This window comes from Pseudomonas sp. RIT-PI-r (assembly GCF_001297015.1).
Lineage (GTDB): Bacteria > Pseudomonadota > Gammaproteobacteria > Pseudomonadales > Pseudomonadaceae > Aquipseudomonas.
Map to the genome: position 1 here is coordinate 1 of NZ_LIGE01000005.1, position 57,671 is coordinate 57,671.

Here is a 57,671-nt window from a genome sequence, read left to right on the forward strand (position 1 = left end):
AACTGGATCTGGGCGTGCTGCTGCAAGATGACAGCCGCAGCGAAATGGGTCGTTTCGTTTCGGCCTTCTGGCCGCCCGCGCACGATCAAGCGTTCTTGCAGCTGTTGCTCAAAGCCACGTTGCAAACCCTCGCCATCGCCACCGCCGGCATGGCCCTGGCGCTGCTGCTGGCGGTGCCGGCCGGGTTGCTGGCGAGTCGTGCACTGTCGTTGTCCGCCGCCTCGCGCGGTGGCGTGCCGAGCGCCATGGGCCGGTTGTTACGCTGGCCGATTCGCGGCTTGCTGATCTTTCTGCGTAGCGTGCCGGAGATCGTCTGGGCACTGTTGTTTGTCCGCGCGGTCGGTCTGGGGCCAGCGGCGGGCGTGCTGGCCATCGCCATCACCTACAGCGGCATGCTCGGCAAGGTCTACGCGGAGATTTTCGAATCCACCGATCAGCGCCCGGCCCACGCCTTGCTGCAATCGGGCAGCGGCCGGCTGGCGAGTTTTGCCTATGGCGTCATGCCCAATGTCGCGGCGGAACTGCTCTCGTACACGGTCTATCGCTGGGAATGCGCGATCCGCGCGTCAGTGGTGATGGGTTTTGTCGGTGCCGGCGGGCTCGGTCAGCAGATCGATCTGTCGATCCGCATGTTTGCCGGCGGAGAAGTCGCCAGCATGCTGCTGACCTTCCTGATACTGGTGCTGGCCGCCGACCAATTCAGCCGGTTGTTGCGCTGGGGGCTGGCATGAACCGCCTGATCAATCTGCTGCTGGTCACCGCTATCGTCGCGGCGGTCTTTGCCTCGTTCAGCTATCTGGGCCTGGATCTCGCTGAGCTTGGCAGCGCCAGTAGCCTGAAGCAGATGGGCGCTTACGTGCAGCGCTTTCTCAGTCCGGACTTGAGCACCGCTTACCTGCGAGCCATTGTTCACGGCTCGATGGAAACCCTCGCCATGTCGGCCCTCGGCACCCTGCTCGCGGCGATGCTGGGAATCATCCTCGCCCTGCCCGCCGCCGGGCGTTTCGGCTGGCCGCTACAAAGTGTTTCGCGGCTGTTGCTCAACGGTTTGCGGGCGATTCCGGAACTGGTCTGGGCGGCACTGATGGTGCTCGCTGCCGGGCTTGGGCCGAACGCCGGCACCCTCGCCCTCGCCCTGCACACCACGGGCGTGCTCGGCCGCCTGTTTGCCGAAGCCCTGGAAAACACCCCGCCGCAACCTGCCGAAGCGATCCGCTTGCAAGGCGGCAATCCGCTTCTGGCGTTCTGTTACGGCACCTTGCCGAACCTTACGCCACAACTGCTCGCCTACATTCTTTATCGCTGGGAAAACAACATCCGCATGGCCAGCGTACTGGGTTTTGTCGGTGCAGGCGGACTGGGCCAGATGCTCTATGTGAGCCTCAGCCTGTTTCAGGAGGCGCAAGCCAGCACGGTAATCCTGGCAATGCTGTTGCTGGTGTTGGCAGTGGATTCGTTGAGCGCCTGGAGCCGGCAGCGCTGGGTCAAGGCGTAAACAGCACGCCTCGGGCAGTCCTGCGGCCCGCTGCACGTCGGCAGGCGCGATGCCGCAGCAACGCGCCTGCCAGTCACTTAGTGCGGTGCGCGCGGGATGGTTTTCATCAGGTCTTCAGGGCTGATGTGGCCGACCACGCTGCCCGGTTGCGGCAGATTGAGAATGTGGCCCTTCATTTTGCCGATGATGTGCATCTCGCACGGTTTGCAGTCGAATTTCAGTGTCAGTACTTCATCGCCGTGGATCAACTGCATCGGCGCGACCTTGGTGCGCACGCCGGTCACGCCCTTGGCCTGTTTCGGGCACAGGTTGAAGGAGAAACGCAGGCAGTGCTTGGTGATCATCACCGGCACTTCACCCGCCTCTTCGTGAGCTTCGTACGCCGCGTCGATCAGCTTCACGCCGTGACGGTGGTAGAAGTCGCGCGCTTTCTGGTTATAGACGTTGGCGAGGAAGGTCAGGTGCGAATCCGGGTACACCGGTGGCGGGCTGGTTTCAGCTTTGCGGTGGCCACGCGGGTGCGCAGCGACACGCGCGGCGGTGAGGTTCTCGATCACTTCACGGCGCAGGGCTTTGAGCTGCGAGTTGGGGATGAAGAACGCCTCTGGCGCATCCAGCTTGATGTCGGTGGCGTGGTACTGCGTGGTGCCGAGCTGGCCGAGCAGATCGCGCAACTGTTCCAGCGCCTGCTCAGGCTTGTTGGCCACACCGAACGGACCGTTGAGGGTGACGCTGGCACTGATGCCTTCCTCGCTGGTGGCGGTCACTTCCAGCTGTTCTTCACGCAGACGCGCAACCCAGCTCAGGGCCACGCGACGCTCCGAAGAAGTCTTTTGCAGCGCCTGTTGCCAGTTGTGGTCGAGGTTGCGGTTCAACGGGTGATTCGGTCGCAGCTTGTACAGGCCTTCGGGCATTTCGTTCGGCTCGACGCGGTAGCGGTAACGCTTCTCGCCGTCTTCCTCGAACTCGCCTTTGGCCTCGGCGATGTTGGCGCGGAAACCGACCACTTCGCGCTTGACCAATACGTTCAGGCCATCACCGTTGGACAGCGGCTCGTGGGTCACCACTTGCATGTCACGCTTGGCGACTTTCTCGACGATGCCGACCGGCAGACCGGTGAAGGTCGGCGAGTCGAAAGCGCCGATGTCGATCTTGCGATCAGTGACGAAATAGTCGGTGCTGCCACGGTGGAAGGTTTTTTCCGGGTCAGGCAGGAAGAAGTGCGCGGTGCGGCCGCTGGAGGCGCGGGCCAGATCCGGGCGGTCTTCGAGCACGTCGTCGAGGCGTTGACGGTAATAGGCGGTGATGTTCTTCACATAGCCCATGTCCTTGTAGCGACCCTCGATCTTGAACGAACGCACACCGGCTTCGACCAGCGCGCGGATGTTGGCGCTCTGGTTGTTGTCTTTCATCGACAGCAGGTGTTTTTCGTAGGCGATCACGCCACCCTTTTCATCTTTGAGGGTGTACGGCAAACGGCAGGCCTGCGAGCAGTCGCCACGGTTGGCGCTGCGCCCGGTCTGCGCGTGGGAAATATTGCACTGCCCGGAGAAGGCCACGCACAACGCGCCATGGATGAAGAACTCGACGGCAGCATCGGTTTCATCGGCAATCGCACGGATTTCCTGCAGGTTCAGCTCACGGGCCAACACCAGTTGGGAGAAACCGGCCTGATCGAGGAATTTCGCTCGCTCAAGGGTGCGGATGTCAGTCTGGGTCGAGGCGTGTAGCTCGATCGGCGGAATGTCCAGCTCCATCACACCCAGATCCTGCACGATCAGCGCATCGACACCGGCGTCGTACAACTGATGGATCAGCTTGCGCGCCGGCTCCAGTTCGTTGTCGTGCAGGATGGTGTTGATGGTGGTGAAAATGCGCGCGTGGTAACGGCGGGCGAACTCTACCAGTTCGGCGATTTCACCGACTTCGTTGCAGGCGTTGTGGCGCGCGCCGAAGCTCGGGCCGCCGATGTACACGGCGTCGGCGCCGTGGAGAATCGCCTCACGGGCGATGGCGACATCGCGGGCAGGGCTGAGCAATTCCAGATGATGCTTGGGCAAGGACATAGTTTTTTTAGTCAGGCTGTCACGGTTAGGCGCGCATTCTACCCCTGAAACGCGTACCGGGCACGCCTCGGCTGCCCGATGGCCGGGGCGGCGCGACAAAGGCCTGTGCATGCTATCGACGATGACGCGCCGCCGAGGCTGCACTTACAATGCGCGAACCTTTTGCATTGGCCCGCCCATGGACATCGACCTCGCTCGCACCTTCCTCGAAATCGTCCGCCACGGCAGTCTCGCCGCCGCCGCGCAGAAGCTCTTCGTCACGCAAACGGCGATCACCGCCCGGGTGCAGAAACTCGAAAGCCAGTTGGGCAGCACCTTGTTCGTGCGCAATCGCGCCGGGGCGAAACTGACGCCCAATGGCGAGGCTTTCGTGGTCTACGCCAATCAACTGGTGCAGACCTGGGAAGCGGCGCGCCGGGATCTGCCGTTGCCTGAGGGTTATCACAACGTGCTGCACATCGGTGGCGAAGTCAGCCTGTGCAATCCGCTGATGCTCAGTTGGGCCGCCGAACTGCGCGAAAAAATCCCCGGGCATGCCCTGCGCATGGAAATCCGCGACGGCGAAAACCTCCTGCGCCAGCTCGAACTCGGCGTACTCGACGCGGCGCTGGTCTATCAGCCGGAATACTGGCCGGGACTGCAGGTGGAGCAAGTGCTGGAGGAAAAACTGATTCTGGTACGTGCGCCCGAGCGCCCGGATCCCTACGTCTACATCGATTGGGGCCCGGATTTCCGCCGTCAGCACGACGCCGCCCTGCCAGAAAAAGCCAAAGCCGCGTTGAGTTTCAACCTCGGCCCGCTGGCGCTGCAATACATTCTCGAACACGGTGGCAGCGGCTATTTCCGCACCCGCGTCGTGCGTACCTATCTGGAGAGCGGCGCACTCGAAGCGGTGACCAAAGCCCCGGAATTCAGCTATCCGACTTACCTGGTGTATTCGCGCGATCGTGACTCGGCGATCCTGCAACAGGCCTTTGACCTGCTGCGCGACGTGATCAAGGCCGATGACGACTGGTCGCAGCGCTGGAACCCGTTGAGCTGAACCGGCCGCTTTACACCGGATCATGGCGCATGTGACCTCAAGGTCCGGCCTGCACAAACGGCCGGATCGGCTAATCTGCCGGGTATAACAACGATACCGACAGGTGAGCGCAGTGAGGCAGACCACCGAGGCATTTCGCAGCCGCTACCGTGCGGCCATTCACCCGCTCTACAACCCGTGGCTGCACGGCGCTTTCGTGCTGCTGTTCGGGGTATTGGCCATTGGCGCTTTCTGGAGCCGCGTGCAACAGGTCAGTGGGCTGGAATGGCTGACGGTGCCGCTGACACTGTTGTTCTTCAACTTCGGCGTGTACACGGTGCACCGCCATCTCGGCCACCACAAAAAGGCTTTTGCCAAACTGTTCTACGCCCGCCACGCTGGCGACCATCACAGTTTTTTCACCCCCGGGCACATGACTTACGACAGCGCTCGCGACTGGCGGGTGATTCTGTTTCCGGCATGGCTGATCGTCGTTCATACGTTGCTGATCACCCTGCCGTTATGGTGGTTGTTCGCGCAATTCAACGCCAACGTCGCCGGGCTGTTTGGCGGTTGCATGGTCCTGGGCTATCTGACCTATGAAGTGTTTCATGCCTGCGAGCATCTGCCGCCGGACAACCCGGTGACGCGCCTGCCGTGGATCCGCCAGATGCGCCGCCTGCACGAACTGCATCATCGCCGCGAGCGCATGCAGGAGCGCAATTTCAATATCGTCCTGCCGTTGATGGACTACCTGTTCGGCACCCTGTACTGGGAACCGGAACCCGCCCCTTTGAGCTATTCGAGAATGCCCATGACCCGCATGCAGCACCAGATCGATATCACCGGTGAACCGATTGCCGTGCTCGCCTATGCCGCCAGTGTCGGGCGCTGGCCGGAGTGGCACCCGTCGTCGCTGAAGATCGACGGCCCACACGGCCCGCTGCATGCCGGCGCGCGCTTTGAAGAGGACATTCATGCCGGCGGCCGTGAAGGCCACTTGAGCTGGGAAGTGACTGAGTACCTGCCCGGCCGACGCTGGTGCGCGCGGGCGCAGGGCGATCATGGCTTGTCGTTGCTGCTGACCTATGAATGCGGCGCCGAGGGTAACGGCACGCGATTTGTGCGCACACTGGATTATCGCTTCGACGGCTTGGGCATGCGCATCGCCAATCACTTGCTGCTCAAGCGCCGCATCGAGCGCGAATCTGCCGCGTCGATGCTGGCCCTGCGTGACATGGCCGCGCAATACCTGTCATCGGCGAGGGCCAGCGCGTGAAGCTGCGACATCTGCTATTGCTACTGGTGCTCATCGTCATCGGTTTTTTATTGTTGATGCCGAGCAGAGTCGAACCCGTGGCCTGGACGCCGCCGCCAGCGCCATCGCTCAAAGAAGGCATTTACGCCGAGAACCAGAAACTCAAAGCCGCAGCTCAGGTCGGGCCGAGCGACATCGAGGGGCCGGAAGCCTTGCTGCTGGAAAGTGACTTCTTGATCACCGGACTGCACGACGGCCGACTGCTGCGCACCAGCCTCGACGGCCAGCAACGCAAAGTACTCGCCGACACCGGTGGCCGTCCGCTCGGTTTGGCCCGACATCCGAACGGCTTGCTGGTGATCGCCGACGGGGTCAAGGGCTTGCTGTCCCTTGATGCGCAAGGTCAGTTGATTCCTTTGACCACGGCGGCCAATGGTCTGGCGTTCGGCTTCACCGATGACGTCGCCATCGACCAGTCCGGGCATTACGCCTATTTCAGCGACGCTTCCAGTCGTTGGGGCTATGGCCATGACGGCGAAGCGATCATTGAGCACGGCGGTGACGGGCGTTTGCTGCGTTATGACTTTCAGAGCGGTAAAACCAGCGTGTTGCTGGATAAGCTGGAATTCGCCAACGGCGTGACCCTCGGTCCGGATGACGCCTATGTACTGGTCAATGAAACCGGCGCCTATCGCATCAGCCGTTACTGGCTGACCGGGCCGAAAGCCGGCACTCACGACCTGTTCATCGACAATCTGCCGGGGCTGCCGGACAACCTCGCGTTCAATGGCAGCAACCGCTTTTGGGTGGCGTTGTATGCGCCGCGCAATGCCTTGCTCGATGGCACCGCCGGGCACCCCTTCGTACGCAAGATGATTGTGCGGGCGTTGACAGTTTTGCCTAAGCCGGTGGAGAAGCGCGGGTTTGTCCTGGGGCTGGATCTGGAGGGCAAGGTGATCGCCAATCTGCAGGATGCCAGCAACGGCAATTATTCGCCGATTACCACGGTGCGCGAGTATGGGTCGTGGTTGTATTTTGGCTCGTTGAAGGCCACGCATATGGCGCGGATGCCGTTGGATGCGGCGCTGAAGTGAATCTGCTGGATTTGTATCGAGCGGACTGACGCCATCGCTGGCAAGCCAGCTCCCACAGGGTTCTCTGCTGACCACAGCATTTGTGGTCAACACAATTCACTGTGGGAGCTGGCTTGCCAGCGATGACGGTCTGTCAGTTGCTGGACTTATCGAACTTGTCCGGATCTTCGTCTTCAGGCAAATCCTCATCCGGCTCTTCGGGGTTAGCGGTGGTATGCGCCGGGCTGTTGGGTTCGGGATGGGTAGGAACCGGGTCGAATGCGCCCTGCTCTTCACTGGGGAATTTCGGATCGTTCATAAGGCACCTCGCAAAGAGTCGGGGATTGAAGACTCTGTACATTCGAGGTGCCGGTCGTGGCTGTCGTTCCCGTCAATCCGCAACCGCAGGTCGGCGGATCAATGGAGAGTCAGGACGGGGCCTGCAAATGGCTGACGATTTCGTCTTTCACCTTAAGGCGCTTCTCTTTGAGTTTTTTTAATGCATCGTCGGTGGGAGCATCCGAGGTGGCCGTTTCGGCCTTGACCACGTCGGCGTCGGCTTGGGAATACTTGTTGATCAGTGAATCCAGTCGTGGATCCTGGGTGCGTTTTTGCTGGATCTCTTCCTTCGTGCAACTCAAGTCCTGAAACAGGTCATGGGGAACCGGCATGGAACACCTCCGTCAGTTGATCGGCAGCCAGCGCGACCGATGCGCTGGCCCGTTATCAGAATGGCCTTGGTTGAGCCGTTCTGTCGACCACCTGTCAGACCAGCGGTGGCCGTTCGTCGCCCTGTCGCAAATGCGATAAAACCTTTGTCTGCAGCGTTGCCTCCATTGGATAACACCGACAACAACCTGCGTGGAGATACACCAATGGACGGATTCAACCTGCGTCATCTCGTTTTGGCTGTCGCCCTGAGCAGTGGCATGGGCAGTGCTTTCGCCGCGACGGACAATGACTTCGTCGATAACGCCGCAGCCGGTGGCATCGCCGAAATCGAAACCAGCCGTCTGGCCCTGGAAAAAAGCCAATCGGCGGACATCAAGGCGTTCGCCAACATGATGATCACCGATCACGGCAAAGCCAACGATGAACTGGCGACCATTGCCAAGGCCAATGACATCGAAGTCCCGGACACCACGACTCTGGTCAAACAGGCCAAGGAAAAAATCCTCGACCTGCGCGATGAATCCTTCGACGCCGCTTACGCCAATAATCAGGTGAAGGCGCATGAAGAGACCATCGAGCTGTTCAAGAAACAAGCCAATACCGTGACCGATGACAAGGTCAAAGGCGCTACGGAATTGAAGGCCTTTGCCCAGAAAATGCTGCCGGGGCTGGAAAAACACCTCGCCGCCGCCAAGGAATTGCAGGCCAAGCATCCGAGCAAGTAAACAGCCTTACCCTCACCCCAGCCCTCTCCCAAAAGGAGAGGGAGCCGACCGAGTCGGATGTTCGAGTTACGCCGACTTGAAAGTCTTGAGTCGAACTCAGGCTCTGAACAGCCCCAGATCGGCTCCCTTTCCCTTTGAGCGAGCGGGAGGGATTCGGGCGGGGTGAATGTTCGAGTTACACCGACCTGAAATCCCGAGTCGAACCTGGCTTTTGAAAGGCACCGAGATCGGCTCCCTTTCCCCCTCGCCCCCCTTGGGGGAGAGGGCTGGGGTGAGGGGGATCGATCTCAGCCACACCACCAGACTCAAGCGAAAAAAAGGCCGCATCCATAAGATGCGGCCTTGTCATATCCGCCGAACATCAACCCCCATCGGTATCAATATCGGCATCCGTCTCCTCCCCCGGCTTCGCCCGATCCGGCTGCGGTTCGAAGCCCGGACTGAACTCATTGTCGTTGTCCGTGTGCTGGTTTTTCTGATCCACCGCCGGATCGGCACTCTGCGCCTGCTCTTTTTCGCCCTGATGCTGCGTCGGCGCCGGCTGCCCCGGTACCTGCGGGTCGATAGCCGGATCATTGCGATTGATTGGTTCGCCAGATTGGCTCTGCTTCGTTTGCTCGTTCATGGCCACCTCGTTGGTCAAACACCCCCGACACACATCCGCCGGGTGTTAAAGATTCGAAGCCTGACCCGCGCCATCGTTCAAAACATCGCCGCTTGCGGCCACGCCGACTAGAGTTACCGGGACGTTACTTGCGCCAGATCAAAAATATACGTGCAGGAACGAACAACTATTTCGAGCGGCAAATGTCGATCACTTCGCGGCGATCATTTTCACGATCGCCCCCCAATTCGCGACGGAGCAACAGGCACATGGCAGCACTGCAGAACAGCACACTCGATGCGATGAAAAACAAACAAGCACAACTGCTGGGCGAATGGATCAACGGCCTGCAAGCCAGCGGTGCCACGCGTAATCTGAAAGAGCACGATCTGCAGCAACAGACCACGGAATTCCTGCAACTGGTGGTCAGTGGCATCGAGAACGACAACGGCACCAACATCGCCGCACCCGGTTGGGAGACCACCCGCCAGTTTCTCGAAAAGCTCTCCCACAGCCGCGCCCTGCTCGGCCAGGATTCGCAGCAGACCGCCAGTTTCATCTTCGCCCTCAAAGGCCCGTTGTTTAACTTGCTGCAGAGCCACTACAAAGAACAACCGGCGCTGCTCGCCGAACAGCTCTGGGAAATCTCCGAGCTGCTCGACGCCTTCGGCCTGCACACCATCCGCACCTTCCAGAAATCCCGCGAGGCGGTGATCAAGCGTCAACAGGAAGAACTGCTGGAACTGTCGACCCCGGTGGTCAAGCTGTGGGACGGCGTGCTCGCCCTGCCGATGATCGGCACCCTCGATTCGCAGCGCACGCAAGTGGTGATGGAATCGCTGCTGCAACGCATCGTCGACACCGGTTCGGAAATCGCCATCATCGACATCACCGGCGTGCCGACCGTCGATACCCTGGTCGCCCAACACCTGCTGAAAACCGTGACCGCGATCCGCCTGATGGGCGCCGACTGCATCATCAGCGGTGTGCGTCCGCAAATCGCGCAAACCATCGTCCACCTCGGTCTCGACCTGCAAGGCGTGGTGACCAAGGCCAATCTGGCCGACGCATTGAAACTGGCCCTGACTCGTCTGGGTGTCAGCCTCGTCAAGACGGTATAAGCATGGAACGTATCCCGATTCTCCAGATGGGCAAGTTCCTGCTGGTGACCATTCAGGTCGATATGCATGACCAACTCGCCCTCACCCTGCAGGACGACTTGTCCGAGCGCATCAGCAAGACCTCGGCGCGGGGCGTGCTGATCGACATCTCGGCGCTGGACATGGTCGACTCGTTCATTGGCCGGATGATCAGCACGATTTCCGGGCTGTCGAAAATCATGGACGCCGAAACCATGCTGGTCGGCATGCAGCCGGCGGTGGCGATCACCTTGGTCGAACTCGGTCTGACCCTGCCCGGGGTCAGCACGGCATTGAACGTCGAGCGCGGGATGAAACTGCTGCAGGAACGAGTAGACCGGCAATGACCGTACGCAGCAGCGGTACTCAACCCATCCACATCGAGCAGGATGTCGTGCTCGCGCGCCAGACCGCACGCAAACTGGCCACCGAATGCGGCATGCGCCTGATCGACCTGACGAAAATGGTCACAGCGGTCAGCGAACTGGCGCGTAACACCATGGTTTACGGTGGTGGCGGCGACATGGACTGGCAGATTCTCGATGAAGATCACAAGGTCGGTCTGCGCTTGACCTTCCGCGACGAAGGCCCGGGCATTGCCGACATCAAGCTGGCGATGACCGACGGCTGGACCTCCGGCAGCGGCATGGGCCTGGGCCTGACCGGGGCGAAACGGCTGGTCGAAGAGTTCGAACTCGATACCGAGCCCGGCAAAGGCACACGCATAACGATCACCCGATGGACATGAATATCGTGGGGACGTTGACCCAGGTTCTGCCAATCGAAGACAGCAGTCAGATCGGTTATGCCCGGCGCACCGCGCAGCAACTCGCTGAACAGCATGGCTTTGACGAGCGCGATGCCGGGCGTGTCGCGTTGGTTGCCACTGAACTGGCGAGCAATGTGCTCAAACATGCCACTCACGGCGCACTGCATCTTCGAGTATTACCTCGGCCCACGGGTTTCGGCATCGAGATGCTCGCGGTGGATCGCGCTCAAGGCTTTGATCTGGAGGCCTGCATGGCCGACGGATTCTCTACGGGCGGCACTCAGGGGATCGGCCTCGGCGCGGTATCGCGGCAGACCGAGGTGTTCGATGTCTATGCCGACGCGCGTGGCGCGGTGTTGCTGGCACGACTTTACCCACGCAACGACCGCGAACCGGATATCCGCTACGGCGTCAGTCAGCATTCGTTGCACGACGATCCGGCGTGCGGTGATGTCTGGCACCTGGCGTATGAAGGCGCCAGCATCTGCGCGCTGGTGATCGACGGCCTCGGCCATGGCGAGGAAGCCGAACGCGCTGGCCGCGCCGGCGCCAAAACCTTCGCCCTGACACCATTCGCCGAACCGGTCATGCTGATGGAAGACCTGCACCGCGACATGATCGGCACGCGTGGCGGCGCCGTCGCGTTTACCCAGTTTGACGGCAGGCGCGACAGCCTGACCTTCGCTGGCGTGGGCAACATCGGCGCCAGCCTGATCAACGCCGACAAGTCCCGTGGACTGCCCTCGCACCCAGGCATTGTTGGCGTGCAATACCGGAAAGCCCGGCCCTTTGACTATGCTCACGTGAACGGACATCTATTGATCATGTACAGCGACGGCTTGCAGTCCCGTTGGAACCTTCAAGACTACCCCGGCCTGGTGCACCGCCATCCCGCCGTGATAGCCAGCGTCCTGCACCGCGACTTCTGTCGCGGGCGCGACGATGTAACGGTGCTGGTCGTTGCCCTGGAGGCCGCCCATGGCTGAGTCGCCGATTCTGAGCAGTGCCGAGCAGGCCACGCTGATTGCCCAGTTGCAGAGCGAAACCGCTGCGCTGCGCGAAGAACTCGATGAAACCAATCAGGGCGTGCTGGCGCTGTACGCCGAACTCGATGTACAGGCGGAGGAACTGCGCCAGGCTTCGGATCTGAAAAGCCGTTTCCTGTCGTACATGAGCCACGAATTCCGCACGCCGCTGGGTTCGATTCTGAGCATCAACAGCCTGCTCGCCGACGAACTCGACGGCCCGCTCAGCCCGGAACAGCACAAACAGGTAGCGTTCGTCAGCACGGCGGCGCGCGAACTCAGCGACATGGTCGATGACCTGCTTGATCTGGCGAAGATCGAGGCCGGGCGCATCACCATTTCCCCGGCCTGGTTCGACATGTTCGACCTGTTCTCGGCCCTGCGCGGGATGTTCCGACCGATCGTCGACGCCTCGGCGGTCGATCTGATCTTCGAAGAGCCGGTCGGTTTGCCACGGCTGTACACCGATGACAAGAAACTCGCGCAGATCCTGCGCAACTTCATTTCCAACTCGCTGAAGTTCACCACCCGTGGCGAAGTGCGGGTTTCCGCGCGGCTCGAAGGGGCGGACAAGGTGCGCTTTGCCGTCAGTGACACCGGAATAGGTATCGCTGCCGAGTTGCATGGCGCATTGTTCGAAGACTTTTCCCAGGTCGACTCGCCGTTGCAGAAACGTCTGCGCGGCACCGGGCTGGGCCTGTCGCTGTGTAAACGCTTCGCCGCCCTGCTCGGCGGTGAAGTCGGGATGGACAGTGCGCCGGGGGTCGGCTCGACCTTTTTCGTGATCATCCCGTTGGCGATCGCTCTGGAGAACGTCGATGAAACGTGACATCCGCCTGTTGATCGTCGACGACAACGTCGCCACCCGCTACGCCTTGCGCCGGCGACTGGAGCGTCACGGCTATGAGGTGCTGGAGGCCGGCACCGGCAGCGAGGGGCTGGCGCTGATTGAAAGCGAAACGCTCGACGCGTTGATCCTCGACGTCAATCTGCCGGACATGAGCGGTTTCGACATCGTGCGGATTCTGCGCGCGGACAGCCGCACGGCGCTGCTGCCAGTGATCCATGTGTCTGCAGCGTCGATCCAGACCGGCGACATCATCACCGGCCTCGACGCCGGCGCCGATGCCTACCTGATTCACCCGGTCGATCCCGACGTGCTGCTGGCCACCCTGCGCACGCTGCTGCGGGTACGCGACACGGAAAATGCCCTGCGCGAAAGCGAGGCGCGCTTCCGCGAGATTTTCGTCAATGTGTCCGCGCCGATCGCGGTGCTCGATGCCAGCCTCAAGGTGCATGAGTGCAACCATGCCTTCGCGCAACTGATTCTCGACAATCAGGACCCGCAAATCCTGCGTGAATGCTTCGCCGAGGAGCAGAGCGCCATCCTCAATGAACTGCGCTTGCGCCTGGTCGATGGCGAGCGCTGGAAAGGCACGCTGAACATGCGCGTGCAGGGTGAGATCCGCGAGACCGAGTGGCAGATTTCACCGTACCGCACGCCGGAACTGAGCCTGGTGTTCGTCGAAGACGTCACCGAACACCGCCATCGCGAACGCTCGCATCTGGCCCGCCTTGACGACACCACCACGCAACTGGTCAAGGAAACCGCCGAACGCGTGCGGGCCGAGGCGCAATTGCTGCAAGTGCAGAAAATGGATGCGCTGGGCAAGCTCACCGGCGGCATCGCCCATGACTTCAACAACCTGCTGACCGGGATCATCACCAGCCTGGAACTGATCCAGAAACGTGTCGCCGACGAGCGTCTGGACAAAGTGCAGTTTTATTCCGAAGCGGCGCTGAATTCGGCAATGAGCGCGGCGTCGCTCACCCATCGTCTGCTGGCCTTTGCCCGCCAGCAGCCTTTGGACACGCGGCCGGTGGACATCAACGAGCACGTACGTTCGCTGGAAGAACTGCTGATGCGCACCATCGGTGAACGCATCACCCTCAAGCTCGAGCTGACCAACAAACCGGCGATCGCCCTGGTCGACCCGGTGCAGCTGGAAAGCGCGGTATTGAATCTGGTGATCAACGCCCGCGATGCGCTGCCGACAGGCGGCAATGTCTGGGTCAGCACCTACGCCGCCTATTCCCATGGCGACCCGAATCTGGCCGACGGCGCTTACGTGGCACTGTCGGTGCGTGACGACGGTACCGGGATCGAACACAACGTCATCGACAAGGTCTTCGATCCGTTTTTCACCACCAAACCGTTGGGCCAGGGTACTGGGCTGGGGTTGTCGACGATCTATGGGTTTGCTCGTCAATCGGGCGGCGATGCGCATATCCGCAGCGTGGCGCGACGCGGTACCGAAGTGACGATCATGTTGCCGGCCACCACCGACCCGACCGGCGCCGACATCCCCCCAGCCGTAATCGATCCGCAAGGCAGCGGTGAGCATGTACTGATTGTCGAAGACATGCCGTCGGTGCGCATGTTTGTCACCGAAGTGCTGGAGGACGCGGGTTATCGCTGCACCCAGGCGGCGGATATCGAAACGGCGCTGGAGCGCTTGCAGAACGATGAATCAATCAACTTGCTGCTGACCGATGTCGGCCTGCCGCGCATGAGCGGGCGCGAGTTGGCGGATGTTGCGCGGGGCTGGCGTGATGGGCTGCCGATTCTGTTCATGACCGGGTATGCGGAAACGGCGATCAATCGCCAGGTGTTTCTGGGCAGTGGCATGGATATGCTGGTCAAGCCGTTTCAGATCAGCGAGCTGCTCGACAAGGTCCGCCGCACGCTCGATGGTGCCTGAGCCAATGCTTTCGTGAGCAAGCTCCCACAGATATTTCTGTAGATTACAGATCCAATGTGGGAGCGAGCCTGCTCGCGAAGGCGTTAGCTCAGTGACTTCATCTGTGACTGACACTCCGCTTTCGCGAGCAGGCTCGCTCCCACAGGGGGCTTGTGTGTTCTGTTATCCAGTTCACACCACAAAAACCTGTGGGGCCAGCCGGAACACCGCAATTACCGGCTCAAGGCCCGCGCCAAAAACGGGGCCGTCCTGCTCTTCTTGCTCGCCGCAACCTTCTGCGGCGTGCCCGCCACGACAATCCTGCCGCCCTGATCCCCCGCCCCCGGCCCGATGTCGATCACCCAGTCACTCTGCGCCACCACGCGCATTTCGTGCTCGACCACGATCACCGTATGCCCCGCCGTCACCAACGTATCCAGCTGTTCCAATAGCCGATCAACATCGCGCGGATGCAGCCCGGTGGTCGGTTCATCCAGCACATACAAGGTTGCGCCGCGCTGGTTGCGCTGCAACTCGGTGGCCAGTTTGATGCGTTGTGCTTCACCGCCGGACAGCTCTGTGGCCGGCTGACCCAAACGCAGATAACCCAGGCCGATGTCACGCAGCACTTCCAGTGAACGGCGAATCCCCGGTTGCTCGGCAAACACCGTTACCGCTTCATCGACGGTCAATTGCAGCACCTGCGCAATGCTCAAGCCATCCCACAGGATCGCCAGTGTTTGTGGGTTGTAGCGCGCGCCGTGACAGGTCGGGCATGGCGCATACACGCTCGGCATGAACAACAACTCCACACTGACAAAGCCTTCCCCCTCGCACGTGGCGCAACGGCCCTTGGCGACGTTGAAGGAAAACTGCCCGGCGTCATAGCCCGCCTCACGTGCTTCAGGGGTCGCGGCGAACAGCTTGCGCACGTTGTCGAACAGTCCGGTGTAGGTCGCCAGATTGGAACGTGGCGTGCGGCCGATGGGCTTCTGATCAACCTGCACCAGTCGCTTGATCGACTCCAGCCCAGACGTAACCTGACCGCTGCTGAGCTGCGGTGCGTCGTCTTCGAGGCTGAGTTCTTCCGGTTCGCTTTCCACTGTTGGACGCCCCAACTGCGCGCCGACCAGTTCCAGCAAGGCCTGACTGACCAGGCTCGACTTGCCGGAACCGGAGACGCCGGTCACCGAGGTGAAGCAGCCCAACGGGAATTCAGCGCTGAGGTTGTTCAGGTTATTGCGGGTGATTCCGTCGAGTTTCAGCCACGCCGTCGGTTTGCGCGCCGTTCTTGTCTGGCGTTGCGATTCGGCAAACAGATACGCGCGAGTCTGCGATTGTTCGATCGCGGCCAGTCCTGCAGGTGGGCCGCTGTACAGCACCTGCCCGCCCTTTTCCCCCGCCGCCGGGCCGACATCGATCAGCCAGTCAGCGCGGCGCATGGTTTCCAGGTCATGCTCGACCACAAACAGCGTGTTACCGTCAGCCTTCAAGCGTTGCAAGGCCTCGAACAGCGCCTCACCATCGGCCGGGTGCAAACCGGCGGAAGGTTCGTCGAGCACGTAAATCACCCCAAACAATTGCGAGCCCAACTGCGTCGCCAAGCGCAAGCGCTGCAACTCACCCGACGATAGCGTTGGTGTGCTGCGCTCCAGCGCCAGATAACCGAGGCCCAGATCGGTCAGGGTGCTGACCCGTTCCAGCAAATCCTCGGCAATGCGCTGCGCCGCCAAGCGTTTTTCCAGCGACAGGTTCGGCGTGTGTCGCACATCCGGCGCACTGCCATGCCCGCTGGCACCATGGGCCACGCGCTGCTGGCGGGCTTCGCGGGTTTGCGCGTGGCTCAAGGTCTCGCCGGTTTCCTCGGCGTGCTCCAGATAACTTTGCGCTGCCACGGGTTTCAAAACCTCGGCCACTTGCAACAACGGCATCTGCGACAACTCGCCAATGTCGTACCCGGCAAACGTCACTGACAACGCTTCGCGCTTCAGGCGCTTGCCATCGCACAACGGGCAAGGGCTGCCGAGCATGAATTGCGAGACGCGCTTCTTCATCAGCGCACTTTGCGAATGGCTGAACGTGTGCAGGATGTAGCGGCGGGCGCCGGTGAAAGTGCCCTGATAACTCGGCTCCATCTTGCGTTTGAGGGCGACGCGGGTTTCTTCCGGAGTCAGCCCGGCGTACACCGGCACGGTCGGGGTTTCCTCGGTGAAGAGGATCCAGTCGCGCTGCTTTTTCGGCAGTTTCTTCCACGGGATATCGACGTCGATGCCCATGGTCACAAGGATGTCGCGCAGGTTCTGGCCCTGCCACGCCAACGGCCAGGACGCCACGGCGCGCTGGCGAATGGTCAGGTTCGGATCCGGCACCATCAGCGCCTCGGTGACCTCATAGACACGGCCGATGCCATGGCACTCCGGGCAGGCGCCTTGCGGGGTGTTCGGCGAAAAGTCCTCGGCGTACAACATCGGCTGCCCCGGCGGATAACTGCCGGCGCGCGAATAGAGCATGCGGATCAGGCTCGACAACGTGGTAACGCTGCCCACCGACGAGCGCGTGCTCGGCGTGCCGCGTTGCTGTTGCAGGGCCACGGCCGGCGGCAGGCCTTCAATCGAATCGACGTCCGGCACGCCGACCTGATCGATCAGCCGCCGCGCATACGGCGCCACCGATTCGAAGTAGCGGCGCTGGGCTTCGGCATACAAGGTGGAAAACGCCAGTGACGACTTGCCCGAACCGGACACCCCGGTGAACACCACCAGCGCATCGCGGGGGATGTCGACGTCGACGTTCTTCAGGTTGTGTTCACGCGCGCCACGTACCCGGACCATGCCGGCGGGCGCTTTGGAGGTACGTTTGGAAGTCATCGACCTGCCTTGGTGAAGGAATGTTCAACGCTCAGCTACCGAGCACCACGCGAATCATCTGCAACATGGCCTCCGGGCTATACGGTTTGCCGAGCAAATGCGTGTCGGGGCTGAGTTGGTGATTGCGCGAAATAATGTCGCGGGTGTGCCCGGAAGTGAACAGCACCGCCACCGGCGGCGTCTGCACCTTGGCCCAGGCGAACAGGTCGGAGCTTTTGATCAGCCCCGGCATGACCACGTCGGTGAAGATCAGGTCGACCGCGACACCTTCGAGGAGCATTTGCATGGCCGCATCGCCGTGGCCGGCGGTCAACACGCGGTAACCCTCCTCACGCAACAACTCGACCGCCGAGGCGCGCACCGCGTCGTTGTCTTCGACCACCAGAATCGTCTCGTGGCCACCACTCTGCTGCCTTTGCAGATTGGGTGACTCATCAAGGATCGGTCGCAAGCTACGCGGAAAATACAATTGCACCCGCGTGCCCTCGCCAACGGTACTGACGATCTCGACGTGGCCACCGCTCTGTTTGACGAAACCGAACACCATGCTCAGGCCCAGCCCGGTGCCCTGGCCGTCGGCCTTGGTGGTGAAAAACGGTTCGAACACTTGCTCGAGAATGCCTGGCGCAATGCCGGCGCCGGTGTCACTGACGGCAACGCGGACAAACTCGCCGGGGACGATGCCTTTACCGGCGCAGAACTCGCGATCGAGGCGCACGTTGGCGGCGCTGAGTGCAATGGTGCCCTCGCCCTTCATCGCATCGCGGGCGTTGATCGCCAGATTGAGAATGGCGTTTTCCAACTGGTTGCGGTCGACATTGATATGCCACGGTTGCTGCGGCAGTTGCACATCGATCTGAATGGTTTCGCCCAGCGCTCGCTGCAGTAATTCGCCGACACCTTCGAAGATCTGCCGCGGATTGCACACTGCCGGCGACAACGGCTGGCGCCGGGCAAACGCGAGCAATTGCGAGGACAGCTTGGCGCCGCGCTCGACCGCCGCCAGCGAGGCACTGACGCGGCGCTGCACGTTGGCATTGTCCGGTTCGTGGCGGGCGAGCAAATGCAGATTGCCGGCGATCACTTGCAGCAAGTTGTTGAAGTCGTGAGCAACGCCACCGGTGAGACCGCCAATGGCTTCGAGCTTCTGCGACTGGCGCAATTGCTCTTCGGCCGCCAGTCGCGCCTCGACTTCTTCGCCGACGCGCTGTTCAAGGTTGCGGGTGAATTTGAGCAGGGATTCTTCGGCGATCTTGCGTTCATGAATGTCGATCAACACGCCTGGGAAGCGCAGTGGCTCGCCCTGCTCGTCGAACTCGCAACCACCGCTGGCCAGCACCCACAGATAACTGCCATCGCTGCGCAATACCCGATATTCGGCGTTATACGGCTCACCGGTCTGCACACAATGGGCGACCCGCTCCTGCACCCAGGCGTGGTCATCGGGATGAATGCGCGACTCGGCAATGTCCTGAGCGAGATTGCTCAAGTCCTGATCCGGCGGATAGGAGAACGTACGGGTGAAACGTTCATCGGCTGATAGCGTGTTGTTTCTCACGTCCCAGACGAAAGAGCCAAGCAAGGCCCCGGCATTCTACGCCAGACGTACCCGCTCGTTGTCGGCGCGGTAGGCGTTTTCCGCCTCCTGGCGCAGGCGCTCCGAGATCACGAACTCAGTGGTTTCCACCACCATCGCCATCACCCCGGCCGGCTTGCCGTCATCATTGGCTACAGGGCTGTAATAAAGGTCGAGCCAGACATCTTCCGGAACGCCGTCACGCAACAGCACCAAGACTTTATTGCGAAACGACAAGGTGCCGCCGGCCAGACAGGTATCGACCACATGCCGATTGAAATCGGCGACTTCCGGCCAGCCCAACTCGACCGGCGCGCCTAGCAGATACGGATGGCGGCCCCCGGCAAATTTCGAATAGGCATCGTTGTAGATCATGTAGCCGGCACGGCCCCAGAGCATGACCATCGGCAGCGGCGACGCCAGCATCAATTGCACGGCGCTGCACAGACTGGCTGGCCAACTGTTCAGCGGGCCAAGTTCGGTGTGGCCCCAGTCGAACGCACTGATGCGCCCGGCCATTTCGCCTTTCCAGCCTTCACAACCATGGCTATCGGATAAAAACTGCATCGCCTGACTCAGTGTCCTGTACTGGTTGTCCCGTAAACCTCGCCGCCTGAACGACACGACGCCCGTCTGTTTCGAGCGTCTTCAGTCGCATTGGTTTCATTAGAGGTATAGCCGATTTCATCTCCGTCCGGGGCCTAGACGCCGATCAGGTGTTTGAGCGGATGGTAGCCAGTTTTCATCTTCGCGGCGACGTCGAGGATGGCCTTCTCGATGCCGTTCAAATGCATGCAGGTCAGCTCGATGGCAGCGCTCTGATTGCCCGCCTCGATGTATTCGATCAAGCGCAAATGCTCGTCGTCGCGGCACACTTCATGACTGTCGTCGTCCAGCGCAGCGGCGTACAGCGAAGCGCGGGAAATCAGCTTCTGGAACCAGTCGAGCAACACCGGGTTGTTCAGGCTGCGCGCCAGTTTGATGTGGAACTCGCCGAGCAGATGAATCAGCCGTTCGTGGTCGCCCGCCGCATGGGCTTGATCTTCAAGCAACAAGTGTTCACGCAGATCCTGCATCGCCGCGCTGTCCTTGCGTCGGCACAGTTCAGTGACGATGCCGATCTCGATCAGCCTGCGGGTTTCGAACAGTGAACGGATCTCTTCGTTGCTCGGCAGCGACACCGATGCACCCTTGTTGGGCTCGGTGGTGACCAGCCCATCGGCCTCCAATTGCTTGAGCGCGGCACGCACCGACGTGCGGCTGACATTAAATAATTCGGCCAATGAGGCCTCGCCCAGCTTCATCCCCGGGCGCAACGAACGCTTGCTGATCGCCTCGTAAACCCCTTGGTAGACGCGGTCGACCGTGGTTTCCAGTTTCTTCTCGGTCATTCGAACACTCCTTTAGCGTCAGGCAACCAGCCCCTGGCGATGCCTGGCCATGGAAAAAGGGGGTTGCACACGCAGATTAATCCGGGTATTTCTAAATTGCATTCAAATATTGCATACAATAAATAGAGGATTGCACCATTATGGGTCAACCAATAGCAATTGAAGTGCGCAACGTCTCTAAACGCTACTCCGACGATCCCGGCCTTGCGCCAGCCCTCGACAATGTCTCGGTGAACATCGCCGACAACGAGTTCTTCACCCTGCTCGGCCCCTCGGGCTGCGGCAAAACCACCCTGCTGCGCACCATCGCCGGTTTCGAACATGTCAGTGAAGGCGAGATTCGTCTGGCCGGAGAGCCGGTCAATGATTTGCCGCCGTTCAAGCGTCGGGTCAACACGGTGTTCCAGAGCTACGCGCTGTTTCCGCACATGAGTGTCGCGCAGAATATCGCCTTCGGGCTCGAGATGCAGGGTCTTGAACGCAAGTTGATACCGGATCGGGTCAACGAGATGCTCGCATTGGTGCAAATGGAACATCTGGCCGGGCGCAAACCAGCGCAATTGTCCGGCGGCCAGCAACAGCGCGTGGCTCTGGCCCGGGCCTTGGCGCCGAAACCCAAAGTCTTGCTGCTGGATGAACCGTTGTCGGCACTCGATCTGAAGCTGCGCAAGGAAATGCAGGTCGAACTCAAGCGTGTACAGAAAGAAGCCGGCATCACCTTCATTTTCGTCACCCACGATCAGGAAGAAGCGCTGACCCTGTCCGATCGCATCGCCGTGATGTCGGCCGGCAAGATCCTGCAGATCGGCACGCCAACCGATATCTACGAACATCCGAAGCATCATTTTGTCGCGCAGTTTATCGGCGACATCAACTTCCTACCCGGCCAGCTCAAGCACGGTGAACACAACGAAAAACTGTTCGTGCCCGACGGGATGCCCATCGAAATTCCGTGTCAGCAACAGAGCTTTGCCGGCAGCGGCGTGCAACTGGCGTTCCGCCCTGAGCGCTCGCAATTGGTTGACGCCAGCGAGCCGCATCACCTGCGCGGGATCATTGAAGCCGTGCTCTACGTTGGCACCGCGACGCTCTACCAGTGCCGCCTGAACAACGACATCAAAGTCATGCTGCGCGAAAACAACGAAGGCCTGAACCAAAGCCGCGCGGTCGGCGAACGCATCGCCGTGCACCTGCCGCCGCATGCCTGCCTGTTGATGGAGGCCTGAGATGAGCGTCAGCAGCACTTCCCCTGCCCTCAACCGCGCGCTGTTGCTCAGCCCGGTGGTGTTGACCCTGCTCGCCCTGATCGCCATTCCGCTGGGAATCATGGGCTACATCAGCCTGCTGCCGCGCAACACCTATGGCGGCGTCGACTGGCAAGCGCAATGGCAACTGCAAAGCTATGTGCAGCTGTTTTTCCAGGAAGGTTTTGACGGTGAACTGGAACTGAACTGGGTCTATGCGCAAGCGTTGTTGCGCTCGGTGTTGCAAGCCGGCGGCACCACCGTGTTGTGCTTTCTGTTCGGTTTTCCGGTGGCGTTGTGGATGTCGAGCCTGACCCCGCGCCGACGCAACCTGATGGTCTTGCTCATCACCATTCCGTTCTGGACCAACCTGCTGATCCGCAACTACGCGTGGCTGATCATCCTGCGCGAACACGGTTGGGTCGCACAAAGCCTTAACGCGCTGTTCCCCAGCGCCGGCGGCATCACCCTGCTCTACAACGATTTCGCGGTGAGTGTCGGTCTGGTCTACAGCTTCCTGCCGTTCATGATTCTGCCGATCTATTCGACCCTGGAAAAACTCGACTGGCGTCTGGTTGAAGCGGCCTACGACCTCGGCGCGAATCGCTGGCACGCATTGCGCCGAATCATCCTGCCGCTGTCGATGCCCGGGGTGATTGCCGGTGCGTTGCTGGTGTTCGTGCCGAGCCTCGGTGCCTTCATCACCCCGGCGATTCTCGGCGGCGGCAAGACCCTGATGATCGGCAACCTGATCCAGCAACAGTTCGGCACGGCGCGCAACTGGCCGCTGGGCAGCTCGCTGTCGTTCCTGTTGCTGGCGATTCTGCTGGTGTCGCTGGTGCTTTACGCGCTGTACAGCCGCCATGCGGCGAAGACCATCCATCGGGGGGCGAAAGCATGATTTCCCTGCACCTGAAAAAACTCCCGGCAACCCGCGAAATCAGCCTGCTGATCCTCGCCTATCTGTACCTGCCGATCTTCGTGTTGATCGCCTACAGCTTCAACGCCAACCGCTCGGCGACGGTGTGGACCGAGTTTTCGTTTGCCTGGTACGGGCGGATTCTCGCCAACCCGTCGATCCAGACGGCAGCGCTCAATTCGATCATCGTCGCAACGATTGCCACGATCTGCGCCACGGCGATTGCGCTGCTCGCGGCGCTGGCGACGTACCGACCGTTCTACGGACAGAAAATGGTCGAGGGTGGGATCAACCTGCCGCTGATCCTGCCGGAGATCGTCACCGCTGTGGCGACCTTGCTGCTGTTCATGGCGTTGGGCATCAAGCTCGGTTTGCTCACGGTGATCGTCGCGCACATCGGCTTCTGCATTCCCTTCGCTTACCTGCCGATCCGTGCGCGGCTCAACGATCTGGACAAAAGCCTGCTCGAAGCGGCGAACGATCTGTACGCCAATCCTTGGCAAGTATTCCGCCGCGTGACCTTGCCGCTGTTGTGGCCGGCGGTGTTGTCCGGTGCGGTGCTGGCGTTCGTGGTCAGCCTCGACGACTTCATCATGACCTTCTTCGTCGCCGGCCCCGGTTCGACGACGTTGCCGGTGTACATCTTCTCGGCGATCAAGGCCGGCGTTACCCCGGAAATCAATGCGATCTCAACGCTGATGCTGCTGATCTCGATTGTCCTGGTGGTGCTGGCCTTCTGGTTGGGCCAACGCGGTAAACAACAATAAATCTGGAGCGCTCTGTTCATGAAAAGCAAAAGCATGCGTCTGGCAATGTCCGGTCTGGCCCTGAGTTGTTTCGCCGCGTTCGGCGCCCACGCCGCCGAACCGAAAGAGCTGTTTTTCTACAACTGGACCGATTACTACCCGGTCGACTTGCTGGCCAAATTCGAAAAAGAAACCGGCATCAAAGTGACCATGGACGGTTACGACAGCAACGAAACCCTGCTCGCCAAATTACAGGCCGGCGGCGCCGCGTATGACGTGATCGTGCCGTCGCAATCGATCATGCAGACGCTGATCAAGCAGGACTTGCTGATGGAAATCGATGCGCCGAGCCTGAGCAACTTCCAGTACGTCAAAGGGCCGTTTCGCGATCCCAGTTTCGACCCGGGACGCAAGTTCTCGGCGCCGTATCTGTGGGGCACCACCGGCTTCTCTTACGACAGCGCGCGGGTGCCGGGCGGCAAACTGGATGACTCGTGGAAAGAGTTCTTTGAACCGCGCAAAGAGCTGCAAGGCCAGCTCGCCGCGCTGGATACGTCGAGCAGCGTGATCAACGCCGCCAGCCATTATCTGAACGTTGATGAGTGCAGCGAAAACCCGCAGGACGCCAAGCGCATCCTTGAACTGCTGCAAAAGCAGAAGCCGTTTTTGAAGATGTACAGCTCCGACAACACCGTCGACCGCATGGCTTCGGGCGAGGTGATCATGATGCAGAACTGGAACGGTTCTACAGCGCGGGCGACCTTGCAGAAGAGCACGATCAAGTACGTCTATCCGCGTGAAGGCCTGGCCATGTTCCAGGACAACTTCGCCGTGCCGAAAAGCGCCCCGCACCCGGGCAACGCGAAGATTTTTATCGACTGGATGATGAAGCCTGAGAACGCCGCCGCCGTGTCCAACGCCATTGCTTATGCCAACGGGATTCAGAGCGATTCGTTGCTCGATCCGAAGTGGAAGGTGATGGACGCGATCAACATGCCTGAGGAATACGCCTCGCGTTTGCGGCCTGAAAAGGAGTGCAGCAACAAGGCAAGGGAGCTGCAGGACCGGATCTGGTCGAAGCTCAAGGGTTGATCACCTGATCTGAAATCGAGGTGCGGCCATCGCTGGCAAGCCAGCTCCCACAGGAATCTGTGTCGCACATAGAAAGTGGGCACACCTCGACACCTGTGGGAGCTGGCTTGCCAGCGATGAGACCCGCCCAGACACCATTGAACCAGAGGTAAAGAAATGACCCAGCCACACTGGCTCCGCAACGTGCGCCCCTACGGCGCCCAAGCCGAAGACCTGCTGATCGAAAACGGCCGATTCGCCCAGCGCCGCCCGGCCAGCAACACGCCGCTGGCCGGCACCGACATCGACGGCCACAATCAACTGCTCACCAGCGCGCTGGTCGAAAGCCACGTCCACCTCGACAAAACCCTCTACGGCCAACCCTGGCGCCCGAACAGCGCCGGGCCAACGCTCAAGGATTACATCAGCAACGAACGCCGCATCCTCCGTGAAGTGACCGCACCCATCGCCGAACGCGCAGGCGCGCTGCTGGAAAACTGCATCGCTCGCGGCTCGCTGACCATGCGCTGCCATGTCGATATCGACCCGGAATTCGGCTTGCGTCACGTCGAGGCCATGCAGCAGTTGCGCGAACGCTACAAAGACCTCATCGACCTGCAACTGGTGGTGTTCCCGCAAACCGGTTTGATCAGCCGCCCCGGTACCGCCGAACTGATGCGTGAAGCGATGGCATTGGGCGTCGAAAACGTCGGTGGGCTCGACCCGTGCGGCATCGACAACGACCCGATCGCACAACTGGATTTCATCTTCAAACTGGCGACTGAGTTTGGCCGAGGCGTGGACATTCACCTGCATGACAAAGGTGAGTTGGGCCTGTGGCAGATCGCGCTGATCGCCGATTACACCGAGCGTTTCAGCCTGCAAAACCGCGTGATGATCAGCCACGCCTACTGCCTCGGCATGCTGCCGTGGAGTCAGGTCAAACCGGTTGCCGAGCGGTTGGCGGTGTTGGGGATTTCGCTGATGAGTTCGGCGCCGGCCGACACCGCCGTGCCGCCGTTTCTGGCATTGCATGAGACTGGCGTGAATGTCTGCCTGGGCTCTGACGGCATCCGCGATGCGTGGTCGCCGATGGGTAATGGCGACATGCTCGAACGGGCGATGCTGCTGGCGTTTCGCTTTGACCTGGGCAAGGACGATGAACTGGCGGCGGCGTTCGAGGCGGCCACGGTTAACGGTGCGCGGGCGCTGGGCGTCGAGGATTACGGCTTTGCCCTCGGGCAGCGTGCTGACTTCTTGTTGATGCCGGTTGAAACCCTTGGCGAAGCGGTGGTTGCGCGGCCATTGCGTCAGGTCTATCGCGGCGGTGTCTTGATCGCCGAAGGTGGCCGCTTGCTGAGCAGCCGTCTGTGAAACGCATCGGTCTGCGCGCCAGTTGCGTGGTCGGTTTCGACGGCACGCAGCATGTGCTGTGGCGCGACGGCGAAGTGGTGTTCGCCGGGTCGCACATCGAGTTCGTCGGGCGTGGTTACGCGGGGACGGTGGATCAGTGGATCGACTACGGCAATGCGTTGATCGGCCCCGGCTTCATCGATCTGGATGCGCTGGGCGACCTCGACTCCACGGTGCTGACCCTGGATAACGGCGACGAGCGCAGCATGGGGCGCATGTGGTCGTCAGACTATCTGGCCGCTGGCCCGCGTGAGACTTACAGCCCGGAAGAAGAAGTTTTCAAATACCGCTACGCCTTCACCCAGCTGATCCGCAACGGCATCACCACGGCGATGCCGATCACCTCGATGTACTACCGCCAGTGGGCGGAAACCTACGACGAGTTTGCCGCCGTGGCAGGCGTTGCCGGCGAACTGGGTCTGCGCACTTACCTCGGCCCCTGCTACATGAGCGGCATGAGTTACTGGCAGGCTGACGGCACCCTCGCCCATCACTGGGATGAGGATCGCGGGCTGGCCGGACTGGATACCGCTGAACGCTTCTTCAAGGATTTCGACGGTGCGCACAACGGTTTGATTCGCGCTGCGCTGCTGCCGGATCGCATCCAGACCTGCACGCCGGCATTGCTGCAGCGCACCTCGGCGCTGAGCCGCGAACTGAACGCACCCATGCGCCTGCACTGCTGTCAGGCGCTCGGCGAAGTAACGATGGTTGAGCAGTTGCGCGGTGATTCGCCGTTGAGCTGGTTACAACGGCTGGACCTGCTCACACCGCGCAGCCTGTTGCCGCATGGCATCTACACCGCTGGCGATGACGACCTGCAACGAGTGGTCGACGGTGGCACGAGTCTGGTGCATTGCCCTTTGGTGTTTGCCCGCGATGGCGAGGCGTTGAACTCGTTCGGACGCTATCGCGCCAAAGGCATCAACCTGGCGTTGGGCACTGACACCTGGCCGGCGGATCTGCTGGAAAACATGCGTCACGGCTTGAACATCGCGCGGTTGATGGAGGGCGGCCCAGCGCTGACCAGCAGCCTCGATCTGTACAACGCCGCGACCCTCGGCGGTGCGCGGGCGCTGGGTCGCGATGACCTCGGACGCCTGGCCCCCGGCGCCAAAGCCGACATTACTGTGTTCAGCCTGCGCGGCCTGCATCTGGGGCCGTTGTTCGATCCCCTGAAGAACCTGTTATTGGCCGGGCGCGGCGACGACTGCATCGCCAGTTATATCGACGGTCGTTGCGTGATGCACGACGGTCAGGTCAACGGCGTCGACTACCCCGCCCTGCAACGTCAGGCGCAACGCCAATACGAAAAACTCATGCGCAGCCACAGCGACCGGGCCGTGGGCCGACCGGACTGGAAAACCCTGTTCCAGCCAGCCATTCCGTTCGCCGATGACTACAGCGCCAAGGCGCCGTTGAGCGCCATCGATCCACTTTCCTAGAGGTTTTTGCCATGCACAGTTTTGATTTCAGCCAACTCAGCCCACGGGAAAAATACAAGATCCTGATCGGCAGCGTCGTGCCCCGGCCCATTGCACTGGTCACCACCATCGATGGCGAGGGCCGGGTCAATGCCGCGCCGTTCAGCTTCTTCAATGCGCTGTCGGCGGACCCGCCGATTCTGGCCTTGGGCGTGGAAAACTACGGCGATCAGAGCCCGAAAGACACCACGCGCAATATCCAGTTGAACCAGGAATTCACCGTGAACATCGTCAGCGATGCATTGGTGGAGGCGATGAACGTCTGCGCCGTGCCGTTCGCGCCGGGTTTCGATGAGTTGACCGCTGCGGGGCTGACGGCGATTGCCGGTACCACGGTGAAATGCCCAAGGATCGGCGAAGCGCCGGTCGCGCTGGAGTGCCGACGGATGATGGCGCTGAACATCGGCCAGTCGCGGGAGATCATTTTTGGCGAGGTGTTGATGGCGCATGTGCGCGATGAGTTGATCGATCCGAAGACGCTGTACATCGATCAGTTGGGGCTGGATGCGATCGGGCGCATGGGCGGCCATGGTTATGCGCGAACCCGTGATTACTTCGATCTGCCGACCCGCTCGTTGCAAGCGTGGACGGAAGCACCGGGGGGTGGCGAGCGGTTTTGGCCCGCGCCGAAATAAACCAGAACAACGCATTCCCCCTGTAGGAGTGAGCCTGCTCGCGATAGCGGTGTGTCAGTCACTTTGATCTTGTCTGACACACCGCTATCGCGAGCAGGCTCACTCCTACAGGGGTTCTCAGTGGGGCTTGTAATCAGTCCGTGCCGTACTTCGGCGAACGCGGGCCGTACAGCAGCCCCGCCGGATGCCCGGCCGAGAGCAGGCGATTGCTCGCCACACCGGCAATCGGATAACCGGCATCAGTGGAGCTGTTGATGATCTGCTTCACCGCCGCCGTGATCAGCATGCCGATCAGACCGCCACCACCGTTGTTGCCACCCTCTTCGCTCGACGCCCGCGCCGCTCCGGTCCACAGCGTGGTGCCGCTTTTCAGGTCAACCAGTTTCGCTGTCGCGGTCACAGCCGTTTCGCTGCTGATCACCATGTAACGCGTGCCGTATTCGCTCACGGTGATGTACAGCGCCGCATCCGCACCGAAGATTTCCTGCAGCTTGTGCGGCGGTGCCTGATGAATGTCATCCGGCGTGGTCAGGCCGTTCTGGCGGAAGGTTTCGTCCACCAGCGCGATCGGCAACACGTAATAACCGGCTTCGGCCAGCGGGAACGTCACTTGCGACAGCAGGCTGTACGACGCCTTCACGTCCGGTGAGGTGTTCAGCGGTGGCAACACCAGAATGGTCTTGGGCCGCGCCTGTTTGTACGCCGAGTAGTCCACGGTCTTCGGCGCGACACAGCCGCCAAGCAGCGTCAGGGCCAGCGCACCGGCCAGCAGTTTCAAGGTGCGCGAGATCATTGCACGACTCCGGCCTTGGCGTTTTTAAGCAGAAAATCCATGTACGTGCCGGACTCGGGGAACAGGGTTTTCTCGGTGTTGAACTGCTGCACCATCTGATCGTCCTTGCCCATGCTCAGGTAGAGCAGGCCCAAGTGCGCGTGGTAGCCCGGTGGTACGGCTTTGCCGGTGGAGCGGATCTTTTGCAGATCACGTTCCAGTGCTTCGGCCTGCGCCTCTTTCGGCTCTTCGCCTTTGAAGTATTCGTAGACCTGGGGCTCGTAACCTTCCCACTGGTACAGGGTTTGCGGGCTGCTGCAACCGGCCAGCAAGGCGCTGGCGGCCAGCGTCAGCGCCATCAGCGAGCGCGACAAAGTCAGATTCATGGGTATTGCTCCTTGCAATGGGCGTCGATCAGTTGCCCGGTTTCCAGGCACCGGCGTTCATGCCATCGACCAGACGATTGATCGCCTCGCGCATGGCCAGATCGAGGACTTTGCCGTTGAGGGTCGAATCGTAGGCAGCGGTGCCGCCGAAGCCGATGATTTCGCGGTTGGACAAGGCGTATTCGCCAGCGCCCTGGGTCGAATAAACCACTTCGGAGGTGCTGATGTTGACGATGTTCAGGTTGACCTTGGCGTAAGCAACCTGGGTCTTGCCGCGGCCGAGAATGCCGAACAATTGGTGATCGCCAGTCTCTTTGCGACCGAACTCGGTGACGTCACCGGTGACCACGTAATCAGCACCTTTGAGGCGCTGGGCCTGGCCTTTGATGGCCGCTTCCTGCTGGATTTCGCCCATGTTGTCGCGATCCAGCACGCTGAAGCGGTTGGTCTGCTGCAAGTGAGTGATCAGGATGGTCTTGGCCTGGCCGCCGAGGCGGTCGACACCGTCGGAGAAGATCCCGCGCATGTAGCTGGAGCGGTTGTCGAACTTGCCCACCGCCATTGGCACGCGAACGCCGGTCCAGATCTGCGAAGCGCTTTCAACCTTGGCCACCGGCAGCGCGCGGGAGCTTTCCGTGGCGCAACCGGAGAGTGTGGTGGCAAGGGTGCCAAGCACGGCAATTGCCACGCCTGAAACCAGCATCCGGGAGATCATTCTCACTGGGTAATCCTTTTGAAAAACGGGGGTGTCCCGGCACGGCAATGCGGTACAGGGGCTGAAAAGGGCCGGCATTATGACAAAGTGCCATCATTGCGAACAGATATTTTTGACGCCAATGAATTGGCTGTTCCGGACTTGATCGTTCCCACGCTCTGCGTGGGAATGCAGCCACGGACGCTCCGCGTCCGCTGTGACGCGGAGCGTCACGGGAGGCGTTACCACGCAGAGCGTGGGAACGATCAGACAAGGGGTCGGTGCGCTAATGGAAATCGCGACTCTGCACGCGGATGCCGTTGAGCAATGGGCTGAGGTCGCTCAAGCGGCCGGCGATCAGATGGCGCACGTCGCCTTCGCGCTCCCAGCGGCCATCGACCCTGAGCAATTGCGAACCGACCAGCACTTGCCGTTGGCGCTCGGCCAGGTCGCGCCAGACCACTACGTTGACGTTGCCGAACTCATCTTCCAGCGTCACAAACGTCACGCCGCTGGCAGTCCCCGGTCGTTGGCGCCCGGTGACCAGCCCGGCAATGCTCACCGGCCTGCCATGTTCAACGTCGAGCAACTCCTGCGAACTGCGGCAGCGGCGCGCCTTCAACTCGCCGCGCAACAGCGCCAGTGGATGCGGCCCCAGTGTGGTGCCCACCGTAGCGTAATCGGCGTGCAGGTCCTCGCCGACGCTGGGTTTTGGCAGCACCACGTCGGGTTCTTCCTGGCTGGGCAACCCGGCAAATAATCCGAGCTGCTTCTGCACCCCGGCCACCTCCCAACGCGCCCGATGTCGGTGCCCGGCCAAACCGCGCAGCGCTCCGGAGTCCGCCAACAGCGCCTGCGCCCGGCTGTCCAGCGCGGCGCGTTCACCAAGATCGGCGACATCGGCAAACGCCCCACGCGAGCGCGCCGCTTCGATGCGCCGGGCGTCCTCCTCGCGAAAGCCCTTGATCATCCGCAAGCCCATGCGAATTGCCGGTTGCGCCGCCGTGGTGGTTTCCAGGCTGCAATCCCAGTCACTGGCACGCACGTCCACCGGGCGAATCTGCAATTGATGCCGGCGCGCGTCTTGGAGAATCTGATCCGGGCTGTAGAAACCCATCGGCCAGCTATTGATCAACGCGCAAGCGAACGCCGCCGGTTCGTGGCACTTGAGCCAGCAACTGGCGTACGTCAGCAAGGCAAAACTGGCAGCGTGGGATTCGGGGAAGCCGTAGCTGCCGAAGCCTTTGATCTGCTCGAAAATCTGCGCGGCGAATTCTGGCGTGTAGCCATTTTTCTTCATGCCCGCAGCGAGGCGCTCCTTGTGCGGTTCGAGGCCGCCGTGGCGCTTCCACGCAGCCATGGAGCGGCGTAACTGATCGGCCTCGCCTGGGCTGTAATCGGCGGCGACGATGGCGATCTGCATCACCTGTTCCTGAAACAGCGGTACGCCGAGAGTGCGTTTGAGCACCACTTCCAGCTCCGGCGACGGGTAGGTTTCCTCTTCTTCTTTATTGCGGCGGCGCAGATACGGATGGACCATCCCGCCCTGAATCGGCCCCGGGCGGACGATGGCTACCTCGATCACCAAATCGTAGAACTTCGCCGGTTTCAGGCGTGGCAGCATCGACATCTGTGCGCGGGACTCGATCTGGAACACGCCAATGGTGTCGGCGCGGCTGATCATCTCGTAGGTCGGTTTGTCTTCGGCCGGAATATTCGCCAGGCTCAGATCCAGATTGCGGTGACGACGCAGCAAGTCGAAGCAGCGACGGATTGCACTGAGCATGCCGAGGGCAAGGATATCCACCTTGAGCAGGCCGACCGCGTCGAGGTCGTCCTTGTCCCATTGAATGATCGTGCGCTCGGCCATGGCCGCGTTCTCGACCGGTACCAGCGTGTCCAGCGGCTGTTCGGAAATCACGAAGCCGCCAGGGTGTTGCGACAGGTGTCGGGGGAAGCCGATCAGTTGCCCGGTCAGGCTCAGTACGCGGCGCAGCACCGGGCTTTCGGGATCGAAGCCTCCCTCGAGCAAGCGTTCCAGCGGCGGTGTTTCATCGCTCCAGTGGCCGCAGCAATCGGCCAGTGCGTTGATTTGATCCGGCGGCAGGCCCAAGGCCTTGGCCACGTCGCGTACGGCGCCGGCGGCGTGGTAAGTACTGACCACCGCGGTCAGCGCCGCGCGACCACGACCGTAACGGCGAAACACGTATTGCAGGACTTCTTCGCGGCGTTCGTGTTCGAAGTCGACGTCGATGTCCGGCGGTTCGTTGCGCTCCTTGGACATAAAGCGTTCGAACAGCAACGTGGTGCGGTCCGGGTCGATTTCGGTAATGCCCAAGGCAAAACACACCGCCGAGTTGGCCGCCGAGCCACGACCCTGACAGAGAATCTGCTGCTCGCGGGCGAAGCGCACCACGTCGTGCACAGTGAGAAAGTAGCTTTCATAACCGAGCTCGGCGATCAGTTGCAGTTCATCGTCGATCTGCTTGAGAACCTTGGCTTGCGGGCCTTTGGGCCAGCGCCAGGCAATGCCTTCTTCGGTCAGATGGCGCAGCCAGGAACTGGCGCTATATCCCTCGGGCACCAGTTCCTTGGGATATTGATACCGCAATTCGCCCAGATCGAAAGTACAGCGCCGCGCCAGATTCACCGATTCGTCGAGCAATGCCTGCGGATACAACTCGCGCAACACCTCGACACTGCGCAAATGTCGCTCGCCATTGGGGTGCAGGCGCAACCCGGCCTCGGCCACCGGCACGTGATGGCGGATCGCGGTCATGGTGTCCTGCAAGGCGCGTCGGCCTCGGGCGTGCATGTGCACATCGCCGCTGGCCACGGCCGGAATCTGCAACTCGGCGGCCAGACTCAACAACCTTGCCAAGCGCTGCTGATCGTCCTGGCCGCGATGCAACTGCACCGCCAGCCACAGGCGCTCGCCGAAGATCTGTTTCAGCCAACGGCCCTCTTCCACCTGCTCAAGCGAATCCGGCACCCACAACACCAGCAGCCCCGGTTGCGGCTCGCTGAAATCTTCGCGCAGCACCTGATACTGGCCTTTCTGCGTGCGTCGTCGGGCGCGGGTGATCAAGCCACACAAGGCCTGATAACCGGCGAGGTTCTCCACCAGCAGCACCAGTTTCGGGCCGTTTTCGATGCGCACTTCACTGCCGATGATCAGCGGCAGCTCAACCGATTTCGCCGCTTGCCACGCCCGCACAATCCCGGCCAGCGTGCATTCATCGGTGATCGCCAGCGCCTGATAGCCATGCTTTTTCGCCCGCTGGAACAGTTCCAGCGCACTGGAGGCACCGCGCTGGAAACTGAAGTTCGACAGGCAGTGCAGTTCGGCATAACCGTCGTTCATGCAAACCAGCCCTGCAGCCACAACGGACCGCCCTCACCCACCGCGCGATAAGCCCAACCCTGTTGGCCGGCGCGGTTCTGGATCAGGTAATAATCGCGGCGCACATCGTCGCCGTCCCACCAGCCCGACTCGATGCGTTCCGGGCCCATGAGAATCCGCGCCGAACCTTGCGGCACGCTCTGCGGTTCATCGAGCAACCAGCCCGGACGGTGCACGCCCGGCAACGCAGTGCAGCGCTGTTTGTCGACGCCGTTCTGCCATGCGCACTCGGGCCGATGATCGGCCTGAAAACGCAGCCCCTGCACCGCGTCATCGCCCAAGCGTGCACGCAAGCGTTCGCGCAACTGCTGCCACGGCAAGGTTTGCTGCGGACGGTCGTCGAACAGCTCCTGAAACTGCGGGACGAAGCTCGGCAGGTCCTCGGCGCGCAGACGAAAGCCGCGCACGGGTGCCTCGACCTGCACTTGCTCCAGCCGCCCACGGGCCAGTTCGAACAGCATCGCCGGATCACGTTCGGCGCTGAGCAGGCCAACCTTGATTACGCTGTCCGGCAACCCGGCGTGCTCCAGATGCAGATCGAAACGCTGCACGCCGCTGTCACGCCCGCAGAGGAACGCCGACAGATCGCCGGTCAAACGGCGTAACGGGAACAGCAACGCCTGATGCGATTGCACGTCGAAATTCAGCTCGATGCGCACATCGAAACGATCCGGCGGCAGGTAAAACGCCAGCGCCAACGGGCGCGCGCCGAACAGGGTGTCGAGGTGCTTGAGCATCGGCGCTTCGAAACGTCGGGCCAGTGCCTGACGGGGCAAGCTCTGCACCTGACTGAGATTACGCAGGCCCATACGCGACAACGCTGTAGCCACACTCGGTTCCAGGCCGACGCGGTCGACAGGCAACTGGCCAAGGTGATGCTGCAAGGCTTCGCCGTCGGGCACCACCAATCCATCGTAAGCATTGGCCAGCACCCGCGCCGCCACTGGATTCGGCGCGGCGACGATGCGATGACGAAAGCCCAAGTCCGTCAGTTCCTTGCGCAGGCGCGCTTCGAACTGCGCCCAGGAACCGAACAGGCCCAGGCTGGATTCGATCTCGAACACCACGGTGCGCGGGTAATGCACGCTGACCTGCGCGCTGAAACCGTAGGCCCATGCGGCCAAAAACTGCTGCCAGTGCTCGACCTCGGCAGCCTCGTAATCAGCGGTGGCAAACCCCTTGCTCATGGCCTGGGCGGCAGTCATCGACTGGCCGGCGCGCAGACCGAGTTTGCGCGCGGCAGGATTGACCGCTTGCAGCACCCGGCGCTGGGCCGGGCCGCTGAGCAGCACCAACGGCTCATCGGGATCGGGACGCTGACGCAGCACCGCGTCCAGCGCCAATTGCGGGAATAGAATGCAGACCCAGCGCATGGCGACCTCAATGACCCACGGCAAAGGCAATCGGCGCCGTACGCGCGAGTCCGCCACGGCACTTGAGGACGCGCAACTGTGCAGGTTTGGCGTCGATGGCGATGCGCAACGCCGCCGGTGACGGGTTGACCGCTTCGCTCAACGGGCGCCAGGCAAATGCCAGGGTCTGGCCGGTTTCCGCCGCCACCTGCAAACGCCGCAACGCACGGTCATCGGCCTTGTGCGGCCAACACAGTACGGCGCCGCAACTGCCCGAACGCAGGCACTGTTCCGCCGCCCACAAGGCATCGCGCTCAGAGGCCTGAATCACCGACAACTGGCGCAGATCGACCCCGGCGTTTTCCCACGCTTGCGGGTACGGCACGAACGGCGGCGCCACCAGCACAATGCGCTCACCCGCCGCCGCCAACCGCGCCAGCGTTGGCCAGACCAGTTGCAGCTCGCCAACACCGGGGCCGGCCAAGAGGATTTCGCTCAGCGCCGCTTCCGGCCAGCCACCGCTGGGCAGTGCCGCGTCCAGCGCCGCATGCCCGGTCGGCTGCGGGCTGGCAGCCGGTGGCGCAGGCCGGCCCTTCCAGACCTGGCCGCCATTGAACAGCGTATCCAACGCAACGACGGCGCCCATCAGCCTTGCCTCACCAGACCGCAGAACCCCCCTTCGATGGCCAGGTCCTGATCGTCGCGCACGACAATCGGCTGGTACGCCGGGTTGCGCGGCAACAGCCGCACTTCATCGCCGAGCCGTTCGAAGCGTTTGATGGTGACTTCACCGTCGAGCCGCGCCACGACGATCTGGCCGTTGAGCGCCTCGGGATTGCGTCGCACACCGACCAGATCGCCGTCGAGAATGCCGTCCTCGATCATCGAATCGCCCTGCACCCGCAGCATGTAATCGGGTGTGCGCGAGAACAGTGCCGGGTCGAGCAGCAAGCGGCTATGGATGTCGGCATCGGCACCAATCGGCGCACCGGCTGCGACGCGGCCGAGCACAGGAATGTCGAGCAGTTCCGGGCGCGGCGGTTGCCCGAGCAAACGAATGCCCCGGGCCTGATTCGGGTTGACCTCGATAAAACCGGCTTCGGTCAGCGCGAGCACGTGCTTGCGCGCCACGCTGCGCGAGGCAAAACCAAAAGCCTCGCTGATTTCAGCGAGGCTTGGGGGCTGACCGTGTTCGGCGATGCGATCGCGGATGAAGGTCAGGATGGCGGTACGGCGGGGAGTGAGGTTCGTCATGGAGTACATTTGTACTCTTTTGGCTTTTTCCTGACAAGCGCCGCCAGTCGGCCCCCCCCACGCTGATCGTTCCCACGCTCTGCGTGGGAATGCAGCCCGTGACGCTCCGCGTCACTGGACGCAGAGCGTCCCTAGAGGCATTCCCACGCAGAGCGTGGGAACGATCAGTACGATCAGTGCGGGGGGGTTAGCTCAGGCCGCGTTCTGCGAGAAATGCTGAGATGTAATCGATGAAGGCAACGACCTTCGCCGTGGCCCGTCGATGACTCGGGTACACCGCGAGAATGTGCGGGCCAAAGGTGTCCGGGTCGATCTCGTAATCCGCCATTACCCGCACCAATCGCCCGTCGGCAATGTACGGCGCGGCGCTCCACAGCGGCGTGTGCAGCAAACCGCGCCCGGCCAGAGCACTCGCCAGCAACAAATCGTAATTATCGCTGCGCAACAGCGGCGCCGTCGGTTGCGCCAGGCTCAAGCGCTGCCCGTCGCGCTCGGCCCACCAGAATTCGCGGCTGAGCAACGGATGCTGATAGAGCAGCCATTCATGCTGTTCAAGGGTCTGCGGATTGACCGGCAAGCCCTTGCGCGCCAGATACTCCGGGCTGCCACACAGGGCCAGGCGATTGCTGCCCACCACCCGCGCAATCAACCCCGGCAAATCATCGTGGCCCTCGCGCAGCGCCAGGTCGTAGCCACTTTCCAGCAGATTGACGAAGGCATCGCACAGATCCACTTGCAAACTGATCTGCGGGTATTGCTGCAAAAATCCGTCACACACCTGATCGAGAAACGCCCGCCCATACGCCAGCGGCGCGGTGATTTTCAGGCTGCCGCGCAAGCCGTGTTGTAACTGTTCGATTTCCTCGCTGGCCTCATCGAGCCGCTGCAACACCAGCCGCGCGGTTTCCAGGTACACCCGGCCGATTTCGGTGAGCAAAATCCGCCGTGTGCTGCGCTCGAACAGCCGTGCGCCCAGCTCCGCTTCCAGGTGATTGACCGCTTTCGTCAGCGCCGACGGGGTCTTGCCCAACTGCTCGGCGGCGCGGCTGAAACTGCCGAGCTGCGCGGTGACCACGAACATTTTCAATGCACCCAACTTGTCCATGCTTTTTCCATTCAGGCAAAAACGTTTTTCGTGCGGGAGGCGTTCTGTCAGCCGCTGCCAGCCACTAATCTCGCCATCAGACGCAATAACAAGGAAATCTTCAATGAAAAGATTCATCCCGAGTCTGTTGGCAGCCGCTGTAAGTTTTGCCTCGATGGAAGCCATGGCCGCCACCGATCTGGTGCTGCTCAACGGCAAGATTTTCACCGCCGACCGCGCGCAACCCAAGGTGCAAGCACTGGCCGTAGAGAACGGCAAAGTGCTGAAAGTCGGCAGCGACGCACAGATCAAAGCCTTGATCGAACCCGCCACAAAAGTCATCGACCTCAAGGGCAAAGCGCTGATGCCCGGCCTGATCGACAGCCATTCCCACGCGATTTTCGGCGGTCTGGAAATGGTCTCGGCGAACATGGAAGACGAAGTCGTCGGCCTCGACGAACTGCAAAAACGCCTGCGCGACTGGCGTGAAGACGGCAAGGCCAAACATGGCGACGTGCTGAGCATTGCCGGCATGAGTTCGGCTTATTGGGCGCAAGCCGAAGCCTTGGGCAACACCTTCAATAGCGGCGAATGGGCCAATGTGCCGGTGGTGTTTATCGGCAGCGACCACCACACGGCATGGGCCAACAACGTCATGCTCAAGCGTGCCGGGATTGACGCGGCGCTGCTGAAAACCCTGCCCGATGCGGAAAAAGACACCATCGGCAAACTGGCCAGTGGCGAGCCGAACGGTTTTGTGGTCGACGCCGGATGGGATCGGGTCGCCTCGAAAATGCCGGTGCCGAGCCCCGCCGACATGCTCAACGCCGCCAAATCAGCGGTGCGCTACAACAACAGCCTCGGCATCACCGCCTGGATGGACCCGGCCGCCAACGCCGCACCGGGCGAAGCAGTGTTCGCGCTCAAGCCGACCGAAAAAACCGTCGGCGTGCTGCCGGCTTATAAAGCGCTGTCGCAAAGCGGCGACATGAGCGTGCACGTCGCGGCGCTGCTGGTAGCCAACCCGAAAAGCGTGCCCGCCGACCTCGATACGCTGGACAAGGTGCGCCAGCAATTTCAGGGCATCCCCAACCTGACGCTGCCCGGGATCAAGATCTTCGCCGATGGCGTGATCGAATTCCCGGCGCAGAGCGCGGCGATGATTGATCCGTACAGCAACTCGCACAAACAGGGCGAACTGCTAATCGACCCGCAGCATTTCGGCGAACTGGTCAGCGCCATCGATCAGCGCGGCTGGCTGGTGCATATCCATGCGATCGGCGACCGCGCCGTGCGTGAGTCGCTGAACGGCATCGCTCAGGCGCGCAAGGATCGCCAGAGCGGCGTGACCCACTCGATCACTCACCTGCAAATGGTCAACCCGAAAGAGTTCGCCCGCTTCAAACCGCTCAATGTCATCGCCTCAATGCAACTGCTGTGGGCCAGTGCCGATGACTACACCACCGACATGATCAAGCCCTACGTCAGCGCCCTCGCCTTTCGCTATCAGTACCCGGCGCATTCGCTGCTCAAACAGGGCGCGACGATTGCCGGCGCGAGTGACTGGCCGGTGTCGACGCCGAATCCGTTCAATGCCATGGCCCAGGCGATCACCCGCGTCGGCCCGTTGGGCGTGCTCAATGCCGATGAACGTCTGGATCGCGAAACGATGTTCTACGCCTACACCGTCAACGCGGCACGAACGATTGGCCTGGAGCAGCAGATTGGCTCGCTGACGCCGGGCAAGCAGGCTGATTTTATCGTCCTCGACCGCGACGTGTTCAGCGTCGACAACAAGGCCCTGCATGACACCCAGGTTTTGCAAACCTGGTTCGGCGGTCGTCAGGTCTACACCGCCACCCAATAACAACACTGTTCCCCTGTGGGAGCGAGCCTGCTCGCGAAGGCGGCGTATCAGTCGCCATCAATGCTGAATGAACCACCGCTTTCGCGAGCAGGCTCGCTCCCACAGGGTCTGTGAGGGTGGTCGAAATCGAATCCCCCCGCAGTTCTCTTTCTGCCCAAAAATAATCACAACATCGGGACTTCACATGAAAGCCTTGCCCCTGTTCGCCCTGAGTTTGTTGAGCGCGCTGCCGTTGAGCAGCCAAGCGATCCCCTTGAACGATGACTTTGCGCTGTTGGTCGACCTGACCCTGGCCAGCGATTACCGCACTCGCGGCATCTCGCAAACGCAAAACGACCCGGCGGTGCAGGCCGGTCTGACCCTCGCTCACAGCAGCGGCCTGTACCTCGGCGCGTGGAGCTCGAATGTCGATTTCGGCGGCGGGCTGAAAACCCGTCAGGAAGTCGATTACTACGGCGGCTGGCTGTGGCAGGCGACCGAGGATGTCAGTCTCGATCTGGGTTACATCAAGTACGCCTACCCCAAGGAAAGCCAGTTCAACCAGAGCGAGGTTTACGGGATTCTCGGGGTTTACGGGGTGAAACTGGCGGCGTATTACTCCAGCGATGCACCGGGGATCGATAGCAAACAGAGTTCGCTGTACAGCTACATCGGTTATGAAACCGAGTTGCCGTTTGATTCAGGTCTGAAGCTGCGTTACGGCAATATGGATTTCAAGGATGCGCATTTGTACTCGGCGTCGGGCAGCGCTGAAGAGTCGTACCGCGAATGGGAGGTCAAACTCACCCACAATCTGGCCGGGGTGGTGCTGGGGTTGAGCTACATCGATACCGATCTTTCACAAACCCAATGTCTGAGCAATTGGGGTTTCAAAGACGTCTGCACTGCCACCGTCGTCGCCAGCCTCAGCAAATCCTTCTGACCCACCGAAATCCCCCTGTAGGAGTGAGCCTGCTCGCGATAGCGGTGGATAAGGCAACATCATTGTTGAATGACATACCGCTATCGCGAGCAGGCTCACTCCTACAGGAGATTGTGGTGTATCAGGAATTGAGGTTTGCCAGATAGGCCCACGGGTAGATGCCGCGCTGGTGGCCGTCGCTGAACACCAGTTGCACGCCGTAGCCCTGGGGATTGAGTTCGATCAGGCGCACGCGGTCATCGACCAGCGGCGTCAGGCCCTTGAGGCGAAACGCGCGGCATTGCGAGCACGGGCACTGGCGGCGCAGCTCGGCGTGGTTAAGTTGTTGTTCGTGCCCGTCAGGCCAAGTCAGCCGAAGGGTTTGCTCGCTTTGCGAGTTACCGACTGACAGCGGGTTCATTGCAACTGACTCAGGGCAATGCGCACGGCTTTGCGCACTTCCGGGTCGCCGTCGTCCTGCGCGGCCTGCAATGCAGCGACGGCACCACGATCATTCAGTTCACCCAAGGCCAGCGCGGCCTCTTTTCGCAGGTTGCTGATGCGATGGCCGAGGGTGTCGATCAGGGCGTCCAGCGCCGGGGCAAATTGCAAACGGCCGAGGCTGCGAGTGGCGCGCAGGCGTACTTGCCAGTAGTCATCGCTCAGCGCTTCGACCAGCGCCGGGCCGGCGTCGCGGTGGCCGACTTTGCCCAGTGTCGTTGCGGCTTCTTCGCGCACTTGCCAGGCGTTGTCCTGCAAGGCCTGGCGTAGGGCCGGGAGGACTTCAGCGCTGGAGGCCAAACCGAGAGCACCGGTGGCGGCGCGGCGTACTTCGGTGTCCGGATCGTCGCTGGCCAATCGCGCCAAGGCAGACAGTGCGTCGAGTTGCTTGAGCCAACCGAGCACGCCAACAGCTTCGCGGCGCACGTTGGCGTCGGCATCGTTCAATGCTGCGACGGCCGCCGGCGCGGCATCAGCGAAACGCAACTCGCGCAAAGCACGGAACGCGGCAATGCGCACGCTCACATCAGCATGATCGGTCCACGGCAGAATCACCCGCCCCGCCGCTTCAGTCTTGAGCAAACTGAGGCTCTGCGCGGCAGCCGATTGCACGGCGGATGACGAATCGGTCAGCGCCTCGCACAAGGCTTGTACAACCGTTTCATCCTCCCAGGCTTCAAGCAACCGCGCGGCTTCAGCGCGAACTTCCTGGGCGGGATCTTGCCTCAGGCGATCAACCAGCCAGAGCAGGCCATCCGGCTCTTCCAGATCTGCCAGATCGATCAGGGCAATACGTCGTACAGCGGCGTCGTCAGCGGTCAGGCGTGGTTGCAGGGCAAGAATGTCTTGGTTATCGGTCACAGCAAAAATAGAGGTCATAGGGCAAATCGCGGCAAAGGGTTTTCGGGAGGCAGGCCAAGCGGATTAAGGCGCGGCAGCGGTCGGTCGTTGTCGTGGCGCAACAGGTCGAGGCAGTGGCGCTTGAGGCGGGAGAATTCAGGACTGGTCACCAGTTCACTGGTGCGCGGTCGGGTAAAGTCGAGGCGTAAATCTTCGATGATCCGCCCCGGTCGCGCGCTCATCACCAGCAAGCGGTCAGCGAGGAACAGCGCCTCGTCGATGTCGTGAGTGACGAACACCACGGTGGTGCGGATGCGCGTCCAGATGTCCAGCAGCAGTTCCTGCATGTTCAAACGGGTCAGCGCATCCAGCGCGCCGAATGGCTCGTCCATCAGTAACAGGCGCGGGCGATTGACCAGCACACGGGCGATTTCGACGCGTTGCTGCATGCCGCCGGAGAGTTGATCAGGCCAGCGTTCGGCGAAACCTTCGAGGCCGACCAGTTTGAGGATGTCGTCGGCAGCACGATGACGCTCGGCTTTGCCGATGCCACGCATCTTCAGGCCGAAAGCGACGTTGTCGCGCACCGTGCGCCACGGAAACAGCGTGTGATGCTGGAACACCATGCCGCGCTGCGGCGACGGGCCGGACACTGCCGCGCCATCGACTTTCAGGCTGCCGGCGTGCGCATTCAGATGCCCGGCCAAAGCGCCGAGCAAGGTCGATTTGCCGCAACCGGAGGGGCCGAGAATGCACACGAACTGGCCCGACTCGATCTGGCAATCGAGTTCTCGCACCGCTTCGAACGCTTCACTTCCCTGGCCGAGGACGATGGACAATTGGCGGATGTCGATCCGCCCTTCCGGAGTTTGCATCGCGCTCATCAGGCTTTTCCTCGCGGTCGATGCCAGGGCGTGAACAACCCGCCCAGACGTTTGATCAGCAGACTGCTGCCCATGCCCAACACCCCGATCAGGAGCATGCCGACGACGATGTCGGCGTAGTTCTGAATGGTGTAGGACTCCCAGGTGTAATAGCCGATGCCGAACTGGCCGGAGATCATTTCTGCAGTCACCAGACAGAACCACGAAGTACCCATGCCGATCGCCAGACCGGTGATGATGCTCGGCGCGGCGCCGGGCAAAATCACTTCCAGCAGAATCGCGCGGCGCCCTGCCCCGAGGCTTTTTGCCGAGGCGATCAGGCGTGGATCGACACCTTCGACGCCGTGCACGGTGTTGAGCAGGATCGGGAACAGTGCACCGGTGAAGGTGATGAAGACCATCGACAGTTCCGAGGACGGAAACATCAGGATCGCCAACGGGATCCACGCAACGGCGGGGATTGGGCGCAGGACTTCCAGCGGTGGCAGCAGCAGGTCTTCGGCCCATTTTGAGCGACCGATGGCGAGGCCCAAGGCGATGCCGATGACGAGCGCAGTGAGATAGCCGGCGAAGACGCGGCTGAGGCTGGCAGTCAGGTGTTGCAGGAGCTTGCCGGAGTCGCCGAGGCCCAGCGCTGCTTCTACCACGGCCAAAGGGGTTGGCACGTTGGCAAAGGTGATGAGGCCGAGGTTCCAGTGATGGCTGGCGGCGAGTTGCCAAAACAGCAGGCAGAGCAGCAGTGAGGCGGCTCTTGATGTCCAGCGTAGGGTGGGTGTTTTCATGGAGCAGGTTTCCGGTTGTGGAGCTGTGTGATGGCTGAGATCTACCCCCTCACCCCAGCCCTCTCCCCCAAGGGGGCGAGGGGGAAAGGGAGCCGATCTTCACGTTTTTCAAAACCTGAGTTCGGCTCAAGAAGGAGCCGATCTTCATACCTTTCAAACCTGAGTTCGACTCAAGAAGGAGCCGATCTTCATACCTTTCAAACCTGAGTTCGGCTCAAGAAGGAGCCGATCTTCATACCTTTCAAACCTGAGTTCGACTCGGTATTTCAGGTCGGCGTAGCTAGTCCAAACACCGCGGTCAGTCCCCTCTCCCTTTGGGAGAGGGCTAGGGTGAGGGGCTCTTGATCTTCAACTAACGAGCAGCAACCGCCTGGGTAGTGGCATCAGTGAAATCAAAAACCTTGCCACCCTGCGCCGAGGCAAATTGCTGAGCCTGCCCCTTGAGCAAAAACGCACTCAACCGTCCCTTCGCATCACTGGCAAACCACGCCTGCTCAGCCAGCAACTTGATCCCGCTGTCACTGGCCTGCGCATAAACCGCACGGACGTTTTTGCCTTCCTGCTTCAACGCCGCCAGCGCCGTGAACGCCTCTTGCGCCGAGGCGTATTGGCGCACCTTGTCTTCGCCGCGCACCCAGATTTCCGCGACATGGCTGAAGTCAGTAATCGCTTTACCGGTCGCCGCATCCGTCGCCTGCAACGGCGTCTGCGCGTAGTTCGCCAGTTGCGCCGTGTAATCCAGGTTCGACGCCTTGAACGCCGCACGGATGTATTGGTCGTCAATGAAGTTGTTCAGATCAAGCCCGCGATCAGCCTTCTTCAGCAGCTTCAACGTATCAATCGCGGTGCCCACCGCCTGGCGATATTCCGGCTTCCAGCTCAGGTCGCGGGTCTGTACGCCGAGCGGGCCGTGGAACAGGTAGTTCACCTCAGCATCGACGCCGGTCACTTTGGCGATCAGCTCGCTGTATTTCTCCGGCTCCGCCGCCAGCAACTGATTGGCCTCGATACTCGCGCGCAGGTAAGCGACGACGACTTCCGGGTACTTCTTCGCATACGCCTGATCCACCAGCGCACCGTGGAACGTCGGCGCATTCGCCTGAGCACCGTCATAAATCTTGCGGGCGAAACCCCGGCTCGGGAACAGTTCGGCGAACGGCACAAAATCGGCGTGGGCGTCGATCTTGCCGGCCTGCAACGCCGAGCCGGCGACTTCCGGCGGCTGGGCGATGATGTTGACATCCTTGAGCGGATCCCAGCCCTGCGCCGCCACGGCACGCAGCAGCATGCCGTGGGCGGTGGAGGCGAACGGCACGGAAATCGTCTTGCCTTTGAGTTCGCTGAGCGCCTGCACGCCGGACGCGCTCGGCACGACGATGCCGTTGCCGCTGCCCTTGATGCTCCCCGACAGCACGCTGATGAACAGGCTGTGCTTGCCGGCGGTTTCAAAAGCGACGCCGTTGAATGCGCCGGGGAAATCAGCCATGGCACCGAAGTCGAGTTTGCCGGCGACCATCTCGTTGGTCAGCGGTGCGCCGCTGGTGAAGTTCTTCCACTGCACGTCGTACTTCGCGTCTTTGTAGGGGCCGTCGTGGGGCAGGTATTTGTCGAGCAGGCCCAGTTCACGAATCAACAAGCCGCCAGCGGCGCAATTGATGGTGGTGTCCTGGGTGCCGATGGCGATGCGGATGGTTTCAGCCGAGGCCGACAAAGTGAACGAAGCCAGTACCAGACCGGCGATTGCTGCACGCAACATGGTTGTTTCCCCTCGAATCATTTATTTGAGTTCGTCTCCGCCGCGATCAGGGCGCGGTGGGAAACGAGGGGTTTTCGGTGAATCCAGCGTCCGGTGTTTCCGGATGGCTTTGCGGTATCTGGGCCGGCCTCATCGCTGGCAAGTCGAATCGTCGCACCGCAGCTCCCACAGGGATTTGCGGTGGGACCTAAATTTTGCAAACAGCCGAGAAACCTGTGGGAGCTGGCTTGCCAGCGATGAGGCCCTTTCAATCAACGCAATAAATAGGGAATGTCGACTTTGACGGCGCCCGTCGGGCAATCCTTCTCGCACGGCATGCAGTACCAGCATTCGTCGAACGCCATGTAGGCCTTCTGCGTTGCCGGATTGATCGCCAGCAAGTCCATCGGGCAGACATCCACGCACACGGTGCAGCCCTTTTCGGCGATGCATTTGTCCTCGTCCACGGTGACGGGCGCGTTGGAGCGGAAGAAGACTTCCTGAGCTTGATAGGCCATGGTTCGGACTCTCTTTTAGTAGTGCATCAAGCGGCGAAAGCGCCGACCCGCAAGCGGTCGTAGGCCTGCATTTCTTCAGCATCGAGCGGAATGATGTAAGGTTCGACGGCTTTCTTGAAACTGGTCATCTGGCCGTCGTCGCCCTTCTTCAGATGGCAATGGCAGAACCATTCGCTATCGTTGCGCTGCGGGTGGTCGACGCGATAGTGGTACAAACCCCAGCGGCTTTCGGCGCGGAACAACGAGGCACGGGCGGCCATTTCGGCGCAGTCGCGGATCACGCTGGTTTCCATGGCGCGCATCAGTTCATGGGCGTTGTTGGCTTTCATCTGATCGAGATCGCGTTCGATGTCGCTGAAGCGCTGTAGACCGATCTGCATCTTTTTGGTCACTTTCGGCGGCTGCAGGTAATCGTTGACGAAGCGCCGCAGCTTGTACTCGACCTGTGCTGGCGGCAGACCGTGTTCGCGATCCAGCGGTGCATAGACCCGTGCCTTCTCCTTCTCGATCTGCTCGTTATCCAGCGCAGAAAACTCGCGCCCAGCGACAAAATCGGCGGCGTTGTTCCCGGCAAACCAGCCGTAGGTGAAGGCGCCGAGCATGTAGTTGTGCGGCACGGCAGCCATGTCACCCGCCGAATACAAGCCTTTCACCGACGTCTCGGCGCGTTCGTTGACCCACACGCCAGACGCCGAGTGGCCGCTGCAAAAACCGATTTCGGAGATGTGCATTTCGACCATTTGCGTGCGGTAGTCGGTGCCGCGATTGGCGTGGAACTGGCCGCGACTCGGGCGCTCATTGCTGTGCAGGATTTCCTCGATGTTCTGGATGGTTTCTTCGGCCAGGTGATCGAGCTTGAGAAACACCGGGCCGTTGCCGCTCTCCAGTTCCTGGTGGAACTCCCACATCATCTGCCCGCTCCAGTAGTCGCACTCGATGAAGCGTTCGCCCTTGTTGTTCGCGGTGTAGCCGCCCAGCGGGCCGGTGACGTAGGCGCAGGCCGGGCCGTTGTAATCCTTGATCAACGGGTTGATCTGGAAGCATTCGAGGTTGGCCAGTTCGGCGCCGGCGTGATAGGCCATCGCGTAGCCGTCGCCGGCGTTGGTCGGGTTTTCGTAGGTGCCCATCAGGTAGCCCGACGACGGCAAACCCAGGCGTCCGGCAGCACCGCAGGCGAGGATCACCGCTTTGGCCTTGATCACATGGAAGTCGGCGGTGCGGCAATCGAAGCCCATCACACCGTTGACGGCGCCCTCCTCGTCAGTCAGCAACCGCGTGCAGACGAGGCGATTGGTGATGCTCACCCGGGCGCGTTTCAACTGGCGATAAAGGACCTTTTTGATGTCGTGCCCTTCCGGCATCGGCAGCACGTAGGCGCCCATGTGGTGGACTTTTTTAACCGCGTAATCGCCGGTTTCGTCCTTCTCGAACTTCACGCCCCAGCGATCAAGCTGTTCGATGGTTTCAAAGCTGTGAGTGGCGTAAGCGTAAACGGCGGCCTGATTGACGATGCCGTCGTTGGCGATGGTGATTTCCTTGGTGTACTGCTCAGGCGTCGAGTGGCCGGGAATGATCGCGTTGTTCAGACCGTCCATGCCCATGCTGATCGCGCCGCTGCGTTTGACGTTGGCCTTGTCGACCAGCAACACGCGCAGATCACGGTTGTTTTCTTTGGCCTTGATCGCGGCCATCGGCCCGGCAGTGCCGCCGCCGATGACGACGATGTCGTATTCCTGTTCAAGCACGTTGCGGGTCATGCCTGCTCCCCTTTTTGCCGGTCGATCCGCAGGCGGTACTGGAACGCATCGCCACGGTAGTAAAGGTATTCGAAGTCCAGCGGCTGGCCTTGCGCGTCGTGGGTCAGACGCTCGATGCGCATGATCGGCGAGCCGGCCTCGACGTTCAGCGCCTGGGTCAAGTCGCTGTCGGCGAGCACCGCGTCGATGGCCAGATCGGCGTGGCCGAGGGCGATGCCGCAGTCATTTTCGAGGATCAGGAAGATGTCGCGGGTGACCAGATCAGCCTTCTCCAGGCGCTCGCCGACGGCTTTGGGCAGGTAGGTGATTTCCAGCGAGATCGGCTCACGGTTGATCAGCCGTACGCGTTTGATTTGCGTGACGATCTCGCCCTCGGCGACCTGCAAACGTTCGGCGACACGCTTGTCGGCGGGGATGAATTTGAAACTGCGCAGGCGGTTGATCACCTCGTAGCCACGGCCGGTCATGGACTCGGCGAGGCCTTGCAGGCTGCTGACGTTTTGAAAGGTTTTCGGCTTGGCGACGAAGGTGCCTTTGCCGTGGATCTTGAAGATCAGCCCTTCCTTTTGCAGATCGCCGAGCGCCTGACGCACGGTGATGCGGCTGACTTTGAACAGCGCACCGAGTTCGCTTTCGGAAGGCATCTGGCTGTCTTGCGGGTATTCGCCATCGAGAATTCGCGCACGGAGGACATCGCGCAGTTGGGTGTGCAGCGGAACGCTACTGAGGGAGAGAACGTTATCGGTCATCACGGGATCACTTGTTATAACGAGTTATGACGTGATCTTAGGGTTGTTATGACGAGGTTGAGAAATATTGTTTGGGCATAACCTTAGATACTTCACACGATCGCTTCTTGTAGGAGTGAGCCTGCTCGCGATAGCGGTGTATCAGATACGAATCCGGTGCGTGACACACCGCTATCGCGAGCAGGCGAAGGCCTACAGGGGAATTGTGTGCTACTGGCGTTTGAGGATCTGGTCCATGACCCAGTCGGTCTTGAGCGCTTGTTCGGCGACGGCGGGATATTGTGAACCACCACGAATGTGAGCATTCATGCCCAGCACGTGATGCCACTGAATATGTTCGTGATGCGGGATTTCCAGGCTGATGATTTCATCGGCATGCAACTGCACGGGATGCTCATCAAACACCGAAAAACTGATCCGCCCGAGACTACCAATGATTTCGACCCGATCCTCACGCCGATCCGCGACAAAACTCCAGCACCCCATACCCAACGCCCCGGAGGCAAACCGCCAACTGGCGCTGACGGCATCTTCCGCTGCATATAAGCCGGCCTGACGCGCGGTGAATCCGGCGACTTCAACAATGTCGCCGAGCAGATACTGGAACAGGTCAAAACCATGACTGGCCAGATCAGCGAAGTAACCGCCCCCGGCCACCGCCGGATCGGTACGCCAGTTGTCGCGACCGTCCAGATCCGCCGGCGACGGCGCTTTGGTCAACGTCCAGCTCAGGTGCCGAACCTCACCGATGCGTCCCTCCTCCAGCCACTGCCGCACTTGCGCAAAGCGCGGCAACGAGCGGCGGTAGTAGGACACAAACAAGTGCAATCCGGCCTCGGCAAACACCTGCTGCATCTCGCGGCTTTGTCCGGCATTCAGCGCCATCGGTTTTTCGACGCAGCAATGCTTGCCAGCGGCAGCGACTTTCAGGCTGTAGGCGTGATGGCTGTCGGGCGGCGTGGCGATGTACACCGCGTCGACCTCGGGATCGTTGATCAGCGCATCGACGTCGGTGTAGACGCGGTCGATGCCATGACGCAAAGCGTAATCGCTGACCGCTTCAAGCCGTCGGCCCATCACCGCCACCAGCGCCGAACCGGGCGCCTTGTAAAAGGCCGGCCCGCTCTTGCGTTCAGCGACGCTGCCACAACCGATCATGCCCCAGCGCACCACGTCCATGTCTGTTCCTTTAGCCGATGCGCAACGCGCGCAGATCGAGGTGACCGTCCTTCAACGGTGGGCACCAGTAGTAGCCGCCAGTGATCGGTCGACTGATGCGATACAAGCCATCGGTGATGCCGTCTTCCAGACCACTCATACGGCGCAGTTGCGCCTCGAAGGCATCCAGCGAGAAACCGAAAGCGAGGAACATCAAACCAGCGCGATCTCCTTCGATCCACGGCATCGAGCGGCGCACGACGAACGCTTCCGGGGCGAAGCTTTCCTGCGCGGTGCGTTTGACGTGGGCGGACACCGGCGCGTCGTCGATCTCTTCGTTGTCGCTGAGGCGACGGCCCATGATGTTGTCTTTGTCGTCGGCGGACAGTTTGTGGAAACCCTTGAGGTCATGCTGCCACTGCTGGATCGCGGCGAAGCTGCCGCCGACCATGCCGTCAGTGCCGGCGCTTTGCAGGGCGGCGGCGATGGCGGCTTCGTCGTGCGGGTTTTCGGTGCCGTCTTCGTAACCGGTCAGGTCGTGGCCGTCCTTGTGGCGGAAGGCTTCCTGCATTTCTACCAGGCGCAGGGCCGGCGCCAGTGCGGCTTCGAGGGCGTTGCAACGGTTAAGCAGTTCACCACGGTCGACGCCGTGCAGCCAGACCCACAGCGTGTGCTGGGTCGACGGGTTCTCGACGCCGACGCCGGTCATGGCCGGGAAGCTGCGCAGGCCTTCAATTTGTACGTTGAGGGCCTTGGCCAGGGATTCACCGAAACCGACCACCGCCGACTTGCCGTCCACCTGATTCAGCAGATTGTCGATCGCTTGCGGCAGGGCTTCAGCCGATTCAAGGGCGAAAAACAGGTGACGTGCTTGCGCAGGAACTGGGGTGGCGAGAATGCCCGGCTGGTAGTAACTCATGTGAACTCCTTGGGAAAGTGCGCGGGAGTTTACCTGTGGCCGGAGGGTTTGTGTGGGTTTGGATGGAAGTCAAAAGCCCCTCACCCTAGCCCTCTCCCGGGGGGAGAGGGGACTGAATGGGGGATATTGAAGAGCTACGCCGACTTGAACGTGTATCGGTGAATCCATAATCGACAAAAATCTTTCAGGTCGATGTACGACGAAAGACACTGCGGTCGGCCCCCTCTCTCAAGTCCATAATCGACGCAATTCTTCAGGTCGATGTAACTCGCAAGACACTGCGGTCGGCCCCCTCTCCCTCTGGGAGAGGGCTGGGGTGAGGGTTTGCGTCATTACGCCAGGCACTCGGGCTCATCCCGGTCCAACGCTTGAACGCCCGGCGAAAACTGCGCACATCGCTGTAGCCCACTTCCTCGGTAATCCGCTCAATCGGCATATCCGGATTGGCCAACAGACTCAGCGTCCGCGCCTGTCGCACCTGCTCCAGCAGCGCCTCGAACGTCAGCGCATGCTCAGTCAAACGCCGGCGCAAGGTGCGGCTGCTCATGTTCAAGTCACCGGCAATCTTTTCGATATGGCTGCCAGAGGTCAAATCCCTGGCAATCGCCCGCTCGACCGCCTGAATCAGATCAAGCTTCTGATGCACCTGCGCCGCTTCCAGCTCCAGCAAGGCGACCGCCTGACGCAGCGCCAGCGAATGGTGATTGGGCAGGTTCACGTCAAGCCACTGCGCATCGATCAGCATGCGGTTGTGCAGGCAACCGAAACGCACCTGCGGCCCCAGCAAGCGATGGTATTCACTCAGATAACTCGGCGCGGCATGCACGAATTCCACGGCGATCGCTTTGAACTGCTCGCCAACCAGTGCGCGGCCATACACCAGCAGACTGGCGAAGAACTCCTCGACGGCAAACACCTGCACATCGGCGAATGGCAGGCGGCATTCAGCATCCAGATGCACCTGCGCACCGACCACGTCGACGCTCGACACCACAATCCCGCCCGAGGTGTGCTGGTGGCGAATCCCCAGCGCAAAGGCGTCGCGCAGGGTTTTGCACAACGACAGCACATGCCCGAGCAACCCGAGTGTGCCGAGTACATTCTGTGCGCCCACCCATAGGCCCAGACCCTGATTGGGCAGCACTTTGAGCGCGCGTTGAATCATCGCCACGGCCTGGCGATAGGAAATCCGCTGCGTCGGATCCTGTAAGTCTTCCAGCGTAAAACCCAGGCCACGGCACAGGCTTTCGGGATCGATGCCCTTGTTCTGCACGACTTCGGCGAGGGTTTGCAGAAGAAACGGCGAGACCAGCGCCAGTTCGAAAGTAGGGTCTTGTACTTTTACATTCATGGGGGATGACATTCCGGATCACGCTTGATTGTTATTTTTGTTACCGGTTATGTCGAAGGAAGTTAGCACAGGGTTTGCCAGCTGTCCGCAGAAGTCCCCCTCAGTGTCCGCCAAAACCCTGCCCCGCCGGGCGCCAAGCGCTTATTTCTAGAGTGCCGGGCGCACTGCGTGCCGGCGTTGCGCCAAAACACAATAATAATGAGGACGGATATGCACCCGAACCGCGCGACATTCCCTCTGCGCCTGGCCCTTTCCTTGCTGGGTTGCGCCGTGACGATACCGGCACTGGCCACCGAAGCCGGCGTCGACAACATCGGCACCGGCACCGACGGTTTTTTCATGCTGCCGCTGGAGGTCGACAGCCTTCCGGAGAACATGGTCGCGTTCAACCTCTACTACAACCATTACAAGGCGACCAAACTCAACATCAGCTCGTTCGGCGGCAAGGTGCCCAACGTCGAAATCGAGTCCACCGCGGTGATTCCGCGTCTCGACTACTTGAGCCCCGTGCGTATCTTCGGCGGGCGCCTGGCCGGCTACATCGCCCAGCCGTGGCTGAAGCAGGAAGTCTCGGTATTCGGCTTGAGCGACACCCGCGAAGACATGGGCGATACCACCATTGCACCGATCATTCTGTGGGACATGGGCAAGAATCTGACCCTTGGCGCCGCGCTGGAAATCACCGTGCCGACCGGCGAATACAGCGTCGATCGGCTGGCCAACACCAGCAATAATTTCTACACCTACAAACCGCTGTTCTCCTTCACCTGGCTGCCGACCGACAAGACCGAAGTCTCGATGAAGACCACCTACAGCTTCAACGAGAAGAACAAGGACACTGACTACAAATCCGGGCAGATCTTCCACTTCGATTATTCGGCCAGCTACAAGCTCACCGATGATCTGATGCTCGGCATCAACGGCTACTACCTCAAGCAAACCACCGACGACAAACAGTTCGGCCATACCGTGCAGTTCGCCGGGCAGGACGTCGATGACGGCGTGCGTGGCAAGGTGTTCGCCATCGGCCCGGCGCTGCATTTCACCTTCCTCAAGTACGCCAGCGCGGAGATCCGCTGGGCCAAGGAGTTTGACGTCGAGAACCGCCCGGAAGGCGAAATGCTCTGGGCAAAAGTCAGCATTCCCTACGCCTTCTGAACTCCCTGTAGGAGCTGACGCAGGCTGCGATCTTTTGATATTGATCTTTAAAAGCAAAATCAAAACATCGCAGCCTGCGGCAGCTCCTACAGGTGATAAAAAAAGGGCGACCAACCGGCCGCCCAAACGTACTGCACGAGAGTCTTTTACAGCGTCAGTTGCCCGCGCTCCTCTTCGGTCAACTGCTGTTTTGCCTGTTCATCCAGCGCCCCGGCGCCCAACACCTGCACCGGGCTGTCCGGGTTGTAACCCGGCGCCGGCGCACGGCTGGCGCCATCGCGCGACGGCGCGAGTTGTTCGTTGCCGAAGCTCAGTACCTGCACGGTGAACACCGACGCCTGATTCTGTCGCGACGCCGCTTGCTGCTGACGCGCCACGTCTTCCGCCGCTTGGGTGGCCGAGGATGCAGCGGAACTGGCCGAGGTGATCGCGCCGGTATTCACTGCCGAGACCACCGGTACGCCGGTCGACTTGCCCTGCACCGAAATATTCGCGGCGTTGACCACCGTCAGCGCGGCGATGTTGACGTTGCCCGACACGCGAATCCCCGCCTCGCCGGCATCAATGGTGCCCAGCGGCGCGATCAGGTCGATGTCGCCCGGTTTCACTTCGGCAATCGGGTTGAGCGTAGCGATACCGGCGCCGGTGCTCGGCACCGACGGCGACAGTGTGACGTTGCCCCAGGTGTCGTAAACACGTTTCGGCGGGGTGTAGACCACCGTGGTTTTCGAGCCGCGACCGGCGTTGATGTCGCCCTCGGCGGACCAGCCGAGAATCGAGCCGCCGAAGGTGGTCATGATCCGGCTCTGGCCGAGCAAAATGCTGCCCTGCGAATAGAGCTGAATATTGCCCGAACCCTGAGTGATGATCCCCGCCGTCGAGGGTGGCGCCGCGCCTTCGATGCCGAATACCTGACCGCCACCCGGTGTGAGCATCTGGATGTCGCCGCCGAACAGGGTCTTGACCCCTGCCCCGCCGTACAGCGTGATATCGCCGTCGTAGCGAATCGGATTGCCGGCCACATCAGTGCTCGGGAACAGCGCCGCAATCGCGTTGCGACCGCGCAGATAACTGCCAGTGCGCGGGCCATCGACGTCGTTGTATTCCAGACCGCCGGCACGCAGTTCAGCGAAGTACACCTGGCGCGCGAAGATCGCCTGTTCGGCGCTCGGCATCGCGGCGTAGAACGCTTGCGCCTGTTCGGCATTACCGCTGAAGCCATAGCCGAGGGTCAGCCAGCTCTGCAACTCGTCCAGGTAGGTCTTGCCCACTTTGCCCGGCTGGCCGTTGAGAGAGGCCGGCGGACCAGCGAGGTTCTGCGGGTTCAGGTACCGCGCGATGACCCGTGAGTACTCCGGCCCTTGCGCGCCTGTGCCCGCCTGCAGCACCACACTGGCGCCAGGCCGCTGATCCCCGGCCACCAACGAACCCAGGCTGGTGATGCTGGCACGGTCTTCCATGAGGATGTTGCGCCCGGCATTAATGTCCAGCGTACCCGGGCCGGCAATATCGAAGCTGCTGTAAAGGATGTCGCGTCCGGCCGACACCCGCGATACATCTCGCGGGTCGTTATGAACGAACAGGTTGCCGGTCGAGGTGATGACTTCCCGACCCACGCCCATCTCATCGGGCCGCACGGCTGTCGGTTGGCCCAGGTTGGTCCCGGATGCCACGATGTCACGTCCGGCAACCATCCAGACCGGGCCTGCGGCTTCGTACCAAGTGCGTTTCGAGTTATCGAATCTCAACGTCTCACCACTGCGTATCCCCACCAGATCGCCGGTCAAGGCATAAAACCTTGCGGGTCCCTGCACGTCATTCAATCCGGAATAGCTGTTTGGACCAAAAGCGAACAACGGATAACGCGAATTGGCGTCAGGCTTAACACCGTCGCTGGCGTAGTTGCTGTTGAGGGGCTTCTGGACCCTACTGCTGGCGAAGGCTTGGAATGCCGGTTTGAAAGGCGTGGCAATGGCCAGTGGGCTAGCGCCGGATTGATTGATCGCATAGCCACCGGCATAGATGGAATCGCCGGCCAACAGTTCGAGTTGTCCGGCTGTCGAAGGTGCCAACAACAGTGAGTACGCGGTAGTCGGCGCTGCGTTGCCCTCGCCGTATGTTGCCGATGGACCGGCATAAATCGACCCCTGAGCCGCCACAGCCCGAAGAATCGACGGATAGACAAAGCGTCCATCGGTGGGCGAGGTATTGGCGCCGCTCACCGGGGTGAGATTGCTGTCGACCTCCGCCAATTGAGTACTCGGCGTGAGATTGCCACCGGCAGAAAACAGATCGATGGCGGTGTGATCGGTCCAGAGCGAGAAGCCGCTCAGGATGCCGCCGATACCCATATTGCCGCTGCTATCGAGCAGTGGCGAGGCATTGAACAGACGCACCCGACCGGGATCGGCCGCGCCGCCCAGCACCAGATCACCCCGGGTGTTGAGGCTCATGCCCGAGTCACCTGGAATCAGCACCAGACCACCGGACGCGTTGCTGGTGGTCGAGGTGAAAGGATCCAGCGGTCGGGTTTCACGGACATCATGCGACTGTGAAAGGGCACCGTATTGCAGATTGATGCCGCCCAGTGCCCCGCCCGTCAATTGCGCCGCCCCGCGTAAATTGATCAGCGTCCCTTGCAGATCGTGCCTCGGCGGCCGAGTCCCGTTATCCCCGGCCCGCGCTTGCAGCGATGGGTTGAGTGCGCCGCCGATGCGAATGTCCATATCGCCGCCGCCGGTCATCTGCACACTGCCATCGCTGGCTATACGACCCGTGCTACCCACGGCAACGATAAGCCCTTGGCTGCGCGGATAGTTGATGGCATCGCCCAACGGTTTGAGCATACCGGCGTCACCTCCGGCACGCAGGCTGATATTACCGCCGCCCAAGGTGCCGAAACCGGTGAAGCCGATCAGGTACGGTTCGGTATTGCCGTCGGCTGTCATCAACTGAGTGGCATAACTGCCGAAGTTGATCCACCAGGCGGTGGGTACATCCGGATTGCCTGTGCCTTGGCGCCACAGCCAGTTACCCACTGACGCGCTGGCAATCTGCTCACGGAAACCGCCACCCGACGAGAGCGCCTTCTTGCCTACTGAATCGGCGGAAACCGAGCCCCCGGCGTTGATCGTCAGGTTGCCACCCAACTGCGGATACCAGGCTTGATACAAGCTGTCCGCGCCACCGTTGACCCATTTCTCATAGTCAGCACCCGCCGTGCCCAGCACCGAATCGCTGTCCGAGAGATGCCCGCGTTTCTGGTTATAGAGCGGATCAACGTTGGCTGACTGAGTGCCTGCGGTATACACGCCGAACGGCGAGTCCATGCTCAGGTTGCCGGCGGCGATCAGGTCGAGATCGCCGGTACCGGTACGCAGGACGCTGAACATCTGGCTATGAGCTTTGGCGGTTGTGCCCGGATTATTGCCGATACACAGGTTCGGGTAGATGTCACAGAGGATCAGCGCCTCTTCAGGCACCGGCTCGTAATCCCCCCCCAACCCGCTGCCGGGCGCCCAGACCCAACGCGCCATCGGCTGACAAAGTCCCGGAATCAAATCGCACATGAACAACTGGTCATCGGGCACAGGGTTATACCCCGGCAGATCGTAGGGATTGCCTGGCGCCCAGACCATTGTTCCGGTACCCGTCGTCACGGTCACACCGTAATGAGCATCGGCCAGGCGCAGATTGCCATCGGTCAATACCGGCTTCACCGCACGACTGTCAGCGGCGCCAAGATCCGCCCCCGCCACCACGCGCATCGACCACGACGCACTGCCCGAAGGCAGCAGGCTCGCCAGCGCCCAATTCTTGCCTTGCTGGTCGCCGGTAAACGGACGCAGTTCGATCAGTGAAGTGCCGTCGGCCAGTTTCACGTCGGTCATCGACGGAATCAGCGAACCGCGCAGCAAGTCGAGCGATCCACTCAATTTCACCCCGGAAGTGCTGCTCAGATCGGCATCGTAAACCGCTGGCAACGGCACGCCTTTGGGCCAGTTCATGGCTTGCAGGTTCGTCGCTTTGTTCAAGCGAATGCCGGCACCCAAACGGCTGTTCGCCGGCACCGTCACACTGTCACTGAGCAACGTCCCCGCCGCGTACAGCAGGTTGCCACTGGCATCATGGATGGCCCCGGCCAACACGGTGCCGGCGCTAAAGGTATACGCCTCAGCCAATACTGCCTGAGTCGGCAGCAACGTGCCGCTGGCCAGCACCGCGCCCTGAATTGTCACGTCGTAATTGAGCGTGGCGCCGATCGGGAACTGTGTCCCCTCAGCCAGCGAAACACCGCTGCCCGGCACGATCAGATCACCGCCGAAGGGCTGCACACCGGCAATCAATTTCCAGCCGGCATCGTCCTGAGTTTCCGGCGGCGGCGCGAAACCGTCGTTGATGCTGCCGTAAATATCGAGGTTGCCACCCGCGCGGATCACCAGGTTGCCGGCCTCACCGGAACCGTACACCGCCGGGTTCAAGCGCGTGTGCGGATTGAGGCTGGCGTAGCGATAACCGGACAAGTCCAGATCGCCCTCCACCACCAGGTCGCCGTCGGCGGTTTTGCTGGCGATTTCCACGCCCGGACGCAAATGGAATGCATCGGCGTAGGCAGCGTTGTTCAGACCGGCGAGTTTGCGTTGCAGCAGATCGCTGTTGCCCAGCGCCGCATTGATGAAGGTGTTGCTGTCGCCATGGATGCTATCAAGCATGGCCTGATCGATCACTTGATACGGTCGGCCACTGACCGCTTGATCGACGCCATCGCGGGCATCGGTGTAGCGGCGTGTAGCGTTGAGGCCAATGGAGCGAGCGCCCTGAATGGTCAACGCACCGCTGGCGTCGATGGCGATGTCATTGCTGCCCAGACGCGGCGCGTTCAATTCCAGGGTGCCGCGCAGCATTCCGTCGTGTTGACCGGCGAGGAAACCGGGCAGCGCATCGGTGCCGTGACGCAGGTCGATGCGCGCGCCGGACGCCAGCGTGAGCACGCCCTCGCCGGAATTGAGCTCCACCGTGGCGCGGTTCGGCGCATCGATGATCTTGCCGTAGCTGTCGACGCGCAGGACTCGACCATGGGCGTCGAGCACGCTGTTGCCGGCCAGCGTCAGAGCGTTTTTCGCCGCCAGACGAATGTTGCCGACGCGCTCGCCACTGGCGTCGATCAGACCGGCCACCGTCAGGCTACCGTTGTCCACCGAGACATTGATGTCACCAGCCTTGAGGCCATCGCCGATCACAAGATTGCCTTGCTTGAGCTGCAAACTGCGGCTGCCGAACACCTGTCCGGCGTTCAGGCGTTGATTGAGCGCGGCAAACTGCGCCGTGGCATCCCCGCCGAGGTTTTGCGCGCGGATGTCCACGCTCCCGGCCTTGTAAGGCACCAGCGTGCCGCCGGCATCGTAATAACCGCTGCTGCCACCGAGGATTTCACCCTGCAAATCGACTGTCCCGGCAGCGTCGCCCAGCGCGGTGGCCGTGAGGTTGCCGGCCTGATGATTCTTCGCCGACAGATCAATCCGCGAGCCCGCCGCCTGCCGGATATTGCCGTTGGCGCTGTACAGCGACACGTCGCCGCCCCAGCTGTACTTGTTCACATCGTTGAACGGCAACGTACGCCCGGCCATGTCCAGCACCGCAGCATTGCCGAGGGTCAAATCGCCTTCGGACTT

At 61.3% G+C, this 57,671-nt stretch carries 48 protein-coding genes and 1 pseudogene (1 of these 49 running past the window's edge); 22 read left to right on the forward strand and 27 right to left on the reverse strand.

Annotated features, from left to right (window positions below; all coding sequences use genetic code 11):
• The coding region (locus AK821_RS00695) for a PhnE/PtxC family ABC transporter permease (protein WP_064387674.1) at positions 1-731 on the forward strand (731 nt) is incomplete at its 5' end.
• Complete coding sequence (gene phnE, locus AK821_RS00700) at positions 728-1,495, forward strand: phosphonate ABC transporter, permease protein PhnE (protein WP_064387675.1); 768 nt, start codon at positions 728-730, stop codon at positions 1,493-1,495. The genes AK821_RS00695 and phnE, both read left to right, overlap by 4 nt.
• Before the next feature lie 77 nt (positions 1,496-1,572).
• On the opposite strand, the gene AK821_RS00705 is transcribed toward phnE, so the two are convergent.
• Positions 1,573-3,561, reverse strand: a complete 1,989-nt coding sequence (locus AK821_RS00705; RefSeq protein WP_064387676.1) for a peptidase U32 family protein — start codon at positions 3,559-3,561, stop codon at positions 1,573-1,575.
• Between the two features lie 178 nt (positions 3,562-3,739).
• Between AK821_RS00705 and AK821_RS00710 the strand changes: the two genes are divergently transcribed.
• The 3 genes from AK821_RS00710 to AK821_RS00720 all read left to right on the forward strand — a co-directional run bounded on the left by AK821_RS00710 (position 3,740) and on the right by AK821_RS00720 (position 6,934).
• Entirely contained in the window at positions 3,740-4,603 is an 864-nt protein-coding gene (locus AK821_RS00710; protein WP_064387677.1) for a LysR family transcriptional regulator, read from the forward strand.
• A gap of 112 nt (positions 4,604-4,715) precedes the next feature.
• Positions 4,716-5,861: a sterol desaturase/SRPBCC family protein gene (locus tag AK821_RS00715; RefSeq protein ID WP_064387678.1), complete on the forward strand. Its 1,146-nt coding sequence runs from the start codon at positions 4,716-4,718 to the stop codon at positions 5,859-5,861.
• On the forward strand, positions 5,858-6,934 hold the full coding sequence (locus AK821_RS00720) for an SMP-30/gluconolactonase/LRE family protein (protein WP_064387679.1): 1,077 nt from the start codon (positions 5,858-5,860) through the stop codon (positions 6,932-6,934). The genes AK821_RS00715 and AK821_RS00720 overlap by 4 nt, the downstream gene beginning before the upstream one ends.
• 133 nt (positions 6,935-7,067) lie before the next feature.
• Here AK821_RS00720 and AK821_RS30875 read toward each other — a convergent pair whose 3' ends face one another.
• Complete coding sequence (locus AK821_RS30875; protein ID WP_007912545.1) at positions 7,068-7,232, reverse strand: hypothetical protein; 165 nt, start codon at positions 7,230-7,232, stop codon at positions 7,068-7,070.
• A gap of 109 nt (positions 7,233-7,341) precedes the next feature.
• A complete protein-coding gene (locus tag AK821_RS00725; RefSeq protein ID WP_064387680.1) occupies positions 7,342-7,584 on the reverse strand; it encodes a DUF465 domain-containing protein in 243 nt (80 codons plus the stop codon).
• 204 nt (positions 7,585-7,788) lie between these two features.
• Between AK821_RS00725 and AK821_RS00730 the strand changes: the two genes are divergently transcribed.
• Entirely contained in the window at positions 7,789-8,310 is a 522-nt protein-coding gene (locus tag AK821_RS00730; protein ID WP_064387681.1) for a DUF4142 domain-containing protein, read from the forward strand.
• A gap of 361 nt (positions 8,311-8,671) precedes the next feature.
• Here the strand turns inward: AK821_RS00730 and AK821_RS00735 are convergent, their stop codons facing one another.
• Positions 8,672-8,935: a hypothetical protein gene (locus tag AK821_RS00735; RefSeq protein ID WP_064387682.1), complete on the reverse strand. Its 264-nt coding sequence runs from the start codon at positions 8,933-8,935 to the stop codon at positions 8,672-8,674.
• A gap of 248 nt (positions 8,936-9,183) precedes the next feature.
• Here AK821_RS00735 and AK821_RS00740 point away from each other — a divergent pair, with 248 nt between their 5' ends.
• From AK821_RS00740 to AK821_RS00765, 6 genes are read left to right on the forward strand one after another with little or no spacing between them, the layout of a single operon-like run.
• Entirely contained in the window at positions 9,184-10,035 is an 852-nt protein-coding gene (locus AK821_RS00740) for an STAS domain-containing protein (protein WP_064387683.1), read from the forward strand.
• Between the two features lie 2 nt (positions 10,036-10,037).
• A complete protein-coding gene (locus AK821_RS00745) occupies positions 10,038-10,400 on the forward strand; it encodes an STAS domain-containing protein (protein ID WP_007912539.1) in 363 nt (120 codons plus the stop codon).
• On the forward strand, positions 10,397-10,801 hold the full coding sequence (locus AK821_RS00750; RefSeq protein ID WP_003225570.1) for an anti-sigma regulatory factor: 405 nt from the start codon (positions 10,397-10,399) through the stop codon (positions 10,799-10,801). The genes AK821_RS00745 and AK821_RS00750 overlap by 4 nt, the downstream gene beginning before the upstream one ends.
• A complete protein-coding gene (locus AK821_RS00755; RefSeq protein WP_064387737.1) occupies positions 10,798-11,808 on the forward strand; it encodes an ATP-binding protein in 1,011 nt (336 codons plus the stop codon). The genes AK821_RS00750 and AK821_RS00755 overlap by 4 nt, the downstream gene beginning before the upstream one ends.
• Entirely contained in the window at positions 11,801-12,676 is an 876-nt protein-coding gene (locus AK821_RS00760; protein ID WP_064387684.1) for a sensor histidine kinase, read from the forward strand. The genes AK821_RS00755 and AK821_RS00760 overlap by 8 nt, the downstream gene beginning before the upstream one ends.
• Positions 12,666-14,609, forward strand: coding sequence for a response regulator (locus tag AK821_RS00765; RefSeq protein ID WP_064387685.1), 1,944 nt, complete (start codon positions 12,666-12,668; stop codon positions 14,607-14,609). The genes AK821_RS00760 and AK821_RS00765 overlap by 11 nt, the downstream gene beginning before the upstream one ends.
• Before the next feature lie 212 nt (positions 14,610-14,821).
• On the opposite strand, the gene AK821_RS00770 is transcribed toward AK821_RS00765, so the two are convergent.
• The 3 genes and pseudogenes from AK821_RS00770 to AK821_RS00780 all read right to left on the reverse strand — a co-directional run bounded on the left by AK821_RS00770 (position 14,822) and on the right by AK821_RS00780 (position 20,422).
• The gene (locus AK821_RS00770; protein WP_064387686.1) at positions 14,822-17,455 is read right to left on the reverse strand and encodes an excinuclease ABC subunit UvrA; all 2,634 of its coding nucleotides are present in this window, start codon (positions 17,453-17,455) and stop codon (positions 14,822-14,824) included.
• 31 nt (positions 17,456-17,486) lie between these two features.
• Positions 17,487-19,598, reverse strand: a pseudogene (locus AK821_RS00775) (ATP-binding protein).
• Between the two features lie 134 nt (positions 19,599-19,732).
• Positions 19,733-20,422 carry a GntR family transcriptional regulator gene (locus AK821_RS00780; protein ID WP_064387687.1) on the reverse strand — a complete coding sequence of 230 codons (690 nt, stop codon included), beginning with the start codon at positions 20,420-20,422 and terminating at the stop codon, positions 19,733-19,735.
• A 140-nt stretch (positions 20,423-20,562) separates the two neighbouring features.
• Here AK821_RS00780 and AK821_RS00785 point away from each other — a divergent pair, with 140 nt between their 5' ends.
• From AK821_RS00785 to AK821_RS00815, 7 genes are all read left to right on the forward strand, one after another.
• Positions 20,563-21,648, forward strand: a complete 1,086-nt coding sequence (locus AK821_RS00785) for an ABC transporter ATP-binding protein (protein ID WP_064387688.1) — start codon at positions 20,563-20,565, stop codon at positions 21,646-21,648.
• Position 21,649: 1 nt separating this feature from the next.
• Entirely contained in the window at positions 21,650-22,567 is a 918-nt protein-coding gene (locus tag AK821_RS00790; RefSeq protein ID WP_064387689.1) for an ABC transporter permease, read from the forward strand.
• Entirely contained in the window at positions 22,564-23,352 is a 789-nt protein-coding gene (locus AK821_RS00795; RefSeq protein ID WP_064387690.1) for an ABC transporter permease, read from the forward strand. Before AK821_RS00790 ends, AK821_RS00795 begins: the two co-directional genes overlap by 4 nt.
• An 18-nt stretch (positions 23,353-23,370) precedes the next feature.
• The gene (locus AK821_RS00800; RefSeq protein WP_064387691.1) at positions 23,371-24,423 is read left to right on the forward strand and encodes an extracellular solute-binding protein; all 1,053 of its coding nucleotides are present in this window, start codon (positions 23,371-23,373) and stop codon (positions 24,421-24,423) included.
• Positions 24,424-24,579: 156 nt separating this feature from the next.
• Positions 24,580-25,776 (forward strand): amidohydrolase family protein, encoded by a 1,197-nt coding sequence (locus AK821_RS00805; RefSeq protein WP_064387692.1) that lies wholly within the window; start codon positions 24,580-24,582, stop codon positions 25,774-25,776.
• Complete coding sequence (locus AK821_RS00810) at positions 25,773-27,260, forward strand: amidohydrolase family protein (RefSeq protein WP_064387693.1); 1,488 nt, start codon at positions 25,773-25,775, stop codon at positions 27,258-27,260. Before AK821_RS00805 ends, AK821_RS00810 begins: the two co-directional genes overlap by 4 nt.
• An 11-nt stretch (positions 27,261-27,271) precedes the next feature.
• On the forward strand, positions 27,272-27,934 hold the full coding sequence (locus tag AK821_RS00815) for a flavin reductase family protein (RefSeq protein ID WP_064387694.1): 663 nt from the start codon (positions 27,272-27,274) through the stop codon (positions 27,932-27,934).
• A 133-nt stretch (positions 27,935-28,067) separates the two neighbouring features.
• On the opposite strand, the gene AK821_RS00820 is transcribed toward AK821_RS00815, so the two are convergent.
• From AK821_RS00820 to AK821_RS00855, 8 genes are all read right to left on the reverse strand, one after another.
• The gene (locus AK821_RS00820) at positions 28,068-28,727 is read right to left on the reverse strand and encodes a DUF799 domain-containing protein (protein WP_064387695.1); all 660 of its coding nucleotides are present in this window, start codon (positions 28,725-28,727) and stop codon (positions 28,068-28,070) included.
• Complete coding sequence (locus tag AK821_RS00825) at positions 28,724-29,092, reverse strand: DUF4810 domain-containing protein (RefSeq protein WP_064387696.1); 369 nt, start codon at positions 29,090-29,092, stop codon at positions 28,724-28,726. The genes AK821_RS00820 and AK821_RS00825 overlap by 4 nt, the downstream gene beginning before the upstream one ends.
• A 28-nt stretch (positions 29,093-29,120) precedes the next feature.
• Positions 29,121-29,807: a CsgG/HfaB family protein gene (locus AK821_RS00830; RefSeq protein ID WP_161806640.1), complete on the reverse strand. Its 687-nt coding sequence runs from the start codon at positions 29,805-29,807 to the stop codon at positions 29,121-29,123.
• A 265-nt stretch (positions 29,808-30,072) separates the two neighbouring features.
• Positions 30,073-33,150 carry an error-prone DNA polymerase gene (locus tag AK821_RS00835; RefSeq protein WP_064387698.1) on the reverse strand — a complete coding sequence of 1,026 codons (3,078 nt, stop codon included), beginning with the start codon at positions 33,148-33,150 and terminating at the stop codon, positions 30,073-30,075.
• Complete coding sequence (locus AK821_RS00840; protein WP_064387699.1) at positions 33,147-34,562, reverse strand: Y-family DNA polymerase; 1,416 nt, start codon at positions 34,560-34,562, stop codon at positions 33,147-33,149. Before AK821_RS00840 ends, AK821_RS00835 begins: the two co-directional genes overlap by 4 nt.
• Positions 34,563-34,569: 7 nt before the next feature.
• Entirely contained in the window at positions 34,570-35,187 is a 618-nt protein-coding gene (gene imuA, locus AK821_RS00845) for a translesion DNA synthesis-associated protein ImuA (protein ID WP_064387700.1), read from the reverse strand.
• A complete protein-coding gene (gene lexA, locus AK821_RS00850; protein WP_064387701.1) occupies positions 35,187-35,804 on the reverse strand; it encodes a transcriptional repressor LexA in 618 nt (205 codons plus the stop codon). The genes imuA and lexA overlap by 1 nt, the downstream gene beginning before the upstream one ends.
• 178 nt (positions 35,805-35,982) lie before the next feature.
• Entirely contained in the window at positions 35,983-36,900 is a 918-nt protein-coding gene (locus AK821_RS00855; RefSeq protein ID WP_064387702.1) for a LysR family transcriptional regulator, read from the reverse strand.
• 103 nt (positions 36,901-37,003) lie between these two features.
• Between AK821_RS00855 and AK821_RS00860 the strand changes: the two genes are divergently transcribed.
• Positions 37,004-38,746 (forward strand): amidohydrolase, encoded by a 1,743-nt coding sequence (locus AK821_RS00860; RefSeq protein WP_064387703.1) that lies wholly within the window; start codon positions 37,004-37,006, stop codon positions 38,744-38,746.
• A 184-nt stretch (positions 38,747-38,930) separates the two neighbouring features.
• On the forward strand, positions 38,931-39,668 hold the full coding sequence (locus tag AK821_RS00865; protein ID WP_064387704.1) for a TorF family putative porin: 738 nt from the start codon (positions 38,931-38,933) through the stop codon (positions 39,666-39,668).
• Between the two features lie 121 nt (positions 39,669-39,789).
• On the opposite strand, the gene AK821_RS00870 is transcribed toward AK821_RS00865, so the two are convergent.
• The 11 genes from AK821_RS00870 to AK821_RS00920 all read right to left on the reverse strand — a co-directional run bounded on the left by AK821_RS00870 (position 39,790) and on the right by AK821_RS00920 (position 50,841).
• On the reverse strand, positions 39,790-40,068 hold the full coding sequence (locus AK821_RS00870) for a DUF971 domain-containing protein (protein WP_064387705.1): 279 nt from the start codon (positions 40,066-40,068) through the stop codon (positions 39,790-39,792).
• Entirely contained in the window at positions 40,065-41,027 is a 963-nt protein-coding gene (locus AK821_RS00875) for a HEAT repeat domain-containing protein (RefSeq protein ID WP_064387706.1), read from the reverse strand. The genes AK821_RS00870 and AK821_RS00875 overlap by 4 nt, the downstream gene beginning before the upstream one ends.
• A complete protein-coding gene (locus AK821_RS00880) occupies positions 41,024-41,872 on the reverse strand; it encodes an ABC transporter ATP-binding protein (protein ID WP_064387707.1) in 849 nt (282 codons plus the stop codon). The genes AK821_RS00875 and AK821_RS00880 overlap by 4 nt, the downstream gene beginning before the upstream one ends.
• Complete coding sequence (locus tag AK821_RS00885; RefSeq protein ID WP_064387708.1) at positions 41,872-42,654, reverse strand: ABC transporter permease; 783 nt, start codon at positions 42,652-42,654, stop codon at positions 41,872-41,874. Before AK821_RS00885 ends, AK821_RS00880 begins: the two co-directional genes overlap by 1 nt.
• Before the next feature lie 352 nt (positions 42,655-43,006).
• Entirely contained in the window at positions 43,007-44,410 is a 1,404-nt protein-coding gene (locus AK821_RS00890; protein ID WP_064387709.1) for an ABC transporter substrate-binding protein, read from the reverse strand.
• 251 nt (positions 44,411-44,661) lie between these two features.
• Positions 44,662-44,907, reverse strand: coding sequence for a 4Fe-4S dicluster domain-containing protein (locus AK821_RS00895; protein WP_064387710.1), 246 nt, complete (start codon positions 44,905-44,907; stop codon positions 44,662-44,664).
• A gap of 26 nt (positions 44,908-44,933) precedes the next feature.
• Positions 44,934-46,664, reverse strand: a complete 1,731-nt coding sequence (locus AK821_RS00900; protein ID WP_064387711.1) for a fumarate reductase/succinate dehydrogenase flavoprotein subunit — start codon at positions 46,662-46,664, stop codon at positions 44,934-44,936.
• Positions 46,661-47,413: a GntR family transcriptional regulator gene (locus tag AK821_RS00905; RefSeq protein ID WP_064387712.1), complete on the reverse strand. Its 753-nt coding sequence runs from the start codon at positions 47,411-47,413 to the stop codon at positions 46,661-46,663. The genes AK821_RS00900 and AK821_RS00905 overlap by 4 nt, the downstream gene beginning before the upstream one ends.
• 210 nt (positions 47,414-47,623) lie before the next feature.
• On the reverse strand, positions 47,624-48,592 hold the full coding sequence (locus AK821_RS00910) for a Gfo/Idh/MocA family protein (RefSeq protein WP_064387713.1): 969 nt from the start codon (positions 48,590-48,592) through the stop codon (positions 47,624-47,626).
• A gap of 10 nt (positions 48,593-48,602) precedes the next feature.
• Positions 48,603-49,490: a Dyp-type peroxidase gene (locus AK821_RS00915; protein ID WP_064387714.1), complete on the reverse strand. Its 888-nt coding sequence runs from the start codon at positions 49,488-49,490 to the stop codon at positions 48,603-48,605.
• Positions 49,491-49,743: 253 nt separating this feature from the next.
• Positions 49,744-50,841 (reverse strand): AraC family transcriptional regulator, encoded by a 1,098-nt coding sequence (locus AK821_RS00920; RefSeq protein WP_064387715.1) that lies wholly within the window; start codon positions 50,839-50,841, stop codon positions 49,744-49,746.
• Positions 50,842-51,051: 210 nt separating this feature from the next.
• On the opposite strand from AK821_RS00920, the gene AK821_RS00925 reads away from it, so the two are divergent.
• The gene (locus AK821_RS00925) at positions 51,052-51,999 is read left to right on the forward strand and encodes a SphA family protein (RefSeq protein ID WP_064387716.1); all 948 of its coding nucleotides are present in this window, start codon (positions 51,052-51,054) and stop codon (positions 51,997-51,999) included.
• A 146-nt stretch (positions 52,000-52,145) separates the two neighbouring features.
• Here AK821_RS00925 and AK821_RS00930 read toward each other — a convergent pair whose 3' ends face one another.
• Positions 52,146-57,671: the final stretch of a filamentous haemagglutinin family protein gene (locus AK821_RS00930; RefSeq protein WP_064387717.1), read on the reverse strand. It continues 6,972 nt past the right edge of the window; 5,526 of the gene's 12,498 nt are visible here — the last part of the coding sequence; its start codon lies off the right edge, out of view — the gene reads right to left on this strand; the stop codon is at positions 52,146-52,148.

What these genes read in the sequence shown, in the direction of transcription:
- phnE (WP_064387675.1), top strand. Translation starts at nt 728, where the DNA reads ATGAACCGCCTGATCAATCTGCTGCTGGTCACCGCTATCGTCGCGGCG.
- AK821_RS00705 (WP_064387676.1), bottom strand. Translation starts at nt 3,561, where the DNA reads ATGTCCTTGCCCAAGCATCATCTGGAATTGCTCAGCCCTGCCCGCGAT.
- AK821_RS00710 (WP_064387677.1), top strand. Translation starts at nt 3,740, where the DNA reads ATGGACATCGACCTCGCTCGCACCTTCCTCGAAATCGTCCGCCACGGC.
- AK821_RS30875 (WP_007912545.1), bottom strand. Translation starts at nt 7,232, where the DNA reads ATGAACGATCCGAAATTCCCCAGTGAAGAGCAGGGCGCATTCGACCCG.
- AK821_RS00725 (WP_064387680.1), bottom strand. Translation starts at nt 7,584, where the DNA reads ATGCCGGTTCCCCATGACCTGTTTCAGGACTTGAGTTGCACGAAGGAA.
- AK821_RS00730 (WP_064387681.1), top strand. Translation starts at nt 7,789, where the DNA reads ATGGACGGATTCAACCTGCGTCATCTCGTTTTGGCTGTCGCCCTGAGC.
- AK821_RS00735 (WP_064387682.1), bottom strand. Translation starts at nt 8,935, where the DNA reads ATGAACGAGCAAACGAAGCAGAGCCAATCTGGCGAACCAATCAATCGC.
- AK821_RS00740 (WP_064387683.1), top strand. Translation starts at nt 9,184, where the DNA reads ATGGCAGCACTGCAGAACAGCACACTCGATGCGATGAAAAACAAACAA.
- AK821_RS00745 (WP_007912539.1), top strand. Translation starts at nt 10,038, where the DNA reads ATGGAACGTATCCCGATTCTCCAGATGGGCAAGTTCCTGCTGGTGACC.
- AK821_RS00750 (WP_003225570.1), top strand. Translation starts at nt 10,397, where the DNA reads ATGACCGTACGCAGCAGCGGTACTCAACCCATCCACATCGAGCAGGAT.
- AK821_RS00755 (WP_064387737.1), top strand. Translation starts at nt 10,798, where the DNA reads ATGAATATCGTGGGGACGTTGACCCAGGTTCTGCCAATCGAAGACAGC.
- AK821_RS00760 (WP_064387684.1), top strand. Translation starts at nt 11,801, where the DNA reads ATGGCTGAGTCGCCGATTCTGAGCAGTGCCGAGCAGGCCACGCTGATT.
- AK821_RS00765 (WP_064387685.1), top strand. Translation starts at nt 12,666, where the DNA reads ATGAAACGTGACATCCGCCTGTTGATCGTCGACGACAACGTCGCCACC.
- AK821_RS00770 (WP_064387686.1), bottom strand. Translation starts at nt 17,455, where the DNA reads ATGACTTCCAAACGTACCTCCAAAGCGCCCGCCGGCATGGTCCGGGTA.
- AK821_RS00780 (WP_064387687.1), bottom strand. Translation starts at nt 20,422, where the DNA reads ATGACCGAGAAGAAACTGGAAACCACGGTCGACCGCGTCTACCAAGGG.
- AK821_RS00785 (WP_064387688.1), top strand. Translation starts at nt 20,563, where the DNA reads ATGGGTCAACCAATAGCAATTGAAGTGCGCAACGTCTCTAAACGCTAC.
- AK821_RS00790 (WP_064387689.1), top strand. Translation starts at nt 21,650, where the DNA reads ATGAGCGTCAGCAGCACTTCCCCTGCCCTCAACCGCGCGCTGTTGCTC.
- AK821_RS00795 (WP_064387690.1), top strand. Translation starts at nt 22,564, where the DNA reads ATGATTTCCCTGCACCTGAAAAAACTCCCGGCAACCCGCGAAATCAGC.
- AK821_RS00800 (WP_064387691.1), top strand. Translation starts at nt 23,371, where the DNA reads ATGAAAAGCAAAAGCATGCGTCTGGCAATGTCCGGTCTGGCCCTGAGT.
- AK821_RS00805 (WP_064387692.1), top strand. Translation starts at nt 24,580, where the DNA reads ATGACCCAGCCACACTGGCTCCGCAACGTGCGCCCCTACGGCGCCCAA.
- AK821_RS00815 (WP_064387694.1), top strand. Translation starts at nt 27,272, where the DNA reads ATGCACAGTTTTGATTTCAGCCAACTCAGCCCACGGGAAAAATACAAG.
- AK821_RS00820 (WP_064387695.1), bottom strand. Translation starts at nt 28,727, where the DNA reads ATGATCTCGCGCACCTTGAAACTGCTGGCCGGTGCGCTGGCCCTGACG.
- AK821_RS00825 (WP_064387696.1), bottom strand. Translation starts at nt 29,092, where the DNA reads ATGAATCTGACTTTGTCGCGCTCGCTGATGGCGCTGACGCTGGCCGCC.
- AK821_RS00830 (WP_161806640.1), bottom strand. Translation starts at nt 29,807, where the DNA reads ATGATCTCCCGGATGCTGGTTTCAGGCGTGGCAATTGCCGTGCTTGGC.
- AK821_RS00835 (WP_064387698.1), bottom strand. Translation starts at nt 33,150, where the DNA reads ATGAACGACGGTTATGCCGAACTGCACTGCCTGTCGAACTTCAGTTTC.
- AK821_RS00840 (WP_064387699.1), bottom strand. Translation starts at nt 34,562, where the DNA reads ATGCGCTGGGTCTGCATTCTATTCCCGCAATTGGCGCTGGACGCGGTG.
- imuA (WP_064387700.1), bottom strand. Translation starts at nt 35,187, where the DNA reads ATGGGCGCCGTCGTTGCGTTGGATACGCTGTTCAATGGCGGCCAGGTC.
- lexA (WP_064387701.1), bottom strand. Translation starts at nt 35,804, where the DNA reads ATGTACTCCATGACGAACCTCACTCCCCGCCGTACCGCCATCCTGACC.
- AK821_RS00855 (WP_064387702.1), bottom strand. Translation starts at nt 36,900, where the DNA reads ATGGACAAGTTGGGTGCATTGAAAATGTTCGTGGTCACCGCGCAGCTC.
- AK821_RS00860 (WP_064387703.1), top strand. Translation starts at nt 37,004, where the DNA reads ATGAAAAGATTCATCCCGAGTCTGTTGGCAGCCGCTGTAAGTTTTGCC.
- AK821_RS00865 (WP_064387704.1), top strand. Translation starts at nt 38,931, where the DNA reads ATGAAAGCCTTGCCCCTGTTCGCCCTGAGTTTGTTGAGCGCGCTGCCG.
- AK821_RS00870 (WP_064387705.1), bottom strand. Translation starts at nt 40,068, where the DNA reads ATGAACCCGCTGTCAGTCGGTAACTCGCAAAGCGAGCAAACCCTTCGG.
- AK821_RS00875 (WP_064387706.1), bottom strand. Translation starts at nt 41,027, where the DNA reads ATGACCTCTATTTTTGCTGTGACCGATAACCAAGACATTCTTGCCCTG.
- AK821_RS00880 (WP_064387707.1), bottom strand. Translation starts at nt 41,872, where the DNA reads ATGAGCGCGATGCAAACTCCGGAAGGGCGGATCGACATCCGCCAATTG.
- AK821_RS00885 (WP_064387708.1), bottom strand. Translation starts at nt 42,654, where the DNA reads ATGAAAACACCCACCCTACGCTGGACATCAAGAGCCGCCTCACTGCTG.
- AK821_RS00890 (WP_064387709.1), bottom strand. Translation starts at nt 44,410, where the DNA reads ATGTTGCGTGCAGCAATCGCCGGTCTGGTACTGGCTTCGTTCACTTTG.
- AK821_RS00895 (WP_064387710.1), bottom strand. Translation starts at nt 44,907, where the DNA reads ATGGCCTATCAAGCTCAGGAAGTCTTCTTCCGCTCCAACGCGCCCGTC.
- AK821_RS00900 (WP_064387711.1), bottom strand. Translation starts at nt 46,664, where the DNA reads ATGACCCGCAACGTGCTTGAACAGGAATACGACATCGTCGTCATCGGC.
- AK821_RS00905 (WP_064387712.1), bottom strand. Translation starts at nt 47,413, where the DNA reads ATGACCGATAACGTTCTCTCCCTCAGTAGCGTTCCGCTGCACACCCAA.
- AK821_RS00910 (WP_064387713.1), bottom strand. Translation starts at nt 48,592, where the DNA reads ATGGACGTGGTGCGCTGGGGCATGATCGGTTGTGGCAGCGTCGCTGAA.
- AK821_RS00915 (WP_064387714.1), bottom strand. Translation starts at nt 49,490, where the DNA reads ATGAGTTACTACCAGCCGGGCATTCTCGCCACCCCAGTTCCTGCGCAA.
- AK821_RS00920 (WP_064387715.1), bottom strand. Translation starts at nt 50,841, where the DNA reads ATGAATGTAAAAGTACAAGACCCTACTTTCGAACTGGCGCTGGTCTCG.
- AK821_RS00925 (WP_064387716.1), top strand. Translation starts at nt 51,052, where the DNA reads ATGCACCCGAACCGCGCGACATTCCCTCTGCGCCTGGCCCTTTCCTTG.